44 protein-coding genes and 1 pseudogene are annotated in these 50,407 nt (G+C 60.8%); 24 read left to right on the top strand and 21 right to left on the bottom strand.

What is annotated here, in order from left to right; all coding sequences use genetic code 11:
- Window positions 1–55 precede the first annotated feature (55 nt).
- Window positions 56–709 carry a peroxiredoxin gene (locus AC1DVE_RS23675; RefSeq protein ID WP_223456606.1) on the top strand — a complete coding sequence of 218 codons (654 nt, stop codon included), beginning with the start codon at window positions 56–58 and terminating at the stop codon, window positions 707–709.
- 160 nt (window positions 710–869) lie between these two features.
- Here AC1DVE_RS23675 and yghX read toward each other — a convergent pair whose 3' ends face one another.
- The 6 genes from yghX to AC1DVE_RS23705 form a co-directional block, all read right to left on the bottom strand.
- Complete coding sequence (gene yghX, locus AC1DVE_RS23680) at window positions 870–1,757, bottom strand: YghX family hydrolase (RefSeq protein ID WP_477784255.1); 888 nt, start codon at window positions 1,755–1,757, stop codon at window positions 870–872.
- A gap of 152 nt (window positions 1,758–1,909) precedes the next feature.
- Window positions 1,910–2,311: a heme-binding protein gene (locus AC1DVE_RS23685; RefSeq protein WP_223456610.1), complete on the bottom strand. Its 402-nt coding sequence runs from the start codon at window positions 2,309–2,311 to the stop codon at window positions 1,910–1,912.
- 19 nt (window positions 2,312–2,330) lie between these two features.
- Window positions 2,331–3,548: a glycolate oxidase subunit GlcF gene (glcF, locus tag AC1DVE_RS23690; RefSeq protein WP_223456612.1), complete on the bottom strand. Its 1,218-nt coding sequence runs from the start codon at window positions 3,546–3,548 to the stop codon at window positions 2,331–2,333.
- Window positions 3,549–3,551: 3 nt separating this feature from the next.
- Window positions 3,552–4,616, bottom strand: a complete 1,065-nt coding sequence (glcE, locus tag AC1DVE_RS23695) for a glycolate oxidase subunit GlcE (RefSeq protein ID WP_223456614.1) — start codon at window positions 4,614–4,616, stop codon at window positions 3,552–3,554.
- Entirely contained in the window at window positions 4,616–6,115 is a 1,500-nt protein-coding gene (gene glcD, locus AC1DVE_RS23700) for a glycolate oxidase subunit GlcD (RefSeq protein WP_223534796.1), read from the bottom strand. Before glcD ends, glcE begins: the two co-directional genes overlap by 1 nt.
- A 178-nt stretch (window positions 6,116–6,293) precedes the next feature.
- Window positions 6,294–8,057, bottom strand: coding sequence for an L-lactate permease (locus AC1DVE_RS23705; protein WP_223456618.1), 1,764 nt, complete (start codon window positions 8,055–8,057; stop codon window positions 6,294–6,296).
- 180 nt (window positions 8,058–8,237) lie between these two features.
- Between AC1DVE_RS23705 and AC1DVE_RS23710 the strand changes: the two genes are divergently transcribed.
- Window positions 8,238–8,474, top strand: coding sequence for a hypothetical protein (locus tag AC1DVE_RS23710; RefSeq protein WP_223456620.1), 237 nt, complete (start codon window positions 8,238–8,240; stop codon window positions 8,472–8,474).
- 38 nt (window positions 8,475–8,512) lie between these two features.
- Here AC1DVE_RS23710 and AC1DVE_RS23715 read toward each other — a convergent pair whose 3' ends face one another.
- Window positions 8,513–8,773 carry a hypothetical protein gene (locus AC1DVE_RS23715; RefSeq protein ID WP_223456622.1) on the bottom strand — a complete coding sequence of 87 codons (261 nt, stop codon included), beginning with the start codon at window positions 8,771–8,773 and terminating at the stop codon, window positions 8,513–8,515.
- A 415-nt stretch (window positions 8,774–9,188) separates the two neighbouring features.
- On the opposite strand from AC1DVE_RS23715, the gene AC1DVE_RS23720 reads away from it, so the two are divergent.
- Window positions 9,189–10,253, top strand: a complete 1,065-nt coding sequence (locus AC1DVE_RS23720) for a hypothetical protein (protein WP_223456624.1) — start codon at window positions 9,189–9,191, stop codon at window positions 10,251–10,253.
- A gap of 17 nt (window positions 10,254–10,270) precedes the next feature.
- Window positions 10,271–10,624, top strand: a complete 354-nt coding sequence (locus AC1DVE_RS23725; RefSeq protein WP_046042415.1) for a DUF1428 domain-containing protein — start codon at window positions 10,271–10,273, stop codon at window positions 10,622–10,624.
- Between the two features lie 14 nt (window positions 10,625–10,638).
- Here the strand turns inward: AC1DVE_RS23725 and AC1DVE_RS23730 are convergent, their stop codons facing one another.
- Window positions 10,639–10,833 carry a hypothetical protein gene (locus AC1DVE_RS23730; RefSeq protein ID WP_223456626.1) on the bottom strand — a complete coding sequence of 65 codons (195 nt, stop codon included), beginning with the start codon at window positions 10,831–10,833 and terminating at the stop codon, window positions 10,639–10,641.
- 183 nt (window positions 10,834–11,016) lie between these two features.
- On the opposite strand from AC1DVE_RS23730, the gene thpR reads away from it, so the two are divergent.
- Window positions 11,017–11,559 carry an RNA 2',3'-cyclic phosphodiesterase gene (gene thpR / locus AC1DVE_RS23735; protein WP_223456634.1) on the top strand — a complete coding sequence of 181 codons (543 nt, stop codon included), beginning with the start codon at window positions 11,017–11,019 and terminating at the stop codon, window positions 11,557–11,559.
- A 141-nt stretch (window positions 11,560–11,700) separates the two neighbouring features.
- Here thpR and AC1DVE_RS23740 read toward each other — a convergent pair whose 3' ends face one another.
- From AC1DVE_RS23740 to AC1DVE_RS23760, 5 genes are all read right to left on the bottom strand, one after another.
- Window positions 11,701–12,798 (bottom strand): polyamine ABC transporter substrate-binding protein, encoded by a 1,098-nt coding sequence (locus AC1DVE_RS23740; RefSeq protein ID WP_223533517.1) that lies wholly within the window; start codon window positions 12,796–12,798, stop codon window positions 11,701–11,703.
- 246 nt (window positions 12,799–13,044) lie between these two features.
- A complete protein-coding gene (locus tag AC1DVE_RS23745; RefSeq protein WP_223456644.1) occupies window positions 13,045–13,929 on the bottom strand; it encodes an ABC transporter permease subunit in 885 nt (294 codons plus the stop codon).
- Window positions 13,926–14,840: an ABC transporter permease subunit gene (locus AC1DVE_RS23750; RefSeq protein WP_046042410.1), complete on the bottom strand. Its 915-nt coding sequence runs from the start codon at window positions 14,838–14,840 to the stop codon at window positions 13,926–13,928. The genes AC1DVE_RS23745 and AC1DVE_RS23750 overlap by 4 nt, the downstream gene beginning before the upstream one ends.
- Complete coding sequence (gene potA / locus AC1DVE_RS23755) at window positions 14,837–15,979, bottom strand: polyamine ABC transporter ATP-binding protein (protein WP_046042409.1); 1,143 nt, start codon at window positions 15,977–15,979, stop codon at window positions 14,837–14,839. The genes AC1DVE_RS23750 and potA overlap by 4 nt, the downstream gene beginning before the upstream one ends.
- Before the next feature lie 287 nt (window positions 15,980–16,266).
- Entirely contained in the window at window positions 16,267–17,028 is a 762-nt protein-coding gene (locus AC1DVE_RS23760) for a gamma-glutamyl-gamma-aminobutyrate hydrolase family protein (RefSeq protein ID WP_223456648.1), read from the bottom strand.
- A 284-nt stretch (window positions 17,029–17,312) separates the two neighbouring features.
- Here AC1DVE_RS23760 and AC1DVE_RS23765 point away from each other — a divergent pair, with 284 nt between their 5' ends.
- The 4 genes from AC1DVE_RS23765 (at window position 17,313) to AC1DVE_RS23780 (ending at window position 22,658) form a co-directional block, all read left to right on the top strand.
- Complete coding sequence (locus AC1DVE_RS23765) at window positions 17,313–18,689, top strand: glutamine synthetase family protein (protein ID WP_223456650.1); 1,377 nt, start codon at window positions 17,313–17,315, stop codon at window positions 18,687–18,689.
- Window positions 18,690–18,879: 190 nt separating this feature from the next.
- The gene (locus tag AC1DVE_RS23770; RefSeq protein WP_223456651.1) at window positions 18,880–20,370 is read left to right on the top strand and encodes an aldehyde dehydrogenase; all 1,491 of its coding nucleotides are present in this window, start codon (window positions 18,880–18,882) and stop codon (window positions 20,368–20,370) included.
- Between the two features lie 52 nt (window positions 20,371–20,422).
- Window positions 20,423–21,706, top strand: coding sequence for an NAD(P)/FAD-dependent oxidoreductase (locus tag AC1DVE_RS23775; protein ID WP_223456653.1), 1,284 nt, complete (start codon window positions 20,423–20,425; stop codon window positions 21,704–21,706).
- A 403-nt stretch (window positions 21,707–22,109) separates the two neighbouring features.
- Window positions 22,110–22,658, top strand: a complete 549-nt coding sequence (locus tag AC1DVE_RS23780) for a cupin domain-containing protein (protein ID WP_046042404.1) — start codon at window positions 22,110–22,112, stop codon at window positions 22,656–22,658.
- Window positions 22,659–22,769: 111 nt separating this feature from the next.
- Here AC1DVE_RS23780 and AC1DVE_RS23785 read toward each other — a convergent pair whose 3' ends face one another.
- From AC1DVE_RS23785 to AC1DVE_RS23795, 3 genes are all read right to left on the bottom strand, one after another.
- On the bottom strand, window positions 22,770–23,354 hold the full coding sequence (locus tag AC1DVE_RS23785) for a DUF4276 family protein (protein WP_223456655.1): 585 nt from the start codon (window positions 23,352–23,354) through the stop codon (window positions 22,770–22,772).
- Window positions 23,348–24,463 carry an AAA family ATPase gene (locus AC1DVE_RS23790; RefSeq protein WP_223533515.1) on the bottom strand — a complete coding sequence of 372 codons (1,116 nt, stop codon included), beginning with the start codon at window positions 24,461–24,463 and terminating at the stop codon, window positions 23,348–23,350. The genes AC1DVE_RS23785 and AC1DVE_RS23790 overlap by 7 nt, the downstream gene beginning before the upstream one ends.
- Window positions 24,464–24,768: 305 nt before the next feature.
- Window positions 24,769–25,059 (bottom strand): fructose-bisphosphate aldolase, encoded by a 291-nt coding sequence (locus AC1DVE_RS23795; RefSeq protein ID WP_223456658.1) that lies wholly within the window; start codon window positions 25,057–25,059, stop codon window positions 24,769–24,771.
- A 498-nt stretch (window positions 25,060–25,557) separates the two neighbouring features.
- Here AC1DVE_RS23795 and AC1DVE_RS23800 point away from each other — a divergent pair, with 498 nt between their 5' ends.
- The gene (locus AC1DVE_RS23800; protein ID WP_223456660.1) at window positions 25,558–26,361 is read left to right on the top strand and encodes a hypothetical protein; all 804 of its coding nucleotides are present in this window, start codon (window positions 25,558–25,560) and stop codon (window positions 26,359–26,361) included.
- A 33-nt stretch (window positions 26,362–26,394) separates the two neighbouring features.
- On the opposite strand, the gene AC1DVE_RS23805 is transcribed toward AC1DVE_RS23800, so the two are convergent.
- The 3 genes from AC1DVE_RS23805 to AC1DVE_RS23815 form a co-directional block, all read right to left on the bottom strand.
- Window positions 26,395–27,132 carry a hypothetical protein gene (locus AC1DVE_RS23805; RefSeq protein ID WP_223456662.1) on the bottom strand — a complete coding sequence of 246 codons (738 nt, stop codon included), beginning with the start codon at window positions 27,130–27,132 and terminating at the stop codon, window positions 26,395–26,397.
- A gap of 190 nt (window positions 27,133–27,322) precedes the next feature.
- Window positions 27,323–27,559: a hypothetical protein gene (locus AC1DVE_RS23810; protein ID WP_223456664.1), complete on the bottom strand. Its 237-nt coding sequence runs from the start codon at window positions 27,557–27,559 to the stop codon at window positions 27,323–27,325.
- Window positions 27,560–27,952: 393 nt separating this feature from the next.
- A complete protein-coding gene (locus AC1DVE_RS23815; protein ID WP_223533513.1) occupies window positions 27,953–28,861 on the bottom strand; it encodes an alpha/beta fold hydrolase in 909 nt (302 codons plus the stop codon).
- Between the two features lie 216 nt (window positions 28,862–29,077).
- Here AC1DVE_RS23815 and AC1DVE_RS23820 point away from each other — a divergent pair, with 216 nt between their 5' ends.
- The 3 genes from AC1DVE_RS23820 to AC1DVE_RS23830 all read left to right on the top strand — a co-directional run bounded on the left by AC1DVE_RS23820 (window position 29,078) and on the right by AC1DVE_RS23830 (window position 32,307).
- Window positions 29,078–29,527 carry an anti-virulence regulator CigR family protein gene (locus AC1DVE_RS23820; protein ID WP_223456667.1) on the top strand — a complete coding sequence of 150 codons (450 nt, stop codon included), beginning with the start codon at window positions 29,078–29,080 and terminating at the stop codon, window positions 29,525–29,527.
- A gap of 101 nt (window positions 29,528–29,628) precedes the next feature.
- On the top strand, window positions 29,629–30,138 hold the full coding sequence (locus AC1DVE_RS23825; protein ID WP_223456669.1) for a hypothetical protein: 510 nt from the start codon (window positions 29,629–29,631) through the stop codon (window positions 30,136–30,138).
- Between the two features lie 249 nt (window positions 30,139–30,387).
- Window positions 30,388–32,307, top strand: a complete 1,920-nt coding sequence (locus AC1DVE_RS23830) for a tyrosine-protein phosphatase (RefSeq protein ID WP_223543623.1) — start codon at window positions 30,388–30,390, stop codon at window positions 32,305–32,307.
- A 51-nt stretch (window positions 32,308–32,358) separates the two neighbouring features.
- On the opposite strand, the gene AC1DVE_RS23835 is transcribed toward AC1DVE_RS23830, so the two are convergent.
- Both AC1DVE_RS23835 and AC1DVE_RS23840 read right to left on the bottom strand, forming a co-directional pair.
- Complete coding sequence (locus AC1DVE_RS23835; RefSeq protein WP_477784256.1) at window positions 32,359–33,306, bottom strand: AraC family transcriptional regulator; 948 nt, start codon at window positions 33,304–33,306, stop codon at window positions 32,359–32,361.
- A 279-nt stretch (window positions 33,307–33,585) separates the two neighbouring features.
- Complete coding sequence (locus AC1DVE_RS23840; protein ID WP_046042397.1) at window positions 33,586–34,038, bottom strand: hypothetical protein; 453 nt, start codon at window positions 34,036–34,038, stop codon at window positions 33,586–33,588.
- Window positions 34,039–34,361: 323 nt separating this feature from the next.
- Between AC1DVE_RS23840 and AC1DVE_RS23845 the strand changes: the two genes are divergently transcribed.
- The 11 genes and pseudogenes from AC1DVE_RS23845 to AC1DVE_RS23895 form a co-directional block, all read left to right on the top strand.
- Window positions 34,362–36,083, top strand: coding sequence for a SulP family inorganic anion transporter (locus tag AC1DVE_RS23845; RefSeq protein ID WP_223456675.1), 1,722 nt, complete (start codon window positions 34,362–34,364; stop codon window positions 36,081–36,083).
- Window positions 36,084–36,141: 58 nt separating this feature from the next.
- A complete protein-coding gene (gene ppk2 / locus AC1DVE_RS23850) occupies window positions 36,142–36,960 on the top strand; it encodes a polyphosphate kinase 2 (protein ID WP_046042395.1) in 819 nt (272 codons plus the stop codon).
- 491 nt (window positions 36,961–37,451) lie between these two features.
- Window positions 37,452–37,955 carry a type VI secretion system contractile sheath small subunit gene (tssB, locus tag AC1DVE_RS23855; protein ID WP_046042394.1) on the top strand — a complete coding sequence of 168 codons (504 nt, stop codon included), beginning with the start codon at window positions 37,452–37,454 and terminating at the stop codon, window positions 37,953–37,955.
- Between the two features lie 34 nt (window positions 37,956–37,989).
- Complete coding sequence (gene tssC / locus AC1DVE_RS23860) at window positions 37,990–39,528, top strand: type VI secretion system contractile sheath large subunit (RefSeq protein WP_223534800.1); 1,539 nt, start codon at window positions 37,990–37,992, stop codon at window positions 39,526–39,528.
- Between the two features lie 41 nt (window positions 39,529–39,569).
- The gene (gene tssK, locus AC1DVE_RS23865) at window positions 39,570–40,925 is read left to right on the top strand and encodes a type VI secretion system baseplate subunit TssK (protein ID WP_046042391.1); all 1,356 of its coding nucleotides are present in this window, start codon (window positions 39,570–39,572) and stop codon (window positions 40,923–40,925) included.
- Window positions 40,922–41,599 carry a type VI secretion system protein TssL, short form gene (gene tssL / locus AC1DVE_RS23870; protein WP_223456689.1) on the top strand — a complete coding sequence of 226 codons (678 nt, stop codon included), beginning with the start codon at window positions 40,922–40,924 and terminating at the stop codon, window positions 41,597–41,599. The genes tssK and tssL overlap by 4 nt, the downstream gene beginning before the upstream one ends.
- A 9-nt stretch (window positions 41,600–41,608) precedes the next feature.
- On the top strand, window positions 41,609–43,342 hold the full coding sequence (locus tag AC1DVE_RS23875) for an OmpA family protein (RefSeq protein WP_223456690.1): 1,734 nt from the start codon (window positions 41,609–41,611) through the stop codon (window positions 43,340–43,342).
- Between the two features lie 19 nt (window positions 43,343–43,361).
- Window positions 43,362–43,856 (top strand): type VI secretion system tube protein TssD, encoded by a 495-nt coding sequence (gene tssD / locus AC1DVE_RS23880; protein ID WP_223456692.1) that lies wholly within the window; start codon window positions 43,362–43,364, stop codon window positions 43,854–43,856.
- Between the two features lie 149 nt (window positions 43,857–44,005).
- The gene (tssH, locus tag AC1DVE_RS23885; protein WP_223543593.1) at window positions 44,006–46,648 is read left to right on the top strand and encodes a type VI secretion system ATPase TssH; all 2,643 of its coding nucleotides are present in this window, start codon (window positions 44,006–44,008) and stop codon (window positions 46,646–46,648) included.
- Window positions 46,645–49,050 (top strand): type VI secretion system Vgr family protein, encoded by a 2,406-nt coding sequence (locus AC1DVE_RS23890; RefSeq protein WP_477784257.1) that lies wholly within the window; start codon window positions 46,645–46,647, stop codon window positions 49,048–49,050. The genes tssH and AC1DVE_RS23890 overlap by 4 nt, the downstream gene beginning before the upstream one ends.
- Before the next feature lie 173 nt (window positions 49,051–49,223).
- Window positions 49,224–50,407: pseudogene (locus tag AC1DVE_RS23895) on the top strand (hypothetical protein); the annotation flags it as partial.

Here is a 50,407-nt window from a genome sequence, read left to right on the forward strand (position 1 = left end):
AAGCGCATTCGTTGCCCTGACGGCGTCCCTGTCCATCACTGCAAGGAGATCGAACATGGCTATCCGTATTGGCGACGAAGCACCGGATTTCACCGCCGACACCACCGAAGGCACCCTCAATTTTCACCAATGGATCGGCGATGGTTGGGCCATCCTGTTTTCCCATCCCAAGGATTTCACCCCGGTGTGCACCACGGAACTGGGTTACCTGGCCAAACTCAAGCCGGAATTCGACAAGCGCAACACCAAGGTCCTCGGCCTCAGCGTCGACCCGGTCAGCGACCATAACCGCTGGGTCGGTGACATCGCCGAGACCCAGGGCGCGGCGGTCAACTATCCGCTGATTGGCGACGAAAACCTGGTGGTGGCCAAGCTCTACGACATGATCCACCCCAATGCCAGCGGCGGCGCGCGCACGGCGGTGGACAACGCCACGGTGCGTTCGGTGTTCATCGTCGGCCCGGACAAGAAGGTCAAGGCCATGCTGATCTACCCGATGAGCGCCGGGCGCAATTTCGATGAAGTGCTGCGCCTGCTTGATTCCCTGCAACTCAATGCCAAACACACCGTCGCCACGCCAGTGAACTGGCGGCCGGGTGAAGACGTGATTATCCCGACGTCGGTGTCTGACGAAGACGCGAAGAAGAAATACCCGGATGGCTTCAAGACCCTGAAGCCGTATCTGCGGACGGTGGCTCAGCCGAAGTAATTGCGGCAGCCTTAAGATCGCCTTCGCGAGCAAGCCCGCTCCCACAGGGGATCTCCAGTGAACACAAAATCTGTGTACGACAGAGATCCAATGTGGGAGCGGCGGTGCGGCGATCCGACTTGCTCGCGAAGGGGCCAGCCCTGCTGCCCTCAACCTCTGGTCAAACCAGATACTTTTTAAACCACCCCAACGTCCGCTCCCACGCCAGCTTGGCCGCCGCTTCGTCGTAGCGCGGCGTGGAGTCGTTGTGGAAACCATGATTGCAGCCCGGATAAATGTAGGCCTCATAGGTCTTGCCCCCGGCCTTCAACGCTTTCTCATAGGCGGGCCAGCCTTCGTTGATCCGCGTATCCAGTTCGCCGTAGTGCAGCATCACCGGGGCCTTGATCCGAGGCACTTCTTCCGCCGCCGGCTGACGGCCATAAAACGACACCGCGGCCCCCAGTTCCGGATAGGCCACGGCGGCGGCGTTGGTCACGCCACCGCCGTAGCAGAACCCGGTGATACCAACTTTTCCAGTGGCGGCAGGGTGTTTCATCATCCACTCGACGGCGGCGAAAAAGTCGTTCATGAGCTTTTCCGGGTTGACCGTGGCCTGAAGCTCGCGGCCCTTGTCGTCATTGCCTGGATAACCGCCAACCGAACTCAGGCCGTCCGGGGCCAGAGCGATGAAACCGGCCTTGGCCAGACGCCGGGCCACGTCTTCGATGTAGGGGTTGAGCCCGCGGTTTTCATGCACGACCACCACCGCGGGCACCTTGCCGGTGGCCTTGGCCGGACGCACCAGATAACCGCGAACCTGGCCGTGGCCCTTGGGCGAGGGGTAGGTGATGTACTCGGCAAGAATGTCCGGATCGGTGAACTCGACCTGCTCGGCCAGCGCATAGTCGGGGCTTAGCGCGGCGAGCAGGGCACCCGCGGTCAAACCGCCGAAGGTAAACAACGCCGCGCGGTCGATAAACTCCCGGCGGTTGATCTTGCCGTGGGCGTAGTAGTCGTATAACTCAAGTAGTTCCGGGGCGAAGTCTTTGGCAGTGAGGCGGGTCATCGGTGCGGTTCCTCTCGGCTGGTCTAACACGGACCCCTGTAGGAACGAGCCTGCTCGCGATAGCGCCATATCAGGCGAAACCTACGTTGAATGACACTACGCGATCGCGAGCAGGCTCGCTCCTACAGGGTGGAAATGGTGATGCCACAATTTCATTTCAGGCACTGCGCTCCGGCCTTGGCCACTTGCGCATCCTGTTCGGGTTTGACGCCCGACACCCCGACAGCACCAATTACCTGCCCATCGAAAACAATCGGCACGCCACCCTCCAGCGAAGTCAGCAAGGGTGCTGACAGGAAAGCGTAGCGCCCAGCGTTGACCATGTCCTCGTAGCTTTTCGATTCGCGCCGCCCGAGGGCCGAGGTGCGCGCCTTTTCGGTGGCGATGTAGGCACTGCCGGGCGCGCAGCCGTCGAGGCGTTCTAGGGCCAGCGGGTGGCCGCCGTCATCGACCACCACTATGGTCACGGCCCATTGATTGGCCTGTGCTTCGGCGCGGGCGGCTTTGATGATCTGTCCGACTTCGGTCTGGCTCAGGACGGCTTTGCTGTTCATGGGCATCTCCAGGGTTCGGTTAAGGCAAGGCGGCTTCGACCAGTTCGATCCAGTGCCGCACCGGGGTTCGGCCCGCGCCGTCGAGGTGCGTCTGGCAGCCGATGTTGGCCGTGACAATCACCTCGGGATGGCCGCTTTCCAGGGCGTTGAGCTTGTTGTCGCGCAGTTGCCGCGACAGTTCGGGCTGGGTCAGCGAATAGGTGCCCGCCGAACCGCAGCACAGGTGTCCGTCGGGAACGGACGTCAGGTTGAAACCGAGTCCGGTCAGCAGCGCTTCCACGGCACCGCCGAGTTTCTGTCCGTGCTGCAAGGTGCAGGGGCAATGGAAGGCCAGGCGTTGCGAGGCGTGGATGCCGAGCTTTTCCAGCGGTTCGTCGCGCAACACCTCCACCAGGTCCCGGGCCAGCGCACTGACCTTTTTCGCCTTGTCGGCATAGGCCGGGTCGCTGGCGAGCAGATGGCCGTAATCCTTGATGAAGGCGCCGCAACCGCTAGCCGTCTGCACAATCGCTTCGGCACCTTTTTCCAGGCTCGGCCACCACGCGTCGATGTTGCGCCGGGCGCGGTCGAGGCCGGCGGCCTGGGCGTCCAGGTGGTAGTCCACGGCGCCGCAGCAACCGGCTTCGCGGCTCGCGATGACGCTGATCCCCAAACGGTCCAGCACCCGCGCCGCCGCGGCATTGGTGTTGGGAGACAGGCTGGGCTGCACGCAACCTTCGAGCATCAGCACCTGACGCTCACGCAGGGTCGTGGGTCGCGGCTTGGCCGGTGGTACATTGCGCGGCAATTTGCTTTGCAGGGTGCCGGGCAGCAGCGCGCGGAACACCTGACCGCTATTGACCAGGCTTTTAAACAAGTCCGGATGCGGCACGGTCTGCCGCAACCCCTCGCGCAACAGCCGCTGACCGAGCGGGCGCGGCACCGCCGCATCGACCACCGCCCGCCCGATGTCCAGCAAGTTGTGGTAATCGACGCCCGACGGGCAGGTGGTTTCGCAGTTGCGGCACGACAGGCAGCGGTCCAGGTGCTGTTGGGTCTTTTGCGTGACGTCGTTGCCTTCCAGCACTTGCTTGATCAGGTAGATACGGCCCCGTGGTCCGTCCAGTTCATCGCCGAGCAATTGATAGGTCGGGCAGGTGGCATTGCAGAAGCCGCAGTGCACACAGGTGCGCAGGATGCTTTCGGCTTCTGCGGCGCGGGGCAAATGGCTGGCGCGTTCACTCAAGGTCGTCTGCATGGTTCAAAGCTCCGCGTATAGGCGTCCGGGGTTGAAGATACCCCGTGGATCGAGCTGTTGTTTCAGGTTGCGGTGATAACGCATCAGCGCCGGGGGCAGCGGATGGAACGGGCTGTCGGTCAGGCCGTGGCTGAAGCAGGTGACATGGCCGCCGACCTCATCGACGACCTGGCGGATGAACGCCGGTTCGGCATCGGATTTCAGCCAGCGCTGGGCGCCCCCCCAGTCGATCAACTGGCGCCCCGGCAGCGACAGGAGCGGCGTGTTGTGCGGCAGTGACAGGCGCCAAAGCGGTTGGTCTTCATCGAAGAAACTCAAGCGCTGTTCATTCAGATCGTCCCACCAGCAAGCCTCCAGCCGTTCGCCGCCGAGGCGCTCATGGGCCGCCGCCACCGAACCTTCACCGCCCTCCAGCCGCAGGTGCAGGCGTGAACCGTCGTGACAGGCCGCGCTGATCGGCAACGGCTGCTGGCCCCATTCCGCCAGGCGCAACAAGGCCCGTTCGGCGTCCATTTCCAGGCTGATACTCAGGCACTGCCGGGGTTTTGGCAGCACTTTGAGGGAAACTTCGGTGATCAGCCCGAGGCTGCCGTAACTGCCGGCCATCAGGCGCGACAGGTCGTAGCCGGCGACGTTTTTCATCACCTCGCCACCGAAGCGCAACAGCTTGCCATGGCCGGTGATGACCCGCGTGCCAAGAATGAAGTCCCGCACCGAACCGACCCACGGGCGCCGTGGTCCGGACAGCCCGCAGGCGATCATGCCGCCGACGGTGGCGCCGTCGCCGAAGGACGGTGGCTCGCAGGGCAGCATCTGTTGCGCGGCGTCCAGCACCTGCGCCAGCTGCGACAACGGTGTGCCGCAACGGGCGGTGACCACCAGTTCAGTCGGGTCGTAGCTAACGATGCCCCGGTGCGAGCGGGTATCGAGAATTTCCCCGGCCGTGGTGCGGCCGAGAAAGGCTTTGCTGTTGGAACCCTGGATGCGCAACGGCGTGGCGTTTTCTAGCGCCTGATTGACCTGTTCCAGGAGGCACTGGCTGTCATCGAAATCTTCAGCGCTGCGCATCAGAAACGCTCCAGCTCAGGGAAGGGCAATTGACCGCCATGTATGTGCATGGCACCGAATTCGGCGCAGCGGTGCAGGGTCGGAATGTTCTTGCCGGGGTTGAGCAGGCCGCTCGGGTCGAAGGCGGCCTTGATGGCATGGAACAGGGTCAGCTCATCGCTGTTGAACTGCGCGCACATCTGGTTGATCTTCTCGCGGCCGACACCGTGTTCACCGGTGATGCTGCCGCCGACTTTCACGCACAACTCCAGAATCCTGCCACCCAGGGCTTCGGCTCGATCAAGCTCACCGGGTTGATTGGCGTCGAACAGGATCAACGGATGCATGTTGCCGTCGCCGGCATGGAACACGTTGGCCACCCGCAGGCCGTATTCGTTCGACAGCTCGGCGATGGCATGCAACACGCCGGGCAGTTCGCGACGGGGAATGGTGCCGTCCATGCAGTAGTAGTCCGGCGAGAGGCGGCCCACCGCCGGGAAGGCATTCTTGCGCCCGGCCCAGAAACGCACGCGCTCGGCTTCGTCCCTGGCCTGGCGCAACTCGATGGCGCCGGCCTGTTGCAGCACCTGGCGCACCCGGTCGCAGTCATCAGCGACATCGGCTTCAACGCCATCGAGCTCGCACAGCAGAATGGCCTGGGCATCCACCGGATAACCGGCGTGGATGAAGTCCTCGGCGGCGCGGATCGCCAGGTTGTCCATCATTTCCAGGCCACCGGGGATGATGCCGGCGGCAATGATGTCGCCGACCGCGCGCCCGGCTTTTTCCACGGAATCGAACGCCGCCAGCAGCACTTTGGCGGTCTGCGGCTTGGGCAGCAGCTTGACCGTGACCTCGGTGATCACCCCGAGCAGGCCTTCGGACCCGGTGAACAGCGCCAGCAGGTCGAAACCGGGGGCGTCGAGGGCGTTGGAGCCCAGGCTCAGGTGCTCACCGTCGACGGTGAGGATGTCGACCTTGAGCACGTTGTGCACGGTCAGGCCGTACTTCAGGCAGTGCACGCCACCGGCATTCTCCGCGACGTTGCCGCCGATGGAGCAGGCGATTTGCGAGGACGGATCCGGCGCGTAATACAGTCCGAACGGTGCCGCCGCCTGGGAGATCGCCAGATTGCGTACGCCGGGCTGAACCCGCGCAGTACGGGCGGCTGGATCGATGTGCAGGATGTTGTTGAAGCGCACCATCACCAGCAGCACGCCTTTCTCCAGGGGTAGCGCACCGCCAGACAAACCGGTGCCCGCGCCTCGGGCCACGACGGGGACGTGCAGCTCATGGCAGACCTGAAGCACGCCCTGGACTTCGTCGATGTATCGAGGCAGCACCACCAGCATCGGCGTGGTGCGATAGGCCGACAGCCCATCGCATTCGTAGGGCTTGAGTTCCTCCTGCTGATGCAGGATTTCCAGATTCGGCAAGCGGGTTTGCAGGGCCTGCAACAGCGCCTGTTTGTCGACGTCGGGCAAGGCACCGTCAACGCGTTCATCGTAGAGAATGTTCATCGGTTCATGACTCCCGCTGCAGGCCACTGATGTACATCATTGGCCTGCAACGGCTGACTGTCCATGGGATGTTTGTCAGCCTGAAGCGGGCATTCATTCAATGAGCTTGCGCAGAAAATGCCAACGCCCGGGTGAAGGAACCCGGGCGTTGCAAGCGTTGGGAGCAGGGTGCGCAGACTCAATGCCCGCCCACCACCATATGGCTGAACGGCGCGACGTAGGCCTGCAACGACACCAGGCCACCGACCAGGATCGCCAGCACAATCGAGTGGAAGAACACGTAGCGCAGGATTTCCCCTTCATGGCCATACCAGCGGGTGGCGGTGGAGGCGACCACGATCGACTGGGCGTCGACCATCTTGCCCATGACCCCGCCGGAACTGTTGGCGGCGGCCATCAACACCGGGCTGATGCCCAGTTGCTCGGACGTCACCCGTTGCAGGCCACCGAACAGCACGTTGGACGCGGTGTCCGAGCCGGTCAACGCTACGCCGAGCCAGCCGAGCAGGGTGCCGAACATCGGGTAGAAAATGCCCGTCGCGGCGAAGGCCAGGCCCATGGTCGCATCCAGCCCCGAGTAACGCGTGAGGAAGCCCAGCGCGAGCATCGCCGCAATGGTGATCAGCGAGTAACGCACCACCCACAGGGTGCGCAGGTACTGGTGAATCAGTTGCGGGATCGAGTAACCCATCAGCAAGCCGCCGATGATCGCCGACAGCAGAATGCCGCTGCCGGTGGCGGTGAACCAGGTGAACTTGTACACCGCCTCTTCGGTTTTCGGCGCGGCCACCACGGGCGGGACTTTCTCGACCTGCAAATGCAGGGTGGTGAAGGTCACGACCGGCGCAAACAGCGGGTTCGCCTCGCGCATCGGCTTGCCCTGCGGATCGAGTTTGGCTGAGCTGGTTTGCGGGTCAATCGCCGGGCGGGTGTCGAAGGTGTTCTTGAAGCCCTGGGTGCCCCAGATGAACACGAAGACCGTCAGGATGATCCATGGCATCCACGCCCGCATCACTGCCGGTTTTGCCTCATTGGCAAAGGTTGCAGTGGGGACAGGTTTTTCGTCGTGCTCGACGTCGATCTTCGAGTCGTCGACCCGCCCGGATAGAGCGGCGGAAGTGTGCACAGTGGCCGGCTTCCACACCTTGAGGAAACCGGTCAGGCAGGCCATGGAAATCAGTGCGGCGATCACGTCCACCAGCATCGGCCCGTGATAGTTGGACACCAGGAACTGCGGCACGGCAAAACTGACCCCGGCCACCAGGATCGCCGGCCAGATTTCCAGCATCTTGCGCCAGCCGGCAAAGGCCCAGATCAGCCAGAACGGCACCAGCACCGAGAAGAAGGGCAACTGCCGGCCGACCATCATCGACAGTTCCATTTCATCCAGCCCGGTGACCTTGGCCAGGGTGATGATCGGCGTGCCGAGGGCGCCGAACGCCACGGGGGCGGTGTTGGCGATCAGCGCCAGCCCCGAAGCGGCGAGCGGCGAAAACCCCAGCCCGATCAGAATCGCCCCGGTCACCGCCACTGGCGTACCGAAACCGGCCGCACCTTCGAAAAATGCACCGAAGCAGAAGGCGATCAGCAGCAATTGCAGGCGTCGGTCATCGGTGATGCGCGCCAGGGAGTCTTGCAACACCTTGAACGAGCCGTTCTCGGTGGTCAGGCGGTGCAGGAAGATGATGTTCAACACGATCCAGCCAATCGGCAGCAGGCCGTTGGCCGCACCGAACAGCGCCGCCGAACCTGCCATGTTCGCCGGCATGCCGAAGGCGAAGATCGCGATCAGCAAGGCCGAGACCAGGGCGAGCAACGCCGCCAGGTGCGCCTTGACATGGAAAAACGCGAGGGACGCCAGCATCACCACCACCGGCACAGCCGCCATGAGCGTTGAAAGCACCGGGTTACCGAACGGATCGTAGACTTGCTGCCAGACCATGTTCCACCTCTGCTTTTTATTGTTGGACGTGCAGTTCCCCTGGGGGGAGGTGGCTTTCAGTATAGGTGGCATTGCGCCGCTGTCAGGGCAGGCCCTCCGGTCCAGCGGGTCGGCGCAGTTCCGGGGGCTGAGCTAGCATGGCCAGTAGGGTTTGAATTCAGTCAGGGGAGGAATGCAGTCATGACCGAGCGCCATCTGGAGCACAAGGAAACGCTATCGAACGGATGCAGCATCAAAGTCAAAGCCGAGATATTGAAGGACGGTTCGTTGGGCATGTTCATCGGTGTCTATTGGCCGGACGGCACCGTCATCGATGAAAACCACGATCCACGGCCGCACATGCTGGACATGGAAGCGGCGATGGATTGGGGGATTGATATTGCCAAGGGGATTGGCAATAGCCAGCGAACGTTGTGAGCGGTTCCCGTCCGAACCCGGGCGACCGGCGGTCGCTGTCAGAACCCGAACGAACGGGCCGAGCCTTTTGCCAGTTCGACATCCAGCAGATGCTCGACCAGCACGTCATTCAAAAAACGGAACTGATCATTGAGCCCGACCACTTCGTTGCTGAAGTGATGATCGGCTGCCGGGATCAGCAACGCCTCGAACTTCTCGTCGAACAGCAGAGTCAACTCTTTACGTGACTCGAATTCCTGCGCGTAGAAATTGTTGCCGAACACCGGGAAGCCCACGGCGAGGGTGACGATGTGAATCATGATGTTTGCTCCTCGCTCAGGACGTACCAGGCAAACACACCCAATGTGAACGCCGTCAGGGCCAGGCAGGTCAGCAGATGGATCAGCATGAGGTTCCCCTCCGATTCGGGGTTTCGTGTTGGCTTGGGATCGATCCTACGCTGACGGCGTTCAAGCGGAAGGCAATCGCGGCGATGGTGAATATCGACGCAAGTGATGGTGGTTTTTGTGCTGTTGATGCGGGCCCTTTCGCGGGCAAGCCCGCTCCTACAGGTAAGCGGTTGGCCACGGACCTGTGGGAGCGGGCTTGCCCGCGAAGGGGGCCTCAAAAGCGCCGCCAACCGTCGGCCATGCACATGCCGCCACCTATACTCAAAACAGAGGTTGTCCAATCACCGAACCTCCGGTTCGATGACAACTGTAGGAAGCCGCCATCGTGAACCTGCGTTCGCTGATCATTGCCGTGCTGGTGGTGTTGGCAGGGTGCGCCACACCGCCGCGTGCGCCGGTGGAAGTGGCGCCGGTCATCGTTCCTGCCAGCACCTGGCAACAAGTGGACCGGGAGATCGTCGCCGCGTCGCAGGCGGCCACCGAGGAGACCAAAATCTACGCCCGCGGCGCCATGGATTACTGGCGCACACGGGTCTATGAATTGACCGAACAGAATTTCATTCCGTGGTTCAGCAACTACTGGACCCAGGAATGGCTGTCGATGAAGGTCAGCTGGTACACCATCAGCGCCAAGGGTGAGCAGGACGCCGTGGAAAAACGCCTGGCGGCGTACCTGCTCGAAGCCTATCAGGAGAAGGTCCTGGCCCCGGTGGCCGTGGAAATCGATCCCGATGCGATTCTCGGCCTGGCAGCGGCGTTCTATGTCGACATCCTCAAGGAAGAGCTGCAGAAAATCTCCAACCGCCACGGCGTGCCGATGGCCCAACTCAACGGGCGCATCCAGAAAGTCCCGGCCATCGCCCTCGGGCCTCCGCCGACGAGGGACGCCTCGTTGTACCGGATCGTGCACACCGAACCGCTGAACTCCTTGCCGGCCTTCGCCGCGCTGATCGACAAAGTCCATAAGGCCGGTGGCGACAAGGGTGTGGGCTCGACCGACACCGCGATGGCGCCGGTGGCCAGGCGCGCCAGCCGGCGGATGGAAGCCGAGATGGCCCCGCGCGGGGCCGCCAGCGCCGTGGCCGCAGCGACCGGGAAACTGGCCGGTGGCTTGATCACGCTAGGGGTGGCTGGCATTCGCGCATTCATCCAGGCCTTTGACCGGCCCGATAGCGAGGCGCTGATTCGCCGTAGCCTGGGCAATACCTTCGACAAGGCCTGGACCAAACTGGTGCAGAGCCCGACCAGCGGCGTCATGGCCGGCACGCTTTACATGGCAGCGCAGATCGAAGGCAGTCTGGGCGGCAGCGCACAACCGCCGGTCGGTTTGAGCACCGGCACTGTCGATCGGACGCCAGCGCAACCGACTAACCTGCAGCACACCCCATGACCCAAGGAGAAACACTCATGTCTTATGTCGATGGTTTTATCGCTGCCGTACCCACCGCCAACCGTGAGCAATACATCAAGCACGCCAAAATCGCCGCCTCGGTCTTCAAGGAAAACGGTGCGTTGAGCGTGGTCGAATGCTGGGGCGAGGATGTCCCGGAAGGCAAGGTCACCTCGTTTCCCATGTCGGTGAAGCTCAAGGACGGCGAAACCGTGGCCTTTGGCTGGATCATCTGGCCGGACAAGGCCACCCGCAATGCCGGAATGGACAGGATGATGCAGGACCCGCGCATGAAGCCGGACGTCAATCCGATGCCCTTCGACGGCCAGCGCATGGTCTACGGCGGGTTCGAAGTACTCCTCCAGGCCTGACGCCGCACGCGGGATCACTCCGGCGTCGGGGTGATCCTGCAACTCTTGCGCTGGCGGATCTCGTCGTCCGTCGGCCGCTCGCGGATGAACTCGAAGCGCGGCTCACCTTCGCTGTAATGCACCAGCCAGCCCCATTCCAGCTTGAGTTCATCCTGGCCGGGCTCGGGCGGGCTGGCCCACCATGGTTCCTTGCTGATGATCTCTCGCATGGTCCCCTCCGGTTTTTCGGGATGCTAGGGGGCGTTCTCAATTCGTTTTCCCGGCGCGGCGTGAAAACTAATTGAGAACGCCCCCTGGAACTATAACGCGCATGCCCCACGGCGCCAGAAATGCGCTGGCCGGAACGCGGGTGTTGAGTACACTCAGGCAGTCTTCCCCAGGAGGTGTCCGGCATGAACGACGAAGCCCGCGAGCCGTTCAAGCGTCTGTTCTTTGCGCTGAACTGCGCCCCGGCCCTGCGCCGGGATATCGCCCAGTGGCGCAGTGCGCTGCAACTGCGCAACGGACGGCCGGTGCCGGCGGAAAACTTTCACTTGACGCTGAAGTTTTTGGGGGCGGTTGGCGTGGCGCAGATTGCCGAGATCTGCACCGCTGCGGCGTCGATCCGTACACCGGGCGAGCGCTTGACGGTGGTGCTGGACCGGCTGGACGTGTGGCGCAGGGCAGGGGCGCTGGTGCTCGCGCCGCAGCAGGCGCCCCCGGCATTGCTGCGCCTGGTGTATGCCCTGGAACAGGCGATGTTGCCGTTCGGGCTGGAGGAAGCACCAAGGGAATACCGTCCGCACCTGACCCTGGCACGGCAGTATCGGGCGCCGGTGCCGGAGTCCGCAACCGCACCGGAATTCTTCCTGCGTGCCGACCGGCTCACCCTGTTCGAATCCCACAAGGGCCGTTATCGGGCGCTGGCCGAATGGCCTTTGATTGATCCCCAATAAAAAAGGCGCCCGAGGGCGCCAAAATTCACCTGAACCGAGGGAGCCAGGTGAGGCCGTTCTACTTGCAGGAGAGGCAGCGGTGGTAAGGCGCTGCGCGAACGGAAAGTGTTGAACCCCACCGATTAAGTGTGGGGTTCTGGATTATTGGCCCAGCTTCACCTTGGTCCAGCCACGGGTCATGATCCGCTGGACGGCGATCGGCTGGTCCGGCACGGCATAGAGCGTGGCCATCACCGCTTCCGGCGGGTAGGAGCCCGGATCGTTGCGGATCGCTTCATCGACCAGTGGCGTGGCCGCAGCATTCGCGTTGCTGTAGCCGATGCTGTTGGTGATGTCGGCAATCACATCGGGGCGCATCAGGAAGTTCATGAACAGGTACGCGTTCTCGACGTTGGCGGCATCGCGGGGGATGGCGAGCATGTCGTAGAAACTGGCGGCGCCTTCTTTCGGGATGCTGTAGTCGATCTTCACCTTGTCCCCGGCTTCCTGGGCGCGGGCCTTGGCCTGCAGCACGTCGCCGGAGTAACCGACGGCCACGCAGATGTTGCCGTTGGCCAGGTCCGAGATGTATTTCGACGAATGGAAGTACGCCACGTTCGGGCGAATCTTCATGAACAGCGCCTCGGCTTCGGCGATGTGCTGTTTGTTCTGATCGTTCACCGGGTAGCCCAGGTAGTGCAGGGCGGTCGGGATCATTTCAGTCGGCGAATCGAGGAAACTGATGCCGCAGGCTTTGAGCTTCTCGGCGTTTTCCGGTTTGAACAGCAGGTCCCAGGAGTTGGTCGGGGCGTTGGCGCCGAGCACTTCCTTGACCTTCTGCGGGTTGAAGCCGATGCCGATCGAGCCCCACATGTACGGGATGGCATGGGCGTTATCGGGATCGCTGGCGGAGGCGTTTTTCAGCAGCACCGGGTTGAGGTTTTTCCAGTTCGACAGCTTCGATTTGTCCAGTTCCTGATAGACACCGGCCTTGATCTGCTTGGCCAGGAAACTGTTGGACGGCACGACGATGTCGTAGCCGGATTTGCCCGCCAGCAGGCGTGCCTCAAGGGTTTCGTTGCTGTCGAAGACATCGTAGGTCACCTGGATGCCAGTCTCGTCCTCGAACTTCTTGACGGTATCCGGGCCAATGTAATCCGACCAGTTATAGACGCGCAGAACCTTGTCATTGGCCTGGGCGCCAGTGGCGATTGCGCCCAATAAGGACAGTGTCAGCAGAGTCCTGCCAAACATTTTCATCGGTACAACTCCATTTCTTTTTTATTCAAAAACAGTGAACACAAAACCTGTGACGAGCGAGCTTTTGTGGCGAGGGGGCTTGCCCCCGTTGGGTCGCGAAGCGGCCCCAAAACCGGAATCCTCGGTGTTCCAGTTACACCGAACGTACTGGTTTTACGGCTGCTGCGCAGCCGAACGGGGCGGTGCGGCGATCCGACAAGCCCCCTCGCCACAAAAGCTCCCTCGCCACAGTTAACCGGGCAACGACTAGGCCGTCGCTCCTGCCATTTTCTTTTCAGGTTGCTGCCAGGATTCGCTGGCGGTCTGGTCCATGGCTTCCTGGATCGCGCGTTTACGGGTGGCTTCGGCACGGCGGCTGAAGTACCAGACCATGAAGGTCACGATCGACACTGCCAACAGGATCAGGCTGGCCACGGCGTTGATCTCGGGCTTCACGCCCAGGCGCACCGCCGAGAACACTTCCATCGGCAGGGTCGTGGAACCCGGGCCGGACACGAAGCTCGCGAGCACCAGGTCATCCAGCGACAGGGCGAACGACATCATGCCGCCGGCCGCCAGTGACGGCGCGATCATCGGAATGGTGATCAGGAAAAACACCTTGAACGGCTTCGCACCCAGGTCCATGGCCGCTTCTTCGATGGACAGGTCCAGCTCGCGAAGGCGGGCGGAGACTACCACCGCAACATAAGCGGCACAAAACGTGGTGTGGGCGATCCAGATGGTGACGATGCCACGCTCCACCGGCCAGCCGATCAACTGCGCCATGGCCACGAACAGCAGCAACAGCGACAGGCCGGTGATCACTTCAGGCATCACCAGCGGCGCGGTGACCAGGCCACCGAACAGCGTGCGGCCCTTGAAGCGGGTAACGCGCGTCAGGACGAACGCGGCTAACGTCCCTAGTGCGACTGCTGCGATGGCGGTGTAGCAGGCGATTTCCAGCGAGCGCAGAACCGAACCCATCAACTGGCTGTTGTCGAGCAAACCGGCGTACCACTTGATCGACCAGCCACCCCACACCGTCACCAGCTTGGATGCGTTGAACGAGTAGATCACCAGGATCAGCATCGGCAGGTAGATAAACGACAGGCCGAAAATCAGCATGAACTTTGAAAATTCGAAGCGTTTCATCCCCGTGCCTCCATCTCTTTGGCCTGGCTGCGGTTGAACAGCAGAATCGGCACAATCAGGATCAACAGCATCACCACCGCCAGGGCAGACGCCACCGGCCAGTCGCGGTTGTTGAAGAACTCTTGCCACAACACACGGCCGATCATCAGGGTTTCCGGGCCGCCCAGCAGTTCCGGAATCACGAATTCACCGACCACCGGAATGAACACCAGCATGCAACCGGCGATGATGCCGTTCTTGGCCAAAGGCACGGTGATTTTCCAGAAGCTGTTGAAGGTGCTCGAACCCAGGTCCGATGCGGCCTCCAGCAGGCTCTGGTCGTGCTTGACCAGGTTGGCGTACAGCGGCAGCACCATGAACGGCAGATACGCATACACCACGCCGATGTAGACGGCGATGTTGGTGTTGAGGATCTCGATCGGCTGCGACGTCAGCCCGGTCCACATCAGGAACGCGTTGAGCAGGCCGTTGTTGCTGAGGATGCCCATCCACGCATAAACGCGGATCAGGATCGCGGTCCAGGTCGGCATCATGATCAGCAGCATCAGGACGTTCTGCGCTTCCTTGCTGGCCTTGGTGATGGCGTAGGCCATCGGGAAACCGATCACCAGGCACATCACAGTGCTGAAAAACGCCACCTTCAACGAACCCAGGTAGGCGGACAGGTACAGCTCATCCTGGCCCAACAGGGAGTAGTTGCCGATGTTGAGCATCAGCTGGAATTTCTGCTCGGCGAAGGTGTAGATCTCCGAGTAGGGCGGAATGGCCAGGGCTGCTTCCGAGAAGCTGATCTTCATCACCAGGAAGAACGGCAGCATGAAGAACAGGAACAGCCAGATGAACGGTATCCCGATGACGAACTTGCGCCCGCTGGGGACCCACCTCAGGAATTGCTGATTGAAGGTTTTCATGCGCGCAGTACCACGCCGCTGTCGTCTTCCCACCACACGTAGACCTGATCGTCCCAGGTCGGACGCGCACCACGGCGTTCGGCGTTGGCCATGAACGACTGGACGATCTTGCCCCCAGGCAGCTCGACGTAGAACACCGAGTGGCCACCGAGGTAGGCGATGTCATGCACCTTGCCGGCGGACCAGTTGTAGCGGTTCTCCGGCTTGACGGTGCTGACCAGCAGTTTTTCCGGGCGGATCGCGTAGGTGATCGACTTGTCCTGCACCGACGTGCTGACGCCGTGACCGACGTAGATCTTCTGCTCCAGGTCCGGGCTGTGAATGATCGCGTGACCTTCCAGGTCCTCGACCACGGTGCCGTCGAAGGCGTTCACGTTGCCGATGAATTCGCAGACCATGCGGCTGACCGGTGCTTCATAAATGTCCACCGGGCTGCCGATCTGGGCGATCCAGCCCAGGTGCATGATCGCGATGCGCTGGGCCATGGTCATGGCCTCTTCCTGGTCGTGGGTCACCATCACGCAGGTCACGCCGACGCGCTCGATGATTTCCACCAGCTCCAGTTGCATCTGCGAGCGCAACTTTTTATCCAGGGCGCCCATCGGTTCGTCGAGCAACAGCAGCTTCGGACGCTTGGCCAGGGAGCGAGCCAGGGCCACGCGCTGACGCTGGCCGCCGGACAGTTGGTGCGGCTTGCGCTTGGCGTACTGGGTCATGTGCACCAGGCGCAGCATCTCCTGCACCCGTGCGTCGATTTCGGCCGCTGGCAAACGGTCCTGCTTGAGGCCGAAGGCGATGTTCTGCGCCACCGTCATGTGCGGGAACAGCGCGTAGGACTGAAACATCATGTTGATCGGTCGTTCGTACGGCGGCATGTCGGTGATGTCGACGCCGTCGAGCAGAATCCGGCCTTCGGTCGGGCGCTCGAAACCGGCGAGCATGCGCAGCAGGGTCGATTTGCCGGAACCGGAACCACCGAGCAGAGCGAAGATTTCACCCTGGTGGATTTCCAGGGACACATCGTCCACGGCGGTGGTTTCGTCGAACTTCTTGGTGACGCGATCGATTTTCACCAACACCTTTTTCGGTGCCTGGTGACCCTCAAGAGCCTTCCTGTAGATGCTGGAGGCGTTTGCCATGTGAAACTCCCAACAGGTTTCAGTCGCCCGGCCAACACGGCCCGGCTTAATAGTGGATTGCAAACCCGTATCAGATGATGTCGGTCAGTCCAACGCAGGACCCTGTGGGAGCGGGCTGTATCAGGTTGACCGGCATTGCATTCCGGCCGGGTTTATTCGGCGCCGCCATCCTGGCTGCCTGGTCGTACTTGTTGTTATTGCAGTGTGTTGTTTTCGCGAGCGGGGCACGCACAAGCGCCTGCCCGCTCGCGTTGGGCAGTTAATCGTTAAATGTGGGTATCAGGTCGTCAGCTCGAGTGACGCAGCGCCGCCCGTTGCCGGCAGGCTTCGCCGAACGCCTGGAAAATACTCAGATAAGGAGGGTTGTTCAGCACCTGCCATTCCGGGTGCCATTGCACGCCGAGGGCAAACGCCTGGCTGTGCTCGACCGAGATCGCCTCGATCAGGCCATCGAGCGCGACGGCTTCGGCGCGCAGGCCGGGCGCGAGGCGGTCGATGCCCTGGCTGTGAATCGAATTGACCTGGAACACCGCTGGCAGGTCCAGCGCTTCGAACACACCGCCAGGCTGCACGTTCACCGCGTGGGCGGGAGCGTATTGCACGGCCAGGTCCGGATGGTCGGCCTCGCGATGGTCGAGGAAGCCAGGCAGTTCATGGACCTTCTGATGCAGGCTGCCACCGAACGCCACGTTCATTTCCTGGAAGCCACGGCAGATGCCGAGCACCGGAACGCCCGCTGCAATAGCGGCGCGGATCAGGGGAAGGGTGGTGGCATCCCGCGCCGGATCATGATCCGTGCCGGGGGCGCTGTCGGGGCCTTGATAGTGGAAGGGTTCCACGTTCGACGGCGAGCCGGTCAGCAACAGACCGTCGAGCTGCGGCAGCAGGTCATCGATTTCGGTCAGGTCGCCTAAGGAAGGAATAACGACAGGCAGCCCCAGCGCCGCAACGCTGACAGCACGCAAGTACTTGTCGCCGCTGATGTGGTAGGGGTGCAGGCCAATCTGTTTGACGCATGCAGTAACGCCGATCAATGGCTTGAATGCCATTTTTATCACCTCGAAGTTTGACACTTGAACGAGCTTTTCTGGAGCTTAGCCTTGTTGATTTTAATTAACAACTCTCATGTAAAAAATTCTAAACGCCGCACGTCAGATCCTCAGCGTTTACATGGTGCTCAAGACTGGTCTGACACTCTAGCCCCCAAAAAAGGCCAGAAAATAAAGGTTGAAGGGTCAAGTGTTCGCTATTGACTTCACTTTGCCGTTCGGGTTGACTGGGCTCGTGAAAGGGTAGTGAACATAATAATTAACAGCTAAAAAATAGGTGCATCATGTCGGTCCCTCTGCGTGCCGTTCAACTCAACGAAGCAAACGCATTCCTTAAGAAATATCCTGAGGTTTTGTACGTCGACCTTCTGATTGCGGATATGAACGGTGTGGTGCGCGGCAAGCGCATCGAGCGCACCAGTCTTCATAAGGTTTACGAAAAAGGCATCAACCTGCCGGCCTCTCTGTTTGCTCTGGACATCAATGGTTCCACGGTGGAAAGCACCGGCCTGGGTCTGGACATCGGCGACTCAGACCGAATCTGTTTCCCAATCCCCGGCACTCTCAGCATCGAGCCTTGGCAGAAGCGCCCGACTGCGCAGCTGCTGATGACCATGCACGAACTCGAAGGCGAGCCATTCTTCGCCGACCCGCGTGAAGTGCTGGCCAATATCGTGCGCAAGTTCGACGACATGGGCCTGACCATCTGCGCCGCGTTCGAACTGGAGTTCTACCTGATCGACCAGGACAACGTGAACGGTCGTCCGCAATCGCCACGTTCGCCGGTGTCCGGCAAGCGTCCGATGTCGACCCAGGTGTACCTGATCGACGACCTCGACGAATACGTCGACTGCCTGCAAGACATCCTCGAAGGTGCGAAAGAGCAGGGCATCCCGGCTGACGCCATCGTCAAGGAAAGCGCCCCGGCGCAATTCGAAGTCAACCTGCATCACGTGGCTGACCCGATCAAGGCGTGCGACTACGCCGTCCTGCTCAAGCGTCTGGTGAAGAACATCGCCTACGACCACGAGATGGACACCACCTTCATGGCCAAGCCGTATCCGGGCCAGGCAGGTAACGGTCTGCACGTGCACATTTCGATTCTCGACAAAGAAGGCAACAACATCTTTGCCAGCGAGGATCCCGAGCAGAACGCCGCGCTGCGACACGCGATCGGCGGTGTGCTCGAGACCCTGCCGGCGCAGATGGCGTTCCTTTGCCCGAACGTCAACTCGTACCGTCGTTTCGGCGCGCAGTTCTACGTGCCGAACTCGCCGAGCTGGGGCATCGACAACCGTACCGTAGCGGTACGTGTGCCGACCGGTTCGCCAGACTCGGTGCGCATCGAACACCGCGTAGCGGGCGCCGATGCCAACCCCTACCTGCTGATGGCTTCGGTATTAGCGGGCGTGCACCACGGCCTGACCAACCAGATCGAACCGGGCGCCCCGGTGGAAGGCAACAGCTACGAGCAGAACGAGCAGAGCCTGCCGAACAACCTGCGCGATGCCCTGCGCGAGCTGGACGACAGCGAAGTCATGGCCAAGTACATCGACCCGCTGTACATCGACGTGTTCGTGGCGTGCAAGGAAAGCGAGCTGGCCGAGTTCGAGAACTCCATCTCGGACCTTGAGTACAACTGGTACTTGCATACCGTCTGATTCATCGATGTCGCCTGATGCACAGCCTTCGCTGGCAAGCCAGCTCCTACAGGGTTGTGTGTCGGGCGCGACATCGTGAGCGACAACGATCAACTGTAGGAGCTGGCTTGCCAGCGAAAGCGGTCTATCAGCCAACATCCCGTCGCCTGACACACCGATACCCCATATTCCCCTGCGTCGAGTCACAACCATGACAAACACTCGCAGCGATTGGGAGCAACGCTTCCAGTCCCTAACCATCGAAGGTCGCGCATTCATTGACGGCCAATACTGCGCAGCCGCCAGCGGTGCGACGTTCGAATGCATCAGCCCCGTGGACGGTCGTTTCCTGGCGAACGTCGCCAGCACCGACGAAGCCGACGCCAATGCAGCGGTCGCCGTGGCGCGCCGTACCTTCGAATCCGGCGTCTGGGCCAACCTGGCCCCGGCCGAGCGCAAGCGCGTCCTGATCCGTTTTGCCGATCTGATCCTGGCCAACCAGGAAGAACTGGCCCTGCTCGAAACCCTCGACATGGGCAAGCCGATCAGCGACTCCATGAGCATCGACATTCCGGCGACCGCCAACGCGATCCGCTGGACCGCCGAAGCCATCGACAAGATCTACGACGAAGTCGCCGCCACCCCCCACGATCAACTGGGCCTGGTGACCCGCGAAGCGGCCGGCGTGGTCGCGGCCATCGTGCCGTGGAACTTCCCTCTGATCATGGCCAGCTGGAAATTCGCCCCGGCCCTGGCGATGGGCAACTCGTTCATCCTCAAGCCTTCGGAAAAATCCCCGCTGACCGCGATCCGCATCGCGCAGCTGGCACTCGATGCCGGTATCCCGAAAGGCGTGTTCAACGTCCTGCCGGGCTACGGCCACACCGTCGGCAAGGCGCTGGCGTTGCACATGGACGTCGACGTGCTGGCCTTCACCGGCTCCACGGCGATTGCCAAGCAACTGATGATCTACGCCGGGCAGAGCAACATGAAGCGCGTTTGGGCCGAAGCCGGGGGCAAGAGCCCGAACGTGGTGTTCGCCGACGCGCCGGATCTGCGCGCGGCAGCACAGGCGGCGGCCAGCGGCATCGCCTTCAACCAGGGCGAAGTCTGCACCGCCGGTTCGCGCCTGCTGGTGGAGCGTTCGATCCGCGAGCAGTTCATTCCATTGCTGGTGGAAGCCCTGCAAGCCTGGAAGCCGGGGCACGCCCTCGATCCTGCAACCACCGTCGGCGCGGTCGTCGACCAGCGTCAACTGGACAACGTGCTGCGCTACATCGGTATCGGCAAAGAGCAGGGCGCCCAACTGATCGCAGGCGGCAGCCGCACCCTCGAAGACACCGGTGGCCAGTACGTGGAACCGACGATTTTCGACGGCGTGAGCAACGCCATGACCATCGCCCGGGAAGAAATCTTCGGCCCGGTGCTGTCGGTCATCACCTTCGACACCTTCGATGAAGCCCTGGCGATTGCCAACGACAGCATCTTCGGCCTGGCCGCCGGCGTATGGACCAGCAACCTGAGCAAGGCCCACACCTTCGCCCGTGGCCTGCGTGCCGGCAGCGTCTGGGTCAACCAGTACGACGGCGGCGACATGACCGCGCCGTTCGGCGGGTTCAAGCAGTCGGGTAACGGTCGGGACAAATCGCTGCACGCGTTCGACAAGTACACCGAACTCAAGGCGACCTGGATCAAGCTCTAATAACAATAAAGCGGCGGTCGCCGGCAACCTGCAGCGGCCATCGGAGAATTTTATGAAACAGACACATGTAAACAGCTACTACGCCGCCACCCGCAACTTCACCGGCGATTTCCCGGTGCTGGAAGGGGCGGTGGACTGCGACGTCTGCGTGATCGGCGCCGGCTACACCGGCCTGTCGTCGGCCCTGTTCCTCGCTGAAGCGGGCTACAGCGTGACCGTGCTCGAAGCGGCCAAGGTCGGCTTCGGCGCCAGCGGTCGCAACGGCGGCCAACTGGTCAACTCCTATAGCCGCGACGTCGATGTCATCGAAGAACGCTACGGCGACAAGACCGCCGAAATCCTCGGCAGCATGATTTTCGAAGGCGCCGACATCATCCGTCAGCGCATACAGCACTACGACATCCAGTGCGATTACCGTCCCGGCGGTATCTTCGCGGCGATGAACAAGAAACAACTCAATGGTCTGGCCGAGCAGAAGAAGAGCTGGGAGCGCTACGGCAACAAGAACCTGAAAATGCTCGACGCGGCCGACATCAAGCGCGAAGTCGGTTCCGACGCCTACGTCGGCGGCCTGCTGGACATGCAGGGCGGCCACATTCACCCGCTGAACCTGGCCCTCGGCGAAGCCTCGGCCATCATCGGCCTGGGCGGCAAGATCTACGAGCAATCAGCGGCGGTGGAAATCACCTACGGCGAACCGATCACTGTGCGCACTGCAAAAGGCCTGGTGAAGGCCAAGTACCTGCTGATCGCCGGTAATGCCTACCTGCCGCAGGGCCTGGACAATCGCGTGACCAGCAAGAGCATGCCGTGTGGTTCGCAGATCGTGGTCACCGAGCCGTTGTCGGAAAAGCAGGCCCGCAGCCTGATCAAGAACAACTACTGCGTCGAAGACTGCAACTACCTGCTCGACTACTACCGCCTGACCGCCGACAACCGCCTGCTGTACGGCGGTGGCGTGGTCTACGGTGCGCGCGAACCGGACGACATCGAACAACTGATCCGCCCGAAGATCCTCAAGACCTTCCCGCAATTGAAGGACGTGAAGATCGACTACCGCTGGACCGGCAACTTCCTGCTGACCATGTCACGCATGCCGCAATTCGGCCGTATCGAGAAAAACGCCTACTACATGCAGGGCTACAGCGGTCACGGCGTCACCTGTTCGCACCTGGCCGGCAAACTGATCTCGGAAATGATCCGTGGCGACGCCGAGCGTTTCGACGCGTTTGCCTCGCTGCCACACATGCCAATGATCGGCGGGCGCACCTTCTCGGCGCCGTTGACCGCCCTCGGCGCCGTGTACTACTCGCTGCGTGACCGTTTCGGCATCTAAGCTTTACCTCGCCGGCGGCATCTCCCCAAAGGGTGCCGCCGGCTTTTTAACACCTGAACCACCACTGTCCCCTGTAGGAGCGAGCCTGATCGCGAAGAGGCCATATCAGCCAAAATCGATGTCGCCTGACACACCGCTTTCGCGAGCAGGCTCGCTCCCACAGGTCGTTTTTTCCAGCCGTTTATCGAACCTGCTGAGCATTACGAACAAACGTGATTTAATAGCCGCCTTTCACGTTTCCGGGACCGGAAAACGGCGTGATCCGCGCCTGTACTCCACCCATCCATTATCCCTGTAGGAGCGAGCTTGCTCGCGAAAGCGTTGGTTCAGTCGACATCAATGTTGAAGGTCAGATCGCAATCGCGAGCAAGCTCGCTCCTACGGGTTGGCACATAAGGCTGTCATGGACACGGGCTCACGACTCAAATTAGTACGCGAAAGCTACAAAATGTCCCAGCGCGAGCTGGCCCGGCGTAGCGGCGTCACCAATGCAACCATCTCCCTGATCGAACAGAATCGGGTCAGTCCTTCCGTCAGCTCCCTGAAGAAATTGCTGGAGGGCATCCCCATGTCCCTGGCCGACTTCTTCACCTTCGATCAGCCACCTCGCGAGCACCAGTACGTCTTTCGCGCCAACGAACAGCCCGACCTTGGCCGCCACGGCCTGCGCCTGCTGCTGATCGGCGCGTCCGTGCCAAGCCGGCAGATGCGCTTGCTGCGCGAGCAATACGCACCAGGCGCAAGCTCAGGTGAAGAGCCGATCGTGCATTCCGAAGGCGAGGAGTGTGGGTTGGTGACACGGGGTACCGTGGAATTGACCGTGGATGGCCAGGTGAGTGTGCTCAACGCCGGGGATGGCTATTACTTCCCGACGACCTTGCCGCATCGGTTTCGCAATATCGGGGCGGATGAGGCGGAGATTATCAGCGCGAATACGCCGGCGAACTTCTAAAGGAAAAAGGGAAGTTGAATATGCCAGAAACGACAAGGCCCTGAATGATCAGGGCCTTTTTCTATACAATTGCTCAGTCACAACGCGAGGCAACCCTGATCAGCTCCTCCATCAACCATTACTAGGTCGGTTCTGCTCAGCAAAATAGCGAACAAGCTCTAGCGCACTTGGACACTGTGGGTGCAAGGCTGCTTGGCGAATGCTGAAACCAAAGTGTTTCGTCATCTTCTTTGCAAATGCAGTTTTGTTGCCCGGCCCACGTTTACCCAATGAATTGGATATTTCTTTTAAACGATCCCATGGTTTGTTCTGCGTCTGCTCGGGCTGTTGCTCATTGAAGTCGTCAATTCCGAGCCATTTGTTCATGGCAACTGAATCAGCTAGGAACCACCCCTCTAATGCTTTTACAGCGACGAAAATGCTATTTATTCGTGCGTTTTCGATGCGTTCTCTGACAAAGTCAACAGAGACTTCGTCCTCAAGATCAGTCAACACAACGATGATGTCTACCGCTTGCTGATCTAGACGTCCCAGATAGGCATCGATATTTTGCGGCAATAGGTTACCGCCACCTTTGGCATTGACTACGGGATTGACCAACTCAAAATCGTTTTCCTGCAAAAAAGCTTTGAAGTCGGAAGATTCGATAACGATCTTTTCGCTATCACCCTCAACAATGAATCCAACTTTTACCATGGCAGACCCCCATCAAAAAGATTGGTCAGCCACGCTGTATCCAGTGGTATTTCCTTTTTATTTACTGCCGATTCTAAAGCACACTTGACCTTAGTTTTGCCATCCTCTTTATTTACCAACCAAAGTTCTTCAAGGTCGAGGTTACGTACGACAGATTCGCTATGGGTAGTTATGAAAATGGGGTGCTCTACCGAAGCATTTTCACGCATCAGCTGTACCAGTTCGCCGATCGCCTTCGGATGAATGCCGCGCTCAGGCTCCTCTATGATTGTCATGCCTGATTTCCCTGCCCGACTGAACACCGCAGTCATAATGCAGAGCGCATAAATTGTCCCATCGGAAATCAAACGAGCTGGGAAACGAGCTTTTGTTCCTTCTTCCTTGAACGTGATCACCGTAGAGCCATCTAGCCTCTGTTTTTCGGTGGACACGCTTTCCATGCCAGGTACGATCAGTTCTATCCATTCCAGAACCTGATCACGAAAGCGTTCATTTCTCTCCAAAATTGACAACATCGTTGCGACGTTCCTGCCATGACTATCTAGCGTCGTAGCGTCTGCTGTTGAGCTGTCAGGCTCCTTAGCTTCTAGCGGGTCGATTCGAAATACTTGGATATTGGTAAGCATTCGATACAGTGGCGAATGGCTGAGTAGCATTAGCGCGGTCATGTCTTGCGCATACTCAGGTAGGAGCTGCAAGCCATGCGTATCACTTAAGGTAATCCGTGTCTCATCACTGCTCTTGCGATCTATGATCTGATTGCCATTGATTTTTAGACTTTCAAGTACCTGAGGTACCCGGTCTATTCCGGATATTTTCAGGTTGTAGTCGAATACCTCTCCATTGAGATTGATTCTGATGGCAAACGAGATTGTCGTGCGATTTTCCTTTCGGTGCTTGAAGCAGTGAATCTGCTGGAACCCTCCAAAGTCGCGGATCGCTTGTGCAGCCCCACGTTTTACTACTGCTCCCAGAAAAGCGAGCGCATCAGTGATATTGCTTTTACCTGCACCATTGGAGCCGGCTAGAGCTGTAAAGGCTGGCACATCCCTCAGGATAACGTTTGCCGCGCTCTTGAAGCCTTTGATCTCGAGGTATTCAATTTTCATCGCCAATCCTCAGCTTTCCTCAGTCACTGTATCCCCGCCCAGAAAACTTTGAGGTCAGGTGCATGAAATCAGTTTTCATAACGTGTTCCGCTCAATGGACCCTGATTCTATAGACAAATTGGAAGGTCCGCTCCTAACCGAAATCGGCCAGCCACGATTAACTTTTCGGGATCCCGGGTCGAAGTGTGTTTTATTTTAATTTTCGAGCTTAGGTCTCTTCAGTAAATCTATCGGTAGCCGCTTCGAAAATACGAGCCTGAGTAGGAAAAAACCGCCGAAGCGGTTTTCATGGTTGAGAGTCCTTACTACCCTTTGGACACCTCAAACCCCCGCTGTTCAATCACGCCAAACAAATCCCGCACATCCTGAAGCAGAATCCGCGAAATGTTGGTGACGGTGTTGATGTCGTTTTCGGCGTAATCGGGGAGGCTGGTGCAGGCCATGAGGTTGAGGTACTGGAGGACAGCGTTCAGACGTTCGGCGGCGCAGTTGTGGAGTTCGCGCAGCGGGGCGTCGCTGTCGATGAGGAGGACGGGGTAGCTGGTGGCGATTTGTTTCATGGGGGTGAAGCGGCGGGGTGGGTTGTTAGTCGTCATGAGTAAAACTTCCTCGTATCTGTAAGAAGAGCTACTCGTACCTATAGGGCTGCGAAACCCTGTCGCCAATTCAAGTCAGCGACGGGCGAACATTAGGCATCGATTACCAGTGCTGCAACCGGCCTGTAGGACGCCAAATGCTCTCTGTGGCGAGGGAGCTTGCTCCCGTTCGGCGGCTCTGCCGCCGTAAAACCGGGCCTTGCGGTGTGTCTGAGGAAATGGGTCGCAGGGGAGAGGGACCGCTTCGCAGCCCAGCGGGACGGTGCGGCGATCCGACAAGCATCCTCGCCACAAAGGGGCAAGTCCTAAAAATTTTTCAGACGTCAAGATTGAACGTTCGTCGGATGGCGGGTTGCTACCATCGCAATTGCCTGCCGATATCAACACGGCTGCTACGCTTGGTCGTTGCAGTGCCCGAGCCCCATTCCTGCTCACGCTGCAAGGGTTATCACGGAGTGCGACATCCATTCCTGTCGGCAACCTGCACGGAGGCAGGCGATGGTGATCAAAAGCATGGCCGATTCGACTGCGGCGGGGGTTCCCGAGCCGCTCGATCGGGAAGAAATCGAGCGGGTGCTGGCGCTGTTGCTGGTCAGCCCGTTGTTTGCCAAGTCCAGGCGCATGGGCAGTCTGTTGCGCTTTCTGGTCGAGCACGACCTTCAGGCTTGCAAAACGCCGCTGACCGAACACGCCATCGGCATCGCGGTGTTTCGTCGTGACCCGGCAGTGTATTGCACGGGCGACGATCCGGTGGTGCGAGTGCAGGTGGGGCGCTTGCGGCGCAAGCTCGCAGCGCATTACGCCGGCAACGGCCAGCAGGACCCGGTGCGCTTCAGCATTCCACCCGGGTGTTATCGCTTGACCTATCAGCGGCTGCGGCCCAAGGGCGTCGGCACTCGCCATCCTGTGGTCCAGATCCAGCCGTTTACCTGCCTCACCCGCGATGGCAATGACTTTACCCGGGGCTTGTGCGAGGAGTTGAGCTGCCGACTGTTCGAGTCGTTCGAGCAGGCGCAGACCGGGACCAATCATGTGTTGATGCGGGTGGCACGCAGCAGCGAGCCGGTACCGGACTTCAAGCGTGGCGGGCGTTACAGCTATTGCCTGGAGGGCAGCGTGCGGGTCGAGCCTTCGCGGGTGCGAGCGTCATTGCGCCTGGTGGATGTGGCGCAGGGGCGGATTCGCTGGTCGGCGCAGTTCGATCGTGATCGACCCTATGGCATCGCCACCCAGGAGGACCTCGCGCAGTCGATCTGTCGCTCGCTGACGGGCTACTTCGCCACGGCGGGCAAAGATGAGTGAAAGGGCAACCGCAAGGTTGCCCCGGCATGACGGTTACACGGTTTTCCACTGACCGCCTTCGTAAAGGCGATCTGCGGTGTTATCGAACGTCAAGTCGATTTCGATCGCCTTGGAGCGTGAGGTACTGAACATGGTGCTGGTCTGTACGTTCTGTTCGAACCACACGAGGATGGTTTCCACCGGCGTCAGCACGGTTTCACCGGTGACCACCTGATCCACCGCAACGTAAATGGGGGTGCTGACCTGATTGCCATCAATGCCGGTAGATAGCTGGTTGATACCCGGATGGATGGGGGCGTAGTCGTTTACAAAGGTCATGGAAATGTTCGGTCCCCCGGTAACCGCCGAACTCAGCAGACCGTGCTTATCGAGTGTCGATGTTTGCCCCAGGCCGATATTGACGATGTTGGTCGAGACTTTGACCTGCACATTTGCCTTGAACAGGTTGGACGCAAACAGCTGATATTGAGGCGTCCAGCTGAACTCGTTGTTACTCAGGTAAGCGTCATAGGACTGCCAGACCACGTTGTAGTCGGCGTCACCCACCTTCTTGGCAAAGCACAGCTTGTAGCCGGACTTCTTCAGCAGCGTCAGGTCGCCGGCGGCGATTTCGATGGTGACGGTTTTTTGCGAAGCTGCCAGGGCTGACCTCAGTACCCGGCCGTAATCTGCCGCCTTCAGTTGCGTTGCACCCATGATCGACTTGACGGCTTCTTGCACATCATTGTGAAGCTGCTGGCTCTGTTGGCTGACAGCGATTGATTTGCTCATGGTTTCCCTCTTCCTTGGTGGTGTGTTGGGCAAACAATGGGCTGCTGGCGCTTGGCGCTGCCGTCCATTGACGGCTTCACTCTAGGGGCGAGGGGCAGGGCGGCTAAGTGTCTTGGTGTTACAAGCGGGTATCGGGGTTGTATCAGGGGCTGAGTCAGCGGGGCAGCCGATCGGCCGCCCCGCCTTGACCTCAGGCGGCCCGGGCATCGGCCCAGACGAAGTTCCAGCTGGTGCGTTTGCCCTTGGCGATCTCGATCAGCTTGTTCTCGTACACCGTGTGATTGACCACGCCGGTGTAGGTCAGGGTGCGGGCGGCATTGGTCCCGGTGACCTCGCCCGGCTTGCCGCCCGACTCGACCATGGCTTTTTTCATGTCGTCATCCGACGGGGCGCTGCTCTGGTTTTTTTCCACTTTGACGAAACTCATGATTCACCTCTTCCGTGATGGGGGGATCGGTGCCAGCGCGGGCCGACAAGTCGACGACCCTGTTCCACACCGACGGCCATACTCTATTGGCCAGTTCGGCGGCGCAGAAGTGACAACTGCGGCGCTGAGGTAACAATCGGGAAACAGCGCCACGCATTGAAGTATCTGCGACGTATCAAGCGTGGATTCACATCGAAGAAGTGATGAGTGCAGTGGCGGCCACGCTGGTACTGGCCAGCGGGGTCTGGTGGAGCGTTTCGGGTGGGAATGGTGAGGACCGGCCGGGTCTCAAGGGCCGCTTCGCAGCCCGGCGGGAGCAAGCTCCCTCGCCACGACAGGGGAGTGCCTGCACTGCTTTTGGGCGTCCGGCTCAATAGCTCGCAGGTCGCGACGTCACTTCTCGATAAACCCGCGAATCGCCGCAATCGTCTGCGTCGGCGCTTCCTCCATCAGCCAATGCCCGGCCCCAGGAATCACCACTTCCGTGACCTTGTCCGCGGCATTGCGCATCACGATGGCCTCATTGGCGCCGAAGGATTTCTCACCCCCGACCGCCAGCACCGGCATGCTCAGCTTTTTGCCCATCGACGCCTCGTTGTCCACGGTGTCCTGGCGAATGCTGCGGAACTGGGCGAAGGCGGCGTGCATGGCGCCGGGGCGGGCGTAGAGTCTGGCGTAGTGCTGGCGTGTGCCTTCGTCGACCTTGGCGGGGTTGCCGGCGAACTCGTTCCAGAAGCGGTCGAGGTAGATGCGTTCACGCCCGGCGACCAGGCGTTCCATGTCCGGCCCGCCGAAGTCGAAGTGCCACAGCATCGGCGAGCGCACGATGTCGTTCCACGGTGGAATGCCCGGCACCGGTGCATCCATCACCACCAAACGATCGGTGCGCTCCGGGTAGCGCGAGGCATAGGCGAAGGCGACCATGGTGCCGATGTCGTGGCCGATGACCACCGAGTGCTCGATCTTCAGCGCGTTCAATACGCCACGGATGTCGGCCGCTTGAGTCTTCTTGTCGTAGCCGCTTTGCGGGATCGATGACAAGCCCATGCCGCGCAGGTCCGGGACCACCACGGTGTGGTCCCGCGCCAGATCGGCCGCCAGCGGTGCCCACATGTCGCCGGTGTCACCAAAGCCATGCAACAGCACCACCGCCGGCCCCTTGCCGCCGACGCGCACGTGCATGGTGACGCCGTCGACGGGGAGGTCCTGGGTGTGGAAAGACGCCGGGAACGGCGTGACATCGGCGTGGGCGGCGACGCTCAGGGCAAGCAGGGTGAGGGCGCTCAGCAAGGGGCGGATCATGGCGATGTCTCCAGGGAAAGGCTGACTTGCGCTTCACCTGGCGATGAGGAGGCGCAGTGAGATGCATATACTCGACAAGCCCCATCCTTCGGCAATCGCCTGCAAGGCTTCGATCGGATGAGCGTAGACGGTTTGGCGGTGGGTGACTCGATGGAACCAACACCGTCAATAGCGTCTAAATTTCAGAGAATCTTCCCCACCACGAAGGAACGACTCATGTACAAGTCTCGATCATTGATTGCAGCAATCACCTGTTTGACCCTGATCAGCGGCTCGGTGACGGCGCTGGCCGATCCCGGTAACGGCCAGGGCAACGGGAAGGTCAACCATGGCAACCAAGGTGGTCATGGCAACAAGAACAAGAATTCCGGCGGCGGCGGGGACTGGAGCAACGGCCCGAGCATCAACCGTGGCAGCGTGCTCGAGATCATTGGCGTGAATACGGGCTACTGGAGCCCCGGGCCTGATTTGCCACCGGGTATTCAAAAGAACCTTGCCCGAGGCAAGCCACTTCCACCCGGCATTGCCAAAAAACTGGATGGCCGACTGGTCGGCAGGCTACCCCACTATGATGGCTACGAATGGCAGCAAGTCGGCACGGATCTGATCCTGGTTGCGCTGGCCACCGGGCTTGTCTATGAAATTCTCGACGGTGCGTTTGATTGACGTGTGAATGGCAGCCTTCCAGCCGTTTGTCGTGGTGCTTGAACTGTTGGGGAGATATCGCGTCATACGTCACGCGATATCAACCTCCTACGGAAGCAATCATGCTTTTTAAAAACAAGAGTCTCGTTGCTGTAATGTCATGCGCCATGATGCTTGCAGCCGCCCCGTTACTCCCTGATGGCCTGTCGATCATGGGTTCCGCATACGCGAAAGACGGCGGTGGCGGCGGCGGCGGAAACGGCGGCGGTGGCGGCGGTGGAAATGGCGGTGGGAACGGCGGCGGAAACGGTGGTGGAAACGGCGCAGGCCACGGCGGTGGTATGGGTGGCGGACACGCCGGCACAGGCCACTCCGGCAGTAACGGCCGCGGCAACGGGCTGGACAGCGACCATGCTGGCAAATCCGTTCGCGACCATGGCCTGAGCGGGAACCACTACGGTAGTGAGCGCAATGATGATAACGGTCATGGCACCACGACCTCAGGCATCGCCCATTCCAAGGATACTCGCGGCATCTCCAAGGCCAGGGCCATTTCGGCCTCGACGCCAGGTGAGCACAACACCAAAGGCTTGAGTAAAGCCGGGCTGTCGACCTCGAAAAAAACCCATTGAGTTCGCGACGACAGATCGGTTTCTGAAAAGCAAAAAACCCGCTGCAAGGCGGGTTTTTTTATACTTGGAAATTGATCAGCGACCACCGCGCATCTCGTTTCCCGCCAGCACAACAGGCATTACACGGACAGAAAACGAGCCACCTGGACACATCGCGCAGTGATTTGCGTACGCGGGCGATTTGTCATGTTCAGCGCCATTTCAATGTAGATATTAGTCAGCCCAACGCGATTTCAATGAGGCTGCACTGTGTTCCAACGACTTGTGTGTTCGCTGTCTGTTTTGAGCCTGTCCATCGCTGCCGCCCAGGCTGCCGAGACTGTCCCCCTCAACACCCCACGCCTGAAGAGCATCGACAACTTGCGCGATGTCGCCGGTCTCACCACCGCGTACACCACGGCCAATGACGGCACCATGCGTGGCGGGGTGTTTTACCGCTCCAACGCGCTGACGCCGTCGGCGGCGGATCTGGCGACCCTCAACGGCCTGGGCATCAAGGCGGTCTACGACCTGCGCACGCCCAGCGAGATCGCCGCCACGCCCGACAAGGTGCTCACGGGCGCGACGTACACCAACATCGACATCATCGGCGGTTCCACGTCGGGTGCGAACGTCACCAACATCGCGTTCCACAGCGCCGCCGAAGCCACCGCCATGATGCAGGACACCAACCGTGATTTCGTCCGGAACGGGGGGATGCGCAGTGAGTTCAACCAGCTGTTCAATGAACTGGCCGCGGTCGACGGCGCCGCGCTGTTCCATTGCACGGCCGGCAAGGACCGCACGGGCTGGACTGCCGCTGTGCTGCAAAGCATCGCCGGGGTCGATGATGCCACCATCATGAGCAACTACCTGGCGACCAACGACTACACCGCCGCGCGTATCAAGGCGACCCTGGCGGCGTTGCCACCGAGCCTGGCGACCATCTATGGGCCGCTGATCGGTGTGGAGGCCAGTTACCTGCAAGCCGGCCTGGACCAGGTGACCGCGCAATATGGCACGATGGACAACTACCTCAAGCAAGGCCTCGGCTTGTCCCAGGAAACCATCTACGTGCTGCGCGGCAAGATGGTGTTCTACAACAGCTTGCCGGGCGCGGCGGACCTGGCCGGCAACGCCGCGGCCGGCGCGCAGTTGTTGCAACAACTGCAGAACAGCAACCTGTCGGGCACCTACAGTGCCTACAACTACTACCTGCAGTCGGCCATCGATGCCCGCAGCCTCGGGGGCGTCGAGTCCACCGTCGGCGGTCAGGTGCACGCCGACGCTGCCAGCTACCTGCTGCGTCAGGGCGCGATGATCGAACAGGCTGGCGCGCCGTTCACCAGCGGCATCGACCTCAAGGCCGGGCAATATCGCCTGTGGAGCACCGCCCTGGCGGGGTATCTGGGCACCGACGGTTCGTCCCAGGCCTCCAGCAGCAACGAGCATAGCCAGGGCATGATGATTGGCCTGACCCAGCGCTTTTCCGAACAGCTCAGCGCCCATGCCGGCTTCGGCTACAGCAGTGGCAATGTCGGTGGCGCAGGAGGCGAGGCCGATACCGACCTGACCTTCTTCAGCGTGGGTACTCGCTTTGCACCGAACGGTCTGGAGCGCGGCCTATTTGTGGATGCCAATGCCAGCGCCGGCTATCTCGATTACGAGAGCAAGCGCGAACTCGGCGGCGGTCTGGGCACGGCCAAGGGCGACAGCCATGGCAACCTCACCGGTGCGACCCTGGCCTTGGGTTACCGTGTGCCGGTGAACGGCGTGACCCTCGAACCGAGCCTCGGCGTGCGGATCAGCCACGTCAACCTGTCGGGCTTCCAGGAAAAAGGCAGCGAACTGGCCCTGGACGTCGACGGCATCCACCAGACCCGCAAGAGCGCGGTGGCCAACCTCAACGCATCCTTTGCACCTGTCGGCCTCGGTGCCTGGCAAGTGGTGCCGGGTGTGCAAGTGGGCTACGAACATGTATTGGGCGACCATGAAGTCGACAGCGAAGGGCAACTGCTGGGCCTGGACATTGAACAGCAAGCCGCCTTCGACAACCGTGACCAGTTCACCGGTGGCGTCAACGTCATGGCCAACCTTGGGCCGTGGAGCGTAGGGGCAGAAGTCGGCGCCAGCGGTGGCGGCGACAGCCACGGCTTCAATGGCGGGCTGAAGGCCAGTTATCTGTTCTGACGATCAGTTAAGGCAATTTGTGGGAGCGAGCTTGCTCGCTCCCACAATGTCTCAATTGGTCGCTATCGGCCGCGTTTGCAGGCCCTTTCTCACGTCTGCGGGGCTGATGCCGTAGGCACTCTGGAAATACTGGCAAAACCGGCCGACATTGCTGAAGCCAAGTTGCAAGGCCACGTCTGTCACCGACGGCGACACCCCTTGGGACAGCGCGGCAAAGGCGCGCTCCAGGCGGACCTGGCGCTGATAAGCAACGATCGAGGTGCCCATGAAACGCTGAAAACCTTCCTGCAATGCGCGCAGGCTGACGTTGGTCAATTGCGCCAGCTCGGTGCCGCTGGCCAGGTGGTCGGGGTGCTCCTGGATGTACTCGACGGCCAGCTTCACATGCCGTGGCGCTATCAGTGGGGAAGGGCGCTGAAGAGCTTCGGTGAAGTTGTGCGGCCAGGCTTCCAGTACCGCATCGACCAGCATTTCGCGAAGGCGCGAAGGCATCAGCGAACCTGTGTTGATCAGCAGGTCGAACTCGGTTCCGGTGGCCAGGTCCACCAGCGCCTTGATGCCCTGCAAGGCTGGTACGCTCAGATCCACCACGGGCTCAAAACAGACTTTTTGCAGGATAGGTTTGCCCAGCAGCGTCGACAAGCGCTCGGTGATCAGCCGGCGGCTGATCGAAATCCCGTGCTGTGCGTGGTTGTCGACAAAGCGCGCCGAGCGAACCTCGGCCTTGTCGATCGCCAGGCCGATCTGCGCGAAGCCGACCGACTCGGTGACGTGGTTGAAGATGATCTTGCCGGCGGTGGGAATGACGAAGGTGATTTCATCAAGGGGGGCGGGAAAAGCCACCGTGAAGTCACCGCGATAGTGCATGCGACGAAAACTGACACCTTCGTGCCTGCCGTAGACCCCGCCGATGATGATGTTTTTCGGCGGCGGCGCAGAGTCGGAATAAAGGTTGCCGAACAGGTTCGAGAACAACGCGCCAAAGTCGTCGCAGCTCATGTCGTTGGACCTGATGATGATTTGCTTGCGCGTCGTGCTTGCGTACACCGGAAGTGTCACCTTGAGCGGATGGGCAAAGCCCTGGTGCGGGGCGCTGGCGATCGGAGATCGAGCGGATGCGGTTCGGGAAAGCGCTTGGACGTTATCAGTGAGTAATGACAGGTTTGTTACCGGTTGCCGCCGCCAGCCCCGTTTCCGTTCACCCGACGCCACCGCTCGCACCGGACAACCGGTGGCACGAGCGGTACCGGGGCGGGGGCCGACCTGAATCGGCCGCGGCTATTTCACCGGCTCTGTTGCCTTGATATCCCCGCAAAAGATATCGACGTTGCCATCGGTCGAAGCCGTTCGCACGACCACCGAATACTTGCCGTCAACCAGGGTTTGCAAGGGCACAGGCGCGGTTCTGGTAAAGGACCAGCCGCGTACGGGTTGGCGTTCGGTGTTGACGGTGTCGTTCATCGCGTAGGCGACTGACCCGGGTTGCTCGCAGCTGCCGTTATTGATGAAGGAGTAAAGACGCAGGGGCAGGGTAACCCCCATTGGAGCACCGCTGATGAAGAAACTGAGCCCGGTTTTCTTGTCCCAGTCGGTCAAGGTGACGGTGCCGATCTGGCCGGCGTTTTGCCGGGTGGCGACCAGGTTGACGTTCACACCGTGGGTCGATGAAGTGGTGCAGCCGAAAAGGCTTGCCGCAACCATGAGTGCGGCCAGTGAGGTTCTGAGCTTCATTGCCAAACTCCTGAGTTGAAGAACTGCAATGGGGGGAATTAGCGGGTATAGCTCATTTATTGCTTTCATGACGTCGTCCATATAAGGCTTTCCATTTTTTAGTGGTGATGGTGGGGCGTCTGTCTCCTTCGCCAGCCATGTGGCGGCGTAGCCGTGCAAACCGGCTACATTTGTAACTGGTCGAGTCTGCGTGGATTGCTTGCTGGCACACGCGCTTCGATGCCGATGAAGGTTTGCAATGGTTATGCGTGCAGTTAACGGATTGTGCGGTCAGTTGAGCCCACTCATCATCCGCACGGGACGATTTGCCACTGGAGTGACTGATGAATCAACAAGGCAGCCATCCGCAAGAGCGGATTCCAGGCACCCCACAGCGGGGAACCTTGCGCAGCCTGTTGATCCCGGAGTGGCTCGGCAGCTACCGGCCAGACTGGCTGCGAGGCGATGTGGTCGCCGGGCTGACGGCAGCGGCCGTGGTCATTCCAAAGGCGCTGGCGTACGCCACTATTGCCGGCCTTCCGGTGCAGGTCGGGCTGTACACGGTGCTGGTGCCGATGGTGATCTATGCCGTGCTCGGCACGTCGCGCCCGCTTAGCGTCAGCACCACGACCACCCTGGCCATTCTCGCCGGCTCCGCGCTGGGCCAGATCAGCCCCGGTGGCGATGCGGCGACCTTGCTCGCGGCTTCCGCCACGCTGGCCCTGATGGTGGGTGCGATCCTGATCGTCGCCGGGCTCTTGCGCCTGGGTTTCGTCGCCAATTTCATTTCCGAGCCGGTGCTGGTGGGTTTCAAGGCCGGCATCGGGGTGGTCATCGTGCTCGACCAGTTGCCCAAACTGTTGGGCACGCACATCGACAAAGGCGGCTTCCTGCACAACCTGGTGGCCACGGTCCAGAGCGTCGGCCATGCCTCGCTGCCGACCGTGGCGGTCGGCGTGTTCATGGTCCTGCTGCTGGTGGGAATGAAGCGTTTTACACCACGACTGCCAGCGCCTTTGATTGCGGTGGCGCTTGGCATCATCGGCATGAGCCTGTTTGGTCTGGAGCGCTTTGGTGTGTCCGCCGTCGGCGTGGTGCCGATCGGGTTGCCCGCGCCGACCCTGCCGGTATGGTCGATGGCCGAGACCCTGTGGTCCTCGGCGATGGGTATCGCGCTGATGAGTTTCACCGAAACCATCGCGGCGGGGCGCGCGTTTGCCCGCAGTGACGAGCCCGCGCCACAACCGAACCGGGAGCTGCTGGCCACGGGCGTTGCCAACATCGGCGGTGCGTTTCTCGGGGCCATGGTCGCCGGTGGCGGGACCACCCAGACGGCGGTGAACCGCCTGGCCGGCGCCCGTTCGCAACTGGCCGCACTGGTCACCGCCGCACTGGCACTGGGCACGTGCCTGCTGCTGGCACCGCTTATTGGCCTGATGCCCAACGCCACGCTCGCTGCCGTGGTGATCGTGTATTCGGTGGGCCTGATCGAGCCGGCGGAATTTCGCGAGATCCTGTCGGTTCGCCGTACCGAATTTGCCTGGGCCGTGGTGGCCATGATCGGCGTGATACTGCTGGGCACGCTGCAAGGGATCGTCGTGGCGATCATCGTCTCGTTGCTGGCCCTGGCCTATCAGGTCTCGGACCCGCCCGTGCATGTCCTGGGACGCAAGCCTGGCACCAATGTGTACCGACCGCAGTCCGCCGAGCACATCGATGACGAACACTTTGACGGGTTGCTGTTGCTCAGGCCCGAAGGGCGGGTGTTCTTCGCCAATGCCGAGCGCATCGCCGACAAGATCCGGCCGCTGATTGACGTGGCGAACCCCAAGGTCGTGGTCCTGGACCTGCGCAGCGTGTTCGACCTGGAATACACCGCGCTGAAAATGCTCACCGGGGCGGAACAGCGACTGCAGGAAAAAGGCATTTCATTGTGGCTGGTGGGCATGAGCCCGAGCGTATGGGAAATGGTCATCAAGGCACCCCTGGGCCATGCGCTGGGCGAGGCGCGCATGTTCCTGAACCTGGAACTGGCGGTTGAACATTATCAGCGCAGTCGACGCTGAATGAACGCGGCCGGGGGCGCTCCGGACGCTATGTGACGCATTGAAGGAGTTAACGGGCATGGCGAAGAAGAAGGCGGCAAGCAAAAGCAAACCGGTTGAAAGCGGCAAGCTCAAGAACAAAGTGTATCTCGAGGAGCTGGCGCAGCTGCATGTCGAGATGGTCAAGTTGCAGGAGTGGGTGCAGCACACGGGCGCCAAGGTCTGCATCATCTTCGAGGGCCGTGATGGCGCCGGCAAGGGCGGGACCATCAAGGCGCTCACCGAACGGGTCAGTCCGCGGGTGTTCCGGGTAATGGCGTTGCCGGCGCCGACCGAGCGGGAAAAAAGCCAGATGTATGTGCAGCGTTATCTGCCGCACCTGCCGGCGGCCGGTGAAGTGGTGATCTTCGATCGCAGCTGGTACAACCGCGCCGGTGTGGAGCGGGTCATGGGCTTTTGCAGCGAAGAACAAGTGCGCAATTTTCTCACCGTGGTGCCGCGCGTCGAGCAGGCACTGGTGGAATCGGGAATCATCCTGATCAAATACTGGCTTGAAGTGAGCCAGGAAGAACAGACCCGACGCCTCAAGGAGCGTATCACCGACGGGCGCAAGATCTGGAAGCTGTCGCCCATGGACCTCAAGTCCTATAACCGCTGGTACGACTACTCCCGTGCCCGGGACGATATGTTCGAGGCCACCGACACCGAATTCGCCCCGTGGCGGGTCGCCAACTCGAATGACAAGCGACGGGCGCGACTGAACATCATCAGCGATGTGCTGAACAGTATTCCTTATGAAGAAGTACGGCGGGCGAAAGTGAAGCTGCCCAAGCGCCAAAGTCCCGGCAACTATCGGGATCCGAACTATCCGTTCAAGTACATCGCAGAGAAATTCTGAAGTCTGCCTGGTCTGTGCTGCCTGTTCCCGGTTCTGGACCGGGCGCAGGCAGTCATGACATTCCACCCCACCCCACCCCACCCCACCCCTGGTTTTCCTGGAAAACCGTATCGACTGGTTTCACTCCGACTGCATTGAGTCGCCTTCAAAGCACGCCAATAAGCTATTTGTAGGAAACTTCTTAAATAGCGTAGGGAAATTGCTTTTTATAGTGAGAGTAAGTTCCCAGCGCGGTGTACGTTCGGTCTTTATATGTTTGTCGTGGGTAGAATGACTTCGTACGATAGTTCACCATTGCCTCCGGAAAGTTTTAAGCTTTTGTTTCATTGATTGCAGTTTCACTTCAAAAGGTTCATTTTTTTGCGGTCGAGAAAAGATCGAGAACGATGGCTGTTAGTTTATCTGGATATGTCAATGCAATGGCTGAACCAGATTTTTGTAGTTGATTATTTGTAACTGTGCATGCAGTTACAAATATCCAAGGAGGATTTATGGCTTCTGGTAGTTTTCAAAACGAAGTGCCAAAGGCACGAATCAACATCAAACTCGATTTGCATACTGGCGATGCCCAGAAAAAAACCGAATTGCCGCTCAAGTTGATGGTGATGGGTGACTACAGTAACGGCAAGGAACAGCGCCCTTTATCCGAGAGAAGCAAAGTCGCCATCGACAAGAACAACTTCGATAGCGTACTGGCCGAATTTTCTCCCGAGCTCAAGCTGGCGGTGGCCAATACCCTGGTGGAGGATGCCAGCGACGCGGAGGTCGTTCTGGGTTTCCAGAGCATGAAGGATTTCGAGCCAGAGCAGGTGGCCCGGCAAATTCCGCAGCTGCGCGCACTGCTGGCAATGCGCAACCTGCTGCGCGACCTCAAGTCCAACCTTCTGGACAATGCCAGGTTTCGTCTGGAGCTGGAGCGAATCCTCATGGACGAGGCACTGACTGACGAACTGCGAGGCGAGTTGGCTGCATTGGCTCCGCAAGCCGTTCGTTAATTAACCTCGGTCTGTTTAAAAGGAAGTTTTCACAATGTCTATCGAACATTCTCACATGCAATCGCGTGGCACTACGGTGTTGCCTGAAGAAAGCCAGGGTGTGTATGGCGCACTGTTTGGCAAGATCAATCTCAATCCGGTAAAAGCGTTGGGCGAGATTGAAATGTTTCAAAGCTCCGAGGCACTGTCGGACGTTTCTGTCGATGAGCGTGTTACCGCTGCGGTCAGTGTTTTCCTGAAGTTGATAAAGCAGTCTTCGCGCAAGGTCCGGCGTCTGGACAGGACACTGCTGGATGAACATATCGCATCGCTGGATGCGCAAATCAGCCGCCAATTGGACGCTGTGATGCATCACCCGGATTTCCAGCGGGTCGAGTCCACCTGGCGCGGTGTGAAATCGTTGATCGATCAGACCGATTTCCGCCAGAACGTGCGGATCGAATTGCTGGATATCAGCAAGGATCACCTGGTCCAGGATTTCGAGGATGCACCAGAGATCGCGCAAAGCGGTCTGTACATGCATACCTACACCCAGGAGTACGACACACCGGGCGGTGAGCCGATCGCCGCTGCCATTTCCAACTTCGAATTCGACCGCAGCCCGCAAGACATTGCCTTGCTGCGCAGTATTTCCAAAGTCTCGGCAGCAGCGCACATGCCTTTCATTGGCTCCGTCGGCCCAGCCTTTTTTGGCAAGCGCTCTATGGAAGAAGTGGCCGCCATCAAAGACATCGGCAACTACTTTGACCGTGCCGAATACCTCAAGTGGAAAGCGTTCCGCGACAGCGATGATGCGCGATACATCGGTTTGCTCATGCCCCGTGTGCTGGGCCGTCTGCCTTATGGCCCGGACACCGTTCCGGTGCGCAGCTTCAACTACGTCGAAAGCGTCAAGGGGCCGGACCACGACAAGTACCTGTGGACAAACGCCTCGTTCGCCTTCGCGGCCAACATGGTCAAGAGTTTCATCGCCAACGGCTGGTGCGTGCAGATCCGCGGTCCGCAGTCTGGCGGCGCGGTCACCGACCTGCCGATCCACTTGTACGATCTGGGCACTGGCAATCAGGTGAAGATTCCTTCGGAAGTGATGATTCCGGAAACTCGCGAGTTCGAGTTCGCCAACCTCGGTTTCATCCCGCTGTCGTACTACAAGAACCGTGACTATGCGTGCTTCTTCTCGGCCAACTCCACGCAGAAGCCGGCGTTGTACGACACCCCGGAGGCCTCCGCCAACAGCCGGATCAATGCGCGCCTGCCGTACATCTTCCTGCTGTCACGCATTGCCCATTACCTGAAGCTGATCCAGCGCGAAAACATCGGCACCACCAAGGATCGCCGTTTGTTGGAGCTGGAGTTGAACAAGTGGGTCAGCGGGCTGGTCACCGAGATGAACGATCCGGGCGACTCGCTGCAGGCTTCGCACCCGTTGCGGGCTGGCCGGGTCACCGTCGAAGACATCGAGGACAACCCGGGTTTCTTCCGCGTCAAGTTGTATGCCGTGCCGCATTTCCAGGTGGAAGGCATGGACGTCAACCTGTCGCTGGTTTCGCAGATGCCCAAGGCGAAAGCCTGATTCCTGCTCACACCCACGCCACTTCGTAGGGATACGACCTCATGAAAATCGACCGCCCCTTGTGGGCCGCGGGGGCATTGCTGTCCCCACAGCAATTCCAGCAGCAGGCGCGCTGGGAGGCCTGGGCCAACGAGTGCCTGGCTCGTCTGTGCCTGGTGCACCCTTGGGGCGTTCGCAGTGTCGCCTTCGACCTGGAAGCTCTGCGCCTGGGCACGCTCAAGGCCACCCGGCTCAATCTGCGGATGCCGGACGGTACCCTGATCGACAGCGATCAAGTGGATCGGCTGCCCCCCGGTCTCGACCTGTCGCGCCTGCAGACCGGTGACAGCCAGACAGCTACCTTGCTGCTGGCCCTGCCGCTGGAGCAGGCCAATGGCAACAACTGCCTGTTCGATGGCGGGCAAGGGGATCGGCCTACCCGATATCGCCAGGACTGGCGACGGGTGCAGGACATCTACACCGATGAGGTGCAATCGGTCGGCGTGCTGGAACAGGTGCTGAGCCTGCGCTTCGAGCACGACGAGAACGGCGATTACCTGACCTGTCCCATCGCACGGTTGATGCGCGACGGGCAGGGCGCCTGGAGCCTTGACCCCGATTACATTCCGCCGTTGCTCAGTTTCGCCGCGCACCCGGGGTTGCTGACGCAATTGGATAACCTGTTGAGCCAGCTGTCCTCCAAACGCCAGCGACTGATGGGCATGCGCCGCGAAAGCAATCAACGCATGGCCGACTTCGCCGTTGCCGACGTGTCATTGTTCTGGCTGCTCAATGCCTTGAACACTTACCAGCCGGTGTTGGCCGATCTCAAGGCCTGGCCTGCGCGACCTCCCGAGCAGGTCTATCTGGAGTTGACGAAACTGGCCGGCAGCCTGCTGACCTTTTCCCTCGAACACGATGTCGAGCAGATTCCGCCTTACCGCCACGAAGACCTGGAAAGTGTGTTCCCGCCACTTTTGCGCATGATTTCCACCTTGCTGGAGGCCAGCCTGCCTTCGCGGGTCATTGCCCTGGACCTTGAAGAAAGTTCGGCCAATCGCTGGCAGGTGCGCCTCGATGACCATCGACTGCGCGAGCCAGACAGCGCCGACTTCTACCTGTCGGTGCGTTGCCGCCTGCCAGCGGTGCAACTGCAGAGCCAGTTCCCGCGCCTGTGCAAGATCGGTACACCGGACGAAGTCGATCAACTGGTCAACGCCGCCCTCGACGGCGTGCCGTTGCAGTCCCTCAGCCATGTGCCGGCGGCCATTCCCCTGCGCCTGGAAAACCAGTACTTCGCCCTCGACCTCAACCATGTCAAGGGCAAAGCCATTCTGGCTCAGGGCGTTTGTGCCTTCTACGTCCCGAGCACCCTGGCCGACGTCAAACTTGAACTGTTCGCGGTACTACGTGCATGAACCTGATCGAAACGAAAAAACACGACGCGGTTGATATCGACGCATTGCTGCAGGACAGCTATCTGCTGGTGGTCGAGTTGCGGCAGGGGGCGTCGGCGCAGAACAGCGATGAAGTCAAAGCGCTGTGCGTGCAGCAGGTTGAGCGCGTTCGCCAGTCTCTCGAAGAGGCCGGCCTGGCGCAACGCAGCATCGACCATATCAGCCATGCGCAATGCGCGTTGCTGGATGAAACCATGCTCAACCTCACCCGCGACAATGCCCATTCGCGCTGGGCCAGCGAACCCTTGCAAACGAAGTTTTTCAATCGCCATCAGGCCGGGGTGTTCCTTTATGAGGACATGCGTGAGGTGCTGCGCGAACCCGCAGCGGATCCGCTTGTGTTGACTGCGTTCCAACGGGTATTGACCCTGGGCTTCAAGGGTCTTTATGCCGATATCAATGATCCGGAGCGCGAGCAACTGTTGACCACCCTGAATGAACGGGTCGCCCCTTTGCAATTGCATCGGCGGTCGACCGCAACGGTCAGCGGCGGTCGAGGCCTTACGGTGAGCCCGGGCCTGCGCTCGCCCCTGGTCAATGCCCTGGTAGCCGGCCTGTTGCTGGTCGGTGTCTGGTACGGGCTCGATCAGTGGTTGGGTAGTCTTGTGGCGACGCTATTGTCCGCAGCAGCCTGAGGTGAGCCAATGACGCTCAAACTCAAACAAGGGCTCTGGCTGTGGGCAGGGGCGCTGGCCTTGATGCTGCTGGCGATCATCCCGCTTGGCGGATGGACGCGTGTGGTCGGGGTCTTGATCGTTGTCGGCAGTGTTGCGCTGGCGTGGGGCCGGGCAGTGCGTCAGGCAGCGCTGCAACGGGACCTGCCCGGTTCGCTCGATGATTTCGCAATGCCACCGGCGAACTACCGCCATCCTGTGGTGCTGGTCTGTGGCGACGGCCTGTCCGGCCTGTTTGGCGAGGCGGGCGCCGATCATCCTGCGCAGCGCTTGACCGAGCAGGGATGTTACTTGCGGGTCTCCCGTGTGGAACAGCTGCCGGGGCTGGTCGACAGCATCATGACCTTGCGTCCCCAGTGGGGCGGACAGCTCAGTGTGATGTTTGTCGTCAACCCGGGCGAGCACACCAATGTTGCGGTATTGGCCGGGCAGGTGCACACCTTCAATCATCAGGTCGCGCTGACGCGCAAGCGTGGCTTCACGTTGCCATTGATGCTGGTCAGCTATTTGCAGTCCCCGGCAGCCAAAGGGGCCTGGTTCAGCTGGGGCGCAGGCCAGGAGCACTGCAACATTCTGCAGGCCGGGGCCAGCTTCAGCCAGAGCGACTGGTATCGGCAATCCGCCCAGAGTGCAGTCCGCACTCAACGATTGCAGGCCGGTATTCAGATCAACACTGCCGCCGAGTGGCTGGATGAATATGTCCTGGCGCACTTCACCCGCCGTGACGGTCGCCAGCCTGCCGGCCTGCCGCTGGTGTGGGCCTGCACTTTGGTACCGACTCTGCCCGGGCATGTGGCCGGCAACTTGTGGCGGCAATGGCAGCGGGACAAGACCGCGCTGATGGACGCCGATGTCGCTGTACAAGCAACGGGGGAACCGCTGCCGTTTCCTGATCCTTTACTGACTCTACTACCCCGGCAGGCACAACGTTCGCCGCGGCGTGGCGCAATCGTGACAGCGGTTTGGCTGTTCACCTTCGCTGCCGTTGTCGCCCTTACCAGCTCGGGCTGGCAGAACACCTTGCTGCTGCGTCAGGTCAGCGACGACCTGCGGCGCTACACAGCCATCGAGCCGACGGCGCGTCCTGGGCAACCCGAGTTCGCCCCGCGTGAAGATGCGTTGAACGTGCTGCGCGAGGACGCGGTGCGACTGGACTCGTACTACCGCCTGGGCGTCCCCATGGCTCTGGGTTTTGGTCTGTATCACGGCGAGCGCCTGCGTGACCGGGTGTTGACGACCATCGCCGATCACAAGCAACCGTCGACCCGCCCGCTGGTGGCACGTACCGCGCGAACGGTGCGCCTGGACAGTCTGTCGCTGTTCAGCAGTGCCAGCGCCCGGCTCAAGCCCGAATCAACCAGGGTGCTGATCGATGCCTTGGTCGGCATCAAGGCCCAACCTGGCTGGCTGATCGTCATCGCCGGGCACACCGATGCCGTGGGCAGCGACGAACACAATCTGCAGTTATCCCGCGCCCGTGCGGCAGCGGTACGTGACTGGATGCAACGCATGGGCGGCATCCCCGACAGCTGTTTCGCGGTGCAGGGCTTTGGCAAGAGCCAGCCGATCGCGAGCAATGACACCGAGGCGGGGCGTCAGGCCAACCGTCGCGTCGATATCCGTCTGGTGCCGGAAGCGGGGGCCTGCGCGCTACCCACGGCCGGGGCCGACGTAAAACCCCTGTCGCAAGCGCGGCAACTGTGAACTGAAAAAGGAGCTTGATATGGCAAATCCCATTTACGCCTGGCTGAAAGATAAAGAGGGCAAGGAAATCAAAGGTTCGGTGACCGTGCATGGACGGGAGGGCAGCATCGAAGTGCTTTCCCAGCAACATGGCCTGACCCTCCCTTATGACCCCAGTAGCGGCAAAGCATCCGGCTTGCGGGTCCATACACCGTTTGTATTTACCAAGGCACTCGATTCCTCCAGCACCCTTCTGCTCAAGGCGCTCTCCGACAACAAGGAACTGATGGAGGCTACGTTCAGGTGGTACGACAGCAGCAAAGGTGAGGTGCAAGAAGTCGAGTATTACCGTGTCGTGCTGAAAGACGTCAGGGTGGTGAGCATCCAGGCGAAAACCGACAACTTCAAAGACCCGGCCTCACAGAATATTTACCCCATGGAAGAAATTCAGCTGGCTTACCGGGAGATCGAATGGACCTTCGTTGAGGGGAACCTGATCCACGACGATAAGTGGGATACACGTCAGACCTCATAACCCTGAACAGCCAGCAGGCAGGCCTCAGCCTGCTGGTTCCGGTGGGCTGGGTTGAGCGTCCGTTCATGGACGTTCAACCCAGCCCATCCCGCCCTCTGTATCGCCAAAATCGACCACCCGCTGAACCTTCAGCACAAGGACGTATCGCCATGACCCACACCTCCACGCGCCTGCTTCGTCGCCTCAACCCTTATTGCGCCCAGGCGCTCAGCGCGGCGGCGTCTCTGTGTCAAAGCCGAGCCCATGGACGGATCAGCATCGAACACTGGCTGCTCAAGTTGCTGGAGCTGGGCGAGGGCGACCTGACCCTTATCGCGCGTCGCCATGAGTGGGACATGGATGTGCTGTGGCGCGGCTTGCTCGACCATCTCGACATGCTGCCGCGCAGCGTGCAGGGCAAGCCGCAGTTGTGCGGCCGGTTGCACAAGCTGATCGAGAACGCCTGGCTGCGAGCGTCCCTGGACGGCCATGACAGCGTGCGTTCCGTCCACCTGCTCGGCGCCTTGCTGGAAAATCCGGAGCTGTTGGCGTGCGAAGCGGCCTTGCCATTGCTGAGTCTCAGTTCGACTCAGTTGCAGCAATTGGATACGTTGCTCGATCAGCACTCCGAGGAACGATCACAGGTACAGCAGGACAAGGCACTGGATCAACCCATGGTGACTCCACTCCAGGTTGGCGCCAGCCACGATGCCATGCAAGCGGTGCTCGACAAATTCACTCAGGACATCACAGCCAAGGCGAAGTCCGGGCAGATCGACCCGGTGTTCGGGCGTGACGATGAAATCCGCCAGGTCATCGACATCCTCAGCCGGCGGCGCAAGAACAACCCGATCCTCGTCGGCGAGCCCGGCGTCGGCAAGACCGCGCTGGTCGAAGGCCTGGCCCTGCGCATTGCCGATGGCAACGTGCCCGACAGCCTCAAGGCAGTCAGCGTGCGCACCCTGGACCTTGGCCTGCTGCAAGCAGGCGCCGGGGTAAAAGGCGAATTCGAACAACGCCTGAAAAACGTCATCGACGCCGTGCAGCAGTCGGCCAACCCGGTGCTGCTGTTCATCGACGAGGCTCACACCCTGATCGGCGCCGGTAACCAGGCGGGCGGGGCGGATGCGGCGAATCTGCTCAAGCCGGCCCTCGCGCGAGGCGAATTGCGCACCATCGCCGCGACCACCTGGAGCGAATACAAACAGTACTTCGAGCGCGATGCCGCCCTGGAGCGGCGCTTTCAGATGGTCAAGGTCGACGAGCCGGACGATGCCAGCGCCTGCCTGATGCTGCGTGGCCTCAAGGCGCGTTACGCCAGCCATCACGGCGTGCACATTCAGGACGCGGCGGTGCAGGCCGCGGTCAGCCTGTCGCGGCGCTACCTCACGGGCCGCCAGCTGCCGGACAAGGCCGTCGACCTGCTCGACACCGCCAGCGCGCGGGTGCGCATGAGCCTCGACTGCGAGCCCCAGGCACTGGTGCGGCTCAAGGCCCGGCATGCCGCGCTGGAGCTGGAGCGGCGCGCACTGGAACAGGATGTGCAACTCAATGGCAGCGACTTGAGCGAACGATTGACGCTGATCGCCGGGCAGCAGGTCGAGATGCAACAACAGCAGGACGACTTGCTGTGCCAGTACCGCTATGAACTTGACCTGACCCGACAATTGCTCGATGCGCGTCAGGCCGAACCGGCCCGCAGCGACCTCTGCGCGAAACTGCAGGAGCAATTGCTGCGGGCCCAGGGCAGCCAGCCAATGCTGTCCCTGGACGTCGATGCACGCAGTGTTGCGGAAGTCATCGCCGACTGGACCGGCGTGCCCCTGGGCAGTTTGCTCAAGGACGAACAAGCCAGCCTGCTGACTCTGGAATGGCAACTCGGCGAGCGGGTGATTGGCCAGGAATCTGCCCTCGGTGCCTTGGCCCAGCACCTGCGCGCAGCCAAGACCGGCTTGACCGAAGAGCAGGCGCCGTTGGGGGTATTCCTGTTGGTGGGCACCAGCGGCGTCGGCAAGACCGAAACCGCCCTGGCGCTGGCGGACTGCCTGTTCGGTGGCGAAAAATCCCTGATCACCCTCAACCTGTCCGAGTACCAGGAAGCCCACACCGTCAGCCAGCTCAAGGGCTCGCCACCGGGTTACGTCGGTTACGGCCAGGGCGGCGTGCTCACCGAAGCGGTGCGCCAGCGGCCCTATAGCGTGGTGCTGCTGGATGAAGTGGAAAAGGCCCACCGCGACGTGCTCAACCTGTTCTACCAGGTGTTCGACCGCGGCTTCATGCGTGATGGCGAAGGACGCGAAATCGACTTCCGCAACACTGTCATCCTGATGACCTCCAACCTTGGCAGCGATGAGCTGCAAAACGGTCTGCGCGAACAGCCCGAAGCCAGCGACAGCGACTTGCACGAATGGCTGCGACCGCTGCTGCGCGAGCACTTCCAGCCGGCGTTGCTCGCCCGCTTCCAGACCCTGATCTACCGCCCGCTGCTGGCCGACGCGCTCAAGCATATCGTCGCCCTGAAACTTGCCAAGGTCGCCAGTCGCCTGCACAGCCATTACGGCCTGGCCTGCCTGATTGAGGATGGCCTGCACGATGCATTGGTCGCCGCCTGCCTGCTGCCCGACACCGGTGCGCGCAACATCGACAGCCTGCTCAACCAGCAGATTCTGCCGGTCCTCAGCCAACAGCTGCTGCAGCGTCAGGCCGCCAAATACAAAACCCTTGGCGTGACCCTGGGCTTTAGTGAAGAGGAGGGCATCACGCTGCAATTCACCGACGGACCTTCAGTCGTTGCACCTGAGGGCCGAGCATGAACCCTGTCTTCGGCCGCAACCGCCACACACTCAAGATCGACCAGCTCGACACCCACCTCGACGTCCTCGCCTTCGAGGGCCATGAGCACCTTAGCCAACCCTACCTCTACCGCATCGAATTCACCGCCAGCGACCTCGACATCGGCGCGGAAAAATTCATCGGCCAGTACGCCGAATTCARCCTGTTCGCCGACCCCTCGACCCTGCGCGTGGCCTCTTGGGAAGTACCCARACCGCCCAAGCCCCTGCGCACCGTCTATGGCCGCATYACCGCCTGCCAGCGCCTGTCCGGCTCAATCGACGAAGCCCGCTACGAAGTCAYCCTGCAACCGCGCCTGGCCCTGCTCGATCGCGGCCAGCARACGCGGATCTATCAGCACCAGTCCGTGCCAGACATCGTCAAAAGCATTCTGCGCGACCGCCACGGYCTGRACACCGGGCACTTYCGCTTCAACCTCAAGCGCGAGTACCCGCAGCGCGAGCAGGTRATGCAGTACCAGGAAAGCGACCTGGCCTTCATCAGCCGSMTSCTGGCCGACGTCGGCATCTGGTACCGCTGCATCCAGCACGAAGAGCTCGCCTTCGACGTTGTTGAGTTCTGCGACGACCAGCGCTGCTACCAGTTCGACGTCGAGCTGCCGCTGCGCTCGCCCTCGGGCTTCAGCAACAGCGTCGAGGACAGCGTCTGGGCCCTGCAAACCCGGCATAAGGTGGTGGAACAGCAAGTTAGCGTGCGCGCCTATCACCCCGAGGACAGCCGCGCCTACCTCGACGGCGAGGTCGACCAGACCCTCGGCGAGCCCACCACCCACGGCGTGGCCACGATCCGCGGCGTCGCCGACAACACCTACGGCGACGCCTACCACTACGCCGAACCCTACCGCGTGCTCGGCAAGTCCCACCTGCGCGACGAAGACCTGCAAAGCGAAAGCGGCTTTTTCTATGCGCGCCTGCGCCACGAACGCTACCTCAACAACCAGACCCACCTCAGCGGCACCAGCAGCAGCGCCACCCTGGCCCCGGGTCAGGTCCTGACCATCAGCGGCGACGCCCCCAAGGCCTTCGCCTCCCGCGTGGTGATCACAAARATCACCACSCGCGCCGCCCGCGACCGCAGCCTGACCTGCGATTTCGAGGCCATGCCCTACGCSTTGCGCCTGTGYTTYCGSCCMGAGGTSCCGCCCAAACCACAAATCGCCGGCACCCTGCCGGCACGCATCACCCACCCCCAGAGCAACCCCCTGTACACCGAAATCGATATGCAAGGGCGCTACCGGGTCAAGTTCCTCTTCGACCGCGACACCTGGCCCGCCGGCCGCGAAAGCAAATGGCTGCGCCAGGCCCGCGCCTACGCCGGCGACACCTACGGCCTGCACCTGCCGCTGATCGCTGGCACCGAAGTCGCCATCGCTTTCGAGCAGGGCGACCCGGACCGCCCCTACATCGCCCACGCCCTGCACGACGACCAGCACCCGGACCTGGTGACCCAGCGCAACGACCACCGCAACGTGCTGCGCACGCCGGCCAACAACAAGCTGCGCATGGATGACACGCGGGGGCAGGAGCACGTCAAGCTCAGCACCGAGTATGGCGGCAAGAGTCAGCTGAATCTGGGGCATCTGGTGGATGGCCAGCGGAAGAAGCGGGGGGAAGGGTTTGAGCTGCGTACGGATGATTGGGGCAGTTTGCGTGCAGGGAAGGGCGTGTTCATCAGTGCCGATGCGCAAGCCAAGGCGCAAGGGCCGGTGCTCGACATGGACGCCGCCGTGGCCCGCCTGCAACAGGCCGGTGAACAGCTGCAACAGCTCTCCACTGACGCGCAGGCCGCCAAAGCCGAACCGGCGGACGTGGCCGCGCAACTGAACCTGCTGCGCCAGGATCTGGAACAGCTCAAGTCCCAGGTCCTGCTGCTCAGCGCCCCGCAAGGCATCGCCCTGACCAGCGGCCAGCACCTGCAACTGGCCGCCGAGAAAAACCTGATGCTCAACGCCGGCGGTGAAGCCAACCTCAGCGTGGTCAAGCGCCTGTTCATCGGCGTCGGCCAGGGCCTGAGCCTGTTCGTGCGCAAGCTCGGCATCAAGCTGATCGCCAACCAGGGCCCGGTGAGCGTGCAGGCGCAGAACGATCGCCTGGAACTGATTGCCCGGCATGGTCTGGACATCACCAGCACCGAAGACGAAATCCACATCACGGCAAAGAAGAGGATCGTCCTCAACGGCGGTGGCAGCTACCTCAGCCTAGAAGCGAGCGGCATCGAATCGGGCACGGCGGGGGATCACAAGGTCAAGGCGGCGCACTTCGAGTACAGCGGTGCAGCCAAACAAATACTGGAAATACCACTGCTATCCCCATTGACCGAGCACGACCACGAGTCCTTGGGGCTTACGGATTTCTCGGGCTGACCCCTGTGCCATTCAAGGAGTGAAAAAACATCATGCGCGATTTACTTGTTTGGTTTTTTGGGACCCAGGCGTTTGACCGCCACCCACAATCAGAGGCCCCCGCTCTTCCCGCTCAGCCACGGCCGACTCAAGCAACCCCACCGCCAGAGCCGGAGAGTGAAGCACTGCAAGCGTTGAAAAACTGGAGCCATCCGTTCAAGGACAAGCGCGATCCGCTGCGGCAGCTGACCCACATGGCCAACGCAGCGGCGGGCTACTACCCCTTGGGTCGAAACGGCCTCTGGCACGGCGGCGTGCATTTTGACAGCGGCACTGCCGGTCCCCTGGATCAATCCAGCGTGCATTGCCTGGCCGACGGTGAAGTGGTGGCCTACCGCATCGACACCCATTCGCCGACCACGCCCTACATCGTCAACAAACAGTCCGTAGAGAAACCGTTCTCGCGCAACTTCGTGCTGGTGCGCCATCGCCTTCAGCCGCCGAAAATCGAAGGCAGTCAGGAAACCCCACCCGGCCTGACGTTCTACAGCCTGTACATGCACCTGCGGGATTGGGCGAGTTATGAAGCAGACGTTGCGCTGCAACGTCCGGCCTTTTGGCCAGAACGTAATCTAAGGGTCAGAGCGGACGTCTCCGACACTCGCGTAGGCACCTCGACACCCAAAGGGTTGATAGTGCTGACCAAGCCGGCTGAAGGCGGTCATATGCTTGACCTCGACCTGCTGCCACCCGGCACGCCAGTGGTGGTCAGTGGCGAGGGCAAATACCGCAAGCTGGAACACTCCCGGGGCCCGGCTTCACTGCGTAACGCCGATGGCTCTCTGCAAGGCTATGTTGCCTTCCGCAACCTGGACCACGTCAGCGGTGCGACCTATCGGGTCAGTTCTTCCGGTGACCACATGAATGTTCGGTCCCGCTTCGATCTCAACGGTCGTGATTTGCTCCATTTGAGGCAAGGAACGGAAATCACCATCAGTGGTGAAGGCGAGTTTCGCAAGCTGGAAAGCATCAGCCAATACGTGCTGGCCGCGTCGCTGCAGGGAGAGCCAGCAGCGCTGACAGATCAGGTGGTGGTGCTCGACCACCCGCTACCGATCAAGGCCGGGAATCTGATAGGCCATATCGGTCGATATCACGAATGCCGTGCCGAGCACCCGGAAGAGAAACTGCACCTGGAAGTGTTCAGTGGCGATGACGTCGATATTTTCATCGAGGCCAGTCGTGCCTGGGCTCAGCGCCTGCCAGATAAAGACAAGACCTGGCTGAAGCTGGCCAAGGGCACGGCCGTGGTGACTCATGAAGACAATGCCACTGCCGCCCGCCTGCAGATGGCGAGTGCCTCCAGCCCACTCAGCAC

The organism is Pseudomonas sp. P4_B4, from assembly GCF_056402255.1.

Excerpts from the sequence above, each read along its gene's own strand:
- tssC (WP_223534800.1), top strand. The coding sequence starts at position 37,990 with ATGTCTATCGAACATTCTCACATGCAATCGCGTGGCACTACGGTGTTG.
- AC1DVE_RS23815 (WP_223533513.1), bottom strand. The coding sequence starts at position 28,861 with ATGATCCGCCCCTTGCTGAGCGCCCTCACCCTGCTTGCCCTGAGCGTC.
- tssK (WP_046042391.1), top strand. The coding sequence starts at position 39,570 with ATGAAAATCGACCGCCCCTTGTGGGCCGCGGGGGCATTGCTGTCCCCA.
- AC1DVE_RS23775 (WP_223456653.1), top strand. The coding sequence starts at position 20,423 with ATGAAACAGACACATGTAAACAGCTACTACGCCGCCACCCGCAACTTC.
- AC1DVE_RS23790 (WP_223533515.1), bottom strand. The coding sequence starts at position 24,463 with ATGAAAATTGAATACCTCGAGATCAAAGGCTTCAAGAGCGCGGCAAAC.
- yghX (WP_477784255.1), bottom strand. The coding sequence starts at position 1,757 with ATGACCCGCCTCACTGCCAAAGACTTCGCCCCGGAACTACTTGAGTTA.
- AC1DVE_RS23685 (WP_223456610.1), bottom strand. The coding sequence starts at position 2,311 with ATGAACAGCAAAGCCGTCCTGAGCCAGACCGAAGTCGGACAGATCATC.
- AC1DVE_RS23825 (WP_223456669.1), top strand. The coding sequence starts at position 29,629 with ATGCTTTTTAAAAACAAGAGTCTCGTTGCTGTAATGTCATGCGCCATG.
- tssL (WP_223456689.1), top strand. The coding sequence starts at position 40,922 with ATGAACCTGATCGAAACGAAAAAACACGACGCGGTTGATATCGACGCA.
- AC1DVE_RS23705 (WP_223456618.1), bottom strand. The coding sequence starts at position 8,057 with ATGGTCTGGCAGCAAGTCTACGATCCGTTCGGTAACCCGGTGCTTTCA.
- AC1DVE_RS23750 (WP_046042410.1), bottom strand. The coding sequence starts at position 14,840 with ATGAAAACCTTCAATCAGCAATTCCTGAGGTGGGTCCCCAGCGGGCGC.
- AC1DVE_RS23725 (WP_046042415.1), top strand. The coding sequence starts at position 10,271 with ATGTCTTATGTCGATGGTTTTATCGCTGCCGTACCCACCGCCAACCGT.
- AC1DVE_RS23780 (WP_046042404.1), top strand. The coding sequence starts at position 22,110 with ATGGACACGGGCTCACGACTCAAATTAGTACGCGAAAGCTACAAAATG.
- AC1DVE_RS23715 (WP_223456622.1), bottom strand. The coding sequence starts at position 8,773 with ATGATTCACATCGTCACCCTCGCCGTGGGCTTCCCGGTGTTCGGCAAC.
- AC1DVE_RS23840 (WP_046042397.1), bottom strand. The coding sequence starts at position 34,038 with ATGAAGCTCAGAACCTCACTGGCCGCACTCATGGTTGCGGCAAGCCTT.
- potA (WP_046042409.1), bottom strand. The coding sequence starts at position 15,979 with ATGGCAAACGCCTCCAGCATCTACAGGAAGGCTCTTGAGGGTCACCAG.
- AC1DVE_RS23765 (WP_223456650.1), top strand. The coding sequence starts at position 17,313 with ATGTCGGTCCCTCTGCGTGCCGTTCAACTCAACGAAGCAAACGCATTC.
- AC1DVE_RS23675 (WP_223456606.1), top strand. The coding sequence starts at position 56 with ATGGCTATCCGTATTGGCGACGAAGCACCGGATTTCACCGCCGACACC.
- AC1DVE_RS23740 (WP_223533517.1), bottom strand. The coding sequence starts at position 12,798 with ATGAAAATGTTTGGCAGGACTCTGCTGACACTGTCCTTATTGGGCGCA.
- AC1DVE_RS23805 (WP_223456662.1), bottom strand. The coding sequence starts at position 27,132 with ATGAGCAAATCAATCGCTGTCAGCCAACAGAGCCAGCAGCTTCACAAT.
- tssH (WP_223543593.1), top strand. The coding sequence starts at position 44,006 with ATGACCCACACCTCCACGCGCCTGCTTCGTCGCCTCAACCCTTATTGC.
- AC1DVE_RS23820 (WP_223456667.1), top strand. The coding sequence starts at position 29,078 with ATGTACAAGTCTCGATCATTGATTGCAGCAATCACCTGTTTGACCCTG.
- ppk2 (WP_046042395.1), top strand. The coding sequence starts at position 36,142 with ATGGCGAAGAAGAAGGCGGCAAGCAAAAGCAAACCGGTTGAAAGCGGC.
- AC1DVE_RS23875 (WP_223456690.1), top strand. The coding sequence starts at position 41,609 with ATGACGCTCAAACTCAAACAAGGGCTCTGGCTGTGGGCAGGGGCGCTG.
- AC1DVE_RS23770 (WP_223456651.1), top strand. The coding sequence starts at position 18,880 with ATGACAAACACTCGCAGCGATTGGGAGCAACGCTTCCAGTCCCTAACC.
- AC1DVE_RS23730 (WP_223456626.1), bottom strand. The coding sequence starts at position 10,833 with ATGCGAGAGATCATCAGCAAGGAACCATGGTGGGCCAGCCCGCCCGAG.
- AC1DVE_RS23745 (WP_223456644.1), bottom strand. The coding sequence starts at position 13,929 with ATGAAACGCTTCGAATTTTCAAAGTTCATGCTGATTTTCGGCCTGTCG.
- AC1DVE_RS23710 (WP_223456620.1), top strand. The coding sequence starts at position 8,238 with ATGACCGAGCGCCATCTGGAGCACAAGGAAACGCTATCGAACGGATGC.
- glcD (WP_223534796.1), bottom strand. The coding sequence starts at position 6,115 with ATGAACATTCTCTACGATGAACGCGTTGACGGTGCCTTGCCCGACGTC.
- AC1DVE_RS23795 (WP_223456658.1), bottom strand. The coding sequence starts at position 25,059 with ATGACGACTAACAACCCACCCCGCCGCTTCACCCCCATGAAACAAATC.
- AC1DVE_RS23810 (WP_223456664.1), bottom strand. The coding sequence starts at position 27,559 with ATGAGTTTCGTCAAAGTGGAAAAAAACCAGAGCAGCGCCCCGTCGGAT.
- glcF (WP_223456612.1), bottom strand. The coding sequence starts at position 3,548 with ATGCAGACGACCTTGAGTGAACGCGCCAGCCATTTGCCCCGCGCCGCA.
- AC1DVE_RS23760 (WP_223456648.1), bottom strand. The coding sequence starts at position 17,028 with ATGGCATTCAAGCCATTGATCGGCGTTACTGCATGCGTCAAACAGATT.
- AC1DVE_RS23800 (WP_223456660.1), top strand. The coding sequence starts at position 25,558 with ATGGTGATCAAAAGCATGGCCGATTCGACTGCGGCGGGGGTTCCCGAG.
- tssB (WP_046042394.1), top strand. The coding sequence starts at position 37,452 with ATGGCTTCTGGTAGTTTTCAAAACGAAGTGCCAAAGGCACGAATCAAC.
- tssD (WP_223456692.1), top strand. The coding sequence starts at position 43,362 with ATGGCAAATCCCATTTACGCCTGGCTGAAAGATAAAGAGGGCAAGGAA.
- glcE (WP_223456614.1), bottom strand. The coding sequence starts at position 4,616 with ATGCGCAGCGCTGAAGATTTCGATGACAGCCAGTGCCTCCTGGAACAG.
- thpR (WP_223456634.1), top strand. The coding sequence starts at position 11,017 with ATGAACGACGAAGCCCGCGAGCCGTTCAAGCGTCTGTTCTTTGCGCTG.
- AC1DVE_RS23785 (WP_223456655.1), bottom strand. The coding sequence starts at position 23,354 with ATGGTAAAAGTTGGATTCATTGTTGAGGGTGATAGCGAAAAGATCGTT.
- AC1DVE_RS23845 (WP_223456675.1), top strand. The coding sequence starts at position 34,362 with ATGAATCAACAAGGCAGCCATCCGCAAGAGCGGATTCCAGGCACCCCA.
- AC1DVE_RS23835 (WP_477784256.1), bottom strand. The coding sequence starts at position 33,306 with ATGAGCTGCGACGACTTTGGCGCGTTGTTCTCGAACCTGTTCGGCAAC.